Source organism: Sulfitobacter sp. AS59, from assembly GCF_038899995.1.
Lineage (GTDB): Bacteria > Pseudomonadota > Alphaproteobacteria > Rhodobacterales > Rhodobacteraceae > Sulfitobacter.
On record NZ_JBBMQK010000006.1, the window covers coordinates 172670 to 227851 of the forward strand.

The window sequence follows — 55182 nt, forward strand, 5'->3', positions numbered from 1 at the left end:
CCGGAGATCGCGGCATAGCCGGTGTGACCGCCAAGGGCGGCGCGGTGCATGTCTTGCAGGATCGGGGCCGCCGTGCGGATATCATGCTCGCCAATGGTCAGTTCGGTTACGGGGGTGCCGTCGGCAATCATTTGACGCGCCCGCAGGAAAACACCCCAACCGTCTGAACCGCCGCCCAAAATGCCGGTAAGCCGCTTAGATATCTGCATGGTTTGTCTCCCTTTGTGATGTGCTGGCGCAGGGGCGCAGAGGCGGGGCAAATTGTCAATCAGCCTTGACCTTGGGGGCGCCCCCGCGCTAGGCAAGTGACATGAATATGAACACATCAATTATTTGCTGTATTTCCTGCTGAGACTTTCCAGCGGGCCTGTTCATAGCGTTTTCTTTTCAAACCAAATGTGCCATGCCCGCGCCATACTTGCGTAAGGACGCGCCATATGACGACGATCAAGCTGCACAACACGAAAACCCGCAAACGCGAGGACTTCGTTCCCATCGATCCTGAAAACGTGCGGATGTATGTCTGCGGGCCGACGGTCTATGACCGCGCGCATCTGGGCAACGCGCGGCCCGTGATCGTGTTTGACGTGTTGTACCGGTTGCTGCGCCATGTGTACGGGCCGGACCACGTGACCTATGTGCGCAATTTTACGGATGTGGATGACAAGATCAACGCGCGCGCCGCTGAAAGTGGCCGCTCGATTGGAGAGATCACCGCCGAGACGACACAGTGGTTTCTGGACGATATGGCGGCTGTCGGCGCGCTTGAACCGAACGAGATGCCGCGCGCAACGGCCTATATCCCGCAGATGGTTAAGATGATCGAAGACCTGATCGCCAAGGGCCATGCTTATCCTGCCGAGGGGCATGTGCTGTTCCGTGTGCGCAGTTACGAGAAATACGGTGCGCTGTCGGGGCGTTCGGTCGATGATATGATCGCGGGCGCGCGGGTCGAAGTGGCCCCCTACAAAGAAGATCCGATGGATTTTGTGCTGTGGAAACCGTCGGATGACGCAACGCCGGGCTGGGACAGTCCGTGGGGCCGTGGCCGTCCGGGGTGGCATATCGAATGCTCGGCTATGGCGGATGAACTGCTTTGGAAAAAACCGTTGAGCGAGGATCGCCTGTCGGATGAGGCAAAAAAACACCCCCATGTGTTCGATATTCATGGCGGCGGCTTGGATTTGCAATTCCCGCACCACGAAGACGAGATCGCGCAAAGCTGCTGTGCAAACGGCACCGACGAGATGGCACGCTATTGGCTGCATAACGAGATGTTGCAGGTCGAGGGCAAGAAGATGTCCAAGTCCTTGGGCAACTTCTTTACTGTGCGCGACTTGCTGGATCAGGGCGTGCCGGGTGAGGTGATCCGGTTTGTGATGCTGAGCACGCATTACCGCAAGCCGATGGACTGGACGGAGAAGAAGCGCGAAGAGGCGGAGAAGACGCTGCGGACGTGGCGTGAATTAGTGGCAAACCGAAAAGGCGATCAACCGCATGCCGTGATCATCTCGGCATTGTCTGACGATCTTAACACCCCCCTTGCTATTTCTGGACTTCATGCATTGGCAAAAGAAGTTGAGAGAACTGGATCAGGGTGGAGCACTTTGAAAGCGAGCGCCAATCTATTGGGGCTACTAACGGATGAGTTGGGGGATTGGTTCGATGAAATCGATGATGCTCCAACTGCGGATGTGAGTTTGATCGTCGAGGGTCTCTTAGCGAAGAGGGATGCAGCGCGACGAGCAAAGAATTTTGCTTTATCGGATTCAATTCGGGATTCTCTAGATGAAGCTGGAGTATATCTTTTGGATACTAGAGAAGGATCCAGTTGGAGTTTAAGACCAGATTTCGACCCAGCCAAACTAGAGGCCCTCAAATGATGTGCCTCGCAACACAGGCCAGCCCCCGGCCGAGGGTTGGGGCGAAGCCCCCGCCCGTGGGGGCGGTCGGGGGCTGGTCGTGCAAGGTGCACGACTTAATAAGGAAGAATAAGGAAAGGGGGGCGATCTCATGACCCGCGAACGCCTCTACCTCTACGACACCACCCTCCGCGATGGGCAGCAAACCCAAGGGGTGCAATTCTCGACTGCCGAGAAGATCACCATCGCCAATGCCCTAGACGCGCTTGGTGTGGATTATATAGAAGGCGGATGGCCGGGGGCGAACCCCACCGATAGTGCGTTTTTCGACGATGCGCCGCGCACCCGCGCCAAGATGACGGCGTTCGGTATGACCAAACGGGCGGGCTTCTCGGCCGAGAATGACGACGTGCTGGCCGCCGTGATGAATGCGGGCACGGATACCGTTTGCCTTGTGGGCAAAACCCATGATTTTCATGTGACCGCCGCCCTTGGCATCGAGCTGTCTGAAAACACCGAAAACATATCCAAATCAATCGCCTATCTGGTTTCCCAAGGCCGCGAGGCGCTGTTTGATGCAGAGCATTTCTTTGACGGGTACCGCGCCAACCCCGACTATGCGCTGACGGCGATCAAGGCGGCCTATGACGCAGGTGCGCGCTGGATCGTGCTGTGCGACACCAATGGCGGCACCCTGCCAGCCGAGGTGGCACGCATCACCGCCGAGGTGATCGCGGCAGGCATTCCCGGCACCCATCTGGGCATCCACACCCATAACGACACCGAAAACGCCGTGGCTTGTTCGCTGGCCGCAGTTGATGCGGGCGCGCGGCAAATTCAGGGCACGTTGAACGGGCTTGGCGAACGCTGTGGCAATGCCAACCTCACCACGCTGATCCCGATTTTGCTGCTGAAAGAACCCTATGCCAGCGTCTATGACACCGGCATTAGCCTGCCCGCGCTTGAGGGACTGACTCAGATCAGCCGCAGTCTGGATGAAATCCTGAACCGTGTGCCGATGAAGCAAGCGGCGTTTGTCGGGTCGTCGGCCTTTGCGCACAAGGCGGGGCTGCACGCCTCTGCGATCCTGAAAGACCCCACCACTTACGAGCATATCCAGCCCGAGCTGGTCGGCAATGCGCGGATCATTCCGATGTCCAATCAGGCGGGCCAGTCCAACCTGCGCCGCCGTTTGGAGAGTGCTGGGCTGACGGTTGCCAAGGGCGATCCGGCGCTCGGGTTGATCTTGGATCAGGTCAAGGCGCGCGAGGCGGATGGCTATAGCTATGACACCGCGCAGGCGAGCTTTGAGCTGCTGGCGCGGCAGGCCTTGGGGCAGATGCCGGACCTGTTCGAGGTCAAGCGCTACCGCGTGACGGTGGAGCGGCGCAAGAACAAGTATAATCAGATGGTGAGCCTGTCCGAGGCCGTGGTGGTCGTGAAGGTCGATGGTGAAAAGCGTCTGTCAGTCAGCGAAAGCATGGATACCGAGGGCTGCGATCGCGGCCCGGTGAACGCGTTGTCCAAGGCGCTGGTCAAGGATTTGGGCCAATATTCCGCCCTGCTGGAAGACATGCATCTGGTCGATTTCAAGGTGCGTATCACTCAAGGCGGTACCGAAGCGGTCACCCGTGTCATCATCGACAGTGAAGACGGGCAGGGGCGGCGTTGGTCCACTGTCGGGGTTTCGGCAAACATAGTTGATGCGTCGTTCGAGGCGCTGTTGGACGCGATCCGTTGGAAGCTTATCCGGGATAGCAAGATATAAAGGGCAATGAAAATGCTGTTTAAGATTGCTCTAACGGTTGTGCTGAGCGTGGCGATCACGCTGGGTGTCGCCGTTGTTCTGGTTTTGACCGATCCGCCCAAACCTGTGGCCGAGCGTAAGGTATTGGATTTCGACGCATATCTGTCTCAAGACGCTGGCATGCCGGTGATCCCGCCGTTGCTAAGCACACCCATGCGCGATGGCTATGGGTTGAAATACCGCCGGTTTGACGGGCCTGCGGGCGCGCCGCTGCTGGTGTTGGTACACGGGTCTGGCTGGCACGGGCTGCAATTCGTGGAGTTGGCCGAAAAGCTAAGCGTAAAGGCAACGGTGCTTGCCCCCGATCTGCGTGGTCACGGAACAGCACCGGGGCGGCGTGGGGACATTGATTACATCGCGCAGCTTGAGGATGATTTGATTGATCTGATCACCGCTGTGCATGTGCCGGGCCAAAAGATCGTGCTGGGCGGGCATTCCTCTGGTGGTGGCTTGGTCGCACGGTTTGCGGGCAGCGAATATGGCCCGCTGCTGGATGGTGCGGTGCTGCTGGCCCCGTTCCTCAAGTACAACGCGCCGACAACGCAGCAAAACTCTGGCGGCTGGGAAACCGTGCAACTGCGCCGGATGATCGGGTTGTCGATCCTGAATGCGTTCCACATCACTGCGTTGAATGATAAAACGGTGATCCAATTCGCAATGCCCCAGCAGGTGTTGGACGGCCCCTTGGGCGATACCGCGACCACTGCCTATAGCTATCGATTGAACGCGGGCTTTGCGCCGCGCGGCGATTATCTGGGTGATGTGGCGGCGTTGCCAAGGTTTTTGCTGGTGGCCGGTGCCGATGATAGCGCGTTTTTCGCAGATAAGTACGAGGAAACGATGGCCCCTGTGAATGACAAAGGCACCTATGTGATTGTGCCGGACTATGGGCATTTAGCCATCGTTGACGCCCCTGAAACAGCTCAGGCGATACTGGACTTCTTGGATGGAATTTAACGACGATCTGACCGCCTGCGCCGCAATTGTTGAACGTGCAGACCCGTTGCGGTTTCGCGCAGCCATGGCGGCACCCCTTGCGGCGCGGCGGGTTTTGTTCCCACTTTATGCGTTCAATATCGAAGTGGCCCGCGCGCCATGGGTCACGCAAGAGGCGATGATCGCGGAAATGCGCCTGCAATGGTGGCGCGATGTGTGTGACGAAATCGGCCAATCCGGAGCGGTCCGCAGGCACGAGGTTGCGACCCCCTTGGCCGCAGTCATCGGGGCCGATCAGGCGCGGCATCTGGATACGCTGGTCGGCGCGCGCAGGTGGGATATTTACCGTGATGCGTTCGAGGACGAGGCGCATTTCGACGCCTATATTGATCAGACGGCGGGCAGCTTGATGTGGGTTGCGGCCTCCAGCTTGGGCACCGCGGACGAGGTTGTTGTGCGCGATGCGGGCTATGGCGCGGGCGTGGCGGCGTGGTTGCAGGCGATCCCGCAGCTGGTGGAACAGGGGCGCATCCCGTTACTTGATGGCACCGATGCAGGCGTATCAGTATTGGCCCGCAAAGCACTGACGCGGCTGGAAAAAGCCCGTAAATCGCGTGGCAAAGTATCGGCGGCAGCGCGGCCCGCATTGTTTAGCATCGGGGCGAGCGAAGCAGTGCTTAAGGCTGCGATTGATACGCCGTCGCGCGTCGGTTCGGGCACCTTGCCACCGCTGGATCGCTTTGCGCTGTCGTGGCGCGCCCTAAGCGGGCGTTGGTAGGTTACGCCTGTTCAGGTTTCTGGCGCAGCACCAGCCAAATCAACGCACCACCGGCGAGCACCAGAAACGGGATCATCGCGATGTTCACGGCGGCCCAGCCTTCTACCGGGCTGCCGCCTGAACAGTTCATCAGCCCGCCACTGGCCAGCGATGCAAAGGTCACGCCGCCGAACACCAGCAGATCGTTCAGCCCCTGCATGCGCCCGCGTTCATGCGGCTCATGTGCGCCAGCCAACATCGACGTGGCCCCGATAAAGCCAAAGTTCCAGCCGATCCCCAGCAAGATCAAAGCAATATAGAAATTGCCCAGCTCAACCCCTTGCAAGGCGACCATCCCTGCGACGGCGAGGATTGCGATGCCAAGGCCAAGGATTTTCTCGACCCCGAAACGTGCGATCAGATGGCCAGTAAAGAAAGACGGCGCATACATCGCCAGCACGTGGCCGGTCACGATATGTGACGCATCCACGATGTCATAGCCACAGCCCACAACCGCCAAGGGGGTGGATGTCATGACCAGGTTCATCAGCGCATAAGATACCATGCCACAGACCACGGCGACGGCGATGCGCGGCGTCTTGAGCAACTCCATCCGCGACCGACCCTTGGGCGCGTCGACAGCGGGTACAGGCGGCTTGAGGATTTGCAAAAAGGCAAACAGCGCCATGCCGGCAGCATTCAATGCAATCGCGGCAACGTACACCGGCAGAAACCGGATGACGGTCGCGTCAGGGTTGGAGGCCGTCAGCATACCCACCAATTGCGGACCGATCACCGCCGATAGCAGCCCGCCCGCCATCACATAGGAAATCGCCTTGGGCCGGTACTCATCAGATGCGGTGTCTGTTGCCGCAAAGCGGAAAAAACCCTGCGATGACATGTAGATACCCGTTAGGTAACTGCCCAGCAGAAAGACCAGAAAGCTTTCAATCGTCAGGGCATAGGCACAAAGTGCTGCACCTGCCATCCCGCCAAACGCCCCCACCACGAAACCCGCGCGCCGTCCGAACCGTTGCATGACGCCCGACAGCCAAGGCGCGGTTGTCATGGACCCAAACACGATCATCGAAATAGGCAAGGTGGCAAGGCACAGATTTGGCGAAAGCTGCTGCCCCGCCAATCCACCAACTACGAAATACATCGGCATCTGGCTGCCAAGGAAAGCCTGCGCGATGACCAGAACGGTCACATTGCGCTTGGCGCGGGTGTCATCAATCATTGTCATGCCAACGGGGTAAACTCAGGTTTTGGGATCGGCAAGCCCCTTGTGTCTGCGCGCTGGCTGGGCGACGGTTGGCGGATGGATCAGGCTTCTCATATATTGTTAATCGCGGGCAGCGCCGAGGCGCATGATATCGCATCCCAAATTGCGCAGAATGGGCAAGGAATGCAGGCGATCCTGCGCGCGCCCGAACGCAGTTTTGGCCCCTTGGCCGTGCCCTCGCAAATCTGGGCACCCGCGTCTGTGGGGGATATGAAGTTTTTTCTGGCACAGCAGCGCATCACCGCGATTTGCGACGCGGGCCATGGGTTTGATAGCGATGTGTCTGATATGGCAGCGGCCGCCGCCGCGGAAATGGGCCTTGCCTATGTGCGGGTGTTGCGGCCGGTTTGGCCGATCGATCCCCCCGTTTTGCGCGCCGCCTCTGCCCGGGCCGCAGCTGATATGATTTTGCCCGGCGCACGGGTCTTTGCCGCGACGGGCAGGGGATCTGTGCCGGAATTCACGCCGTTCAAGGGGGCCAAGCTGTTCCTGCGCCAAAACGGCCCCAAGATGCGCAGCGTCTTGCCTGATTTCGTGGAACCCGTGTTTGGAAGACCACCCTTTACCAGCGCACAGGAAATGGCACTGTTTCGGGAGTTGGACATCGACACGCTGATTTGCCGGAACGTGGGCGGTGTCCCCAGCCGGCCCAAACTGGATGCCGCGCGCGAAATGGGCCTGCGCAGCATTGTGATCGACAGACCAGCCCCGCCAGAGGGCGCGCATGTGCTGACATCGGCCAAGGATGCGCTGGAATGGCTGGATACCCTATGAGTACCGATATGAGCGTCGGTCGGATCATCACCTGCGATGCGGATGTGGCCGAGGGTGCTGCGTGGCTGGCCGACACACAGCCCCGTTTTGCCGATGCATTGCAGGCCACCGGCCCGTTGCCACTGCGATTGCGCGCCGACGGGTTCGACGCCTTGATCGGGGCGATTATCAGCCAGCAGGTATCCGTCGCTTCCGCCAACGCAATGCGCGCCAAGATGGATGCGCAGGGCCTGACCCACGAGGCGGCGATTATCTCGGCGGGTGAGGACGGGCTGCGTGCAGCAGGCCTTAGTCGTCAGAAAATCCGCTATGCTTTGGCGCTGGCACAGGCGGGGATCGACTATGACGCCCTGCGCGCTGCGCCCGATGACGCGGTGATCAAAACCCTTACCGCCATCCCTGGCGTTGGTACTTGGACGGCGCAAATCTATGCGATGTTTTCGCTGGGCCGTGCCGATGTGTTTGCCGAGGGCGATCTGGCCTTGCAAGAGGCCGCAAAAACGCTTTTTGATCTGCCAGAGCGACCAAAGCCGAAACAGCTTGCACAGATGGCCGAGGATTGGTCGCCGTGGCGGTCGGTTGCAGCCCGCGCGCTGTTTTCGTACTACCGCGTTGTAAAACAAAGGGAAGGGATCACATGACACGTGTCTTAAATGCAGAACGCCGCGAACCGGTATCGGGGGAAACGCGGTCTGCCGTCGTGTTCCTGCACGGCTACGGGGCCAATGGTGCCGACCTGTTGGGCTTGGCTGATCCCTTGGGCGAACATCTGCCCGACACGCTGTTTATTGCCCCCGACGCGCCAGAGGCCTGCGCCGGTGCGCCGATGGGATTTCAGTGGTTTCCAATCCCGTGGATCGACAATTCATCCGAGGAAGAATCCGAACGCGGCATGATGCAGGCGGTCCAAGATCTCAATTCATTCCTCGACGCGCTGATGGTGGACGAAGATTTGTTGCCCGAACAGGTGGTGCTCTTTGGCTTTAGCCAAGGCACGATGATGGCGCTGCACGTGGCGCCGCGCCGCGAAGACGCTGTGGCCGGCGTTGTCGCGTTTTCGGGCCGTTTGCTCAACCCGGATGCGCTCAAAGACGATGCGGTTGTGCGCCCGCCGGTTCTGTTGATCCATGGCGATGCAGATGATGTGGTGCCGCCGCAATCGCTGCCCGAAGCGGCCCAAGCCTTGCAAGACGCCGGTTGGACGGACGTGTTCGCCCATATCATGAAAGGCGCCGGCCACGGCATTGCACCCGACGGGTTAAGCGTGGCGCTGGCCTTCATGCGCGATAAACTGGGGCTCTAAACGCCCCCTTGGCGGCGTGTCCATTCATCGGCCACGTCGCCCATTGTTTTCGGCACGCCGCTTCTGATCCAGGCCATAAACGGACGGTCGAACTTGAACGCGTCGCCGCACTGACTGCGTAGAAACCGCCTCACATTCTGGGTTGATTTATAATTGCCATCCAGCGGCGTCGCGCGGCTGATCTCATCCGCATGCCAGTCAAATCTCATATCCTCACGCTCCTGTGTCGACGGTATTTCGATCATTATATCCGTTATGCGGCCATTCTTCATATGCCTGTTACTTAACCATCATACGGTTTCTGCGACATCTTGTGTTTATTTGCGACTTGTCAGGCGCAAAACACGAGATATAGTTTTAACCATCGGCGGGGCTGTTCCCGCCGGACCGGACGCGGAACGGCAAAGGGTTTAAGTTACATGGACGGCGATTTCAGAACAGAATTTACGCGCAGCCCGGCAGGGCTGAAACACAAACCGGCCTTGGTGCTGAATGCGGATTACAGGCCATTGTCCTACTATCCGCTGTCGCTGTGGCCCTGGCAGGATGCGATCAAGGCGAAATGGCTGGACAGGGTGGATATCGTCGCCGAGTACGATGAATACGTGCACAGCCCCTCGATGGAGATACGCATCCCCTCGGTGGTCGTCCTCAAAGATTATGTAAAACCTCAAAAGCGCGTGGCCTTCACGCGCTTTAATTTATTTCTGAGGGATGAATTCTGCTGCCAATACTGCGGCGCGCGGGGCGATCTGACCTTTGACCATGTGGTGCCGCGCGCATCTGGTGGCATCACCAGCTGGCAAAACGTGGTGGCAGCCTGCAGCCCATGCAATCTGCGCAAAGGCTCCAAAGCACTTCACCAAACCGGTTTTCAACTGCGCAAACCACCGCGGCAACCGGATGCAGAGGAATTGCGCAACATGGGCCGCAAGTTCCCGCCAAACCACCTGCATGAAAGCTGGATGGATTTCCTCTATTGGGATGCAGAACTGCAGGCCTGACCCCCCGCCGCTTGCCTCAAAAAAAGCGGCTAGATATCCAGATCAACCCAGACCGGCACGTGGTCCGACGGCTTTTCCCGCGCGCGTATATCCTTGTCGATCTGGCAGTCGCGCAGACAATCGGCGACGGCGGGGCTCAGGAGGAAATGGTCGATGCGGATGCCGTTATTCCGGTTCCATGCCCCTGCCTGATAATCCCAAAAGCTGTAATGCCCCGGCCCTTGGGTGCGGGCGCGAAATGCATCCGTCAGCCCAAGTGCGATCAGCCGCCGCCACGCGGTACGCGATTCCAGACGAAACAAGGCATCCTCGCGCCAGGCGTCCGGCTTGGCGGCGTCTTCGGCTTGGGGGATGATATTGTAATCGCCGGTCATCAAAAACGGGGTTTCTTCGGCCAGCAGGGCCTTGGCCCGGTCTTGCAACCGCTGCATCCACGCCAGTTTATACGCGTATTTTCCGCCAGCGACGGGGGCACCGGTGCTGTCCAACTCCACCGGGTTGCCGTTGGGCAGGTACAGCCCGCAAATACGGACCGCCTGTTTGTCGCCCATCACCGTTGCTTCGATATAGCGGGCTTGCTCGTCTGTGTCGTCGCCGGGCAGTCCACGTGTCACGTCTTCGAGGGGGAGTTTCGACAGGATTGCGACCCCGTTGAATGATTTTTGCCCATGGGTTTCGACATTATACCCACGGTCTTCAAAAAGATCGCGGGGGAAGTTTTCGTCGATCGATTTGATCTCTTGCAGAACCACCACGTCCGGCTGGGCCTCGTCCAGCCACTGCGGCAATGCGTCGATGCGGGCTTTGATACCGTTGATGTTGAACGTTGCGATTTTCATGATTGCCCCCAAGCCGGTGATTGGGTCCAGCTATCGCGTATCCGGCGCAGTGGGGCAAGTGCAACGCGCGTCAAAACCTAAGGCCGTTTAGGGCGATTCGGGCGTAAAAATCTGCATGACCTGTCGTCTCTCAACCTAAGATGGAAGTGGCGGCATGTGGATAATATATGTGGATAAGCTGTGGAGTTCAGCCTGTTGCAGCGAAAATTCAAATCCCTGAACACCCGAAAATATGTGGATAATTATGGTAAATTTCTCCCTTAGGAAGAATTAACGCGTGAGTAACTACTTTGCCGATTAGCTGGTAAACGATTGCTGCCTCCGGTTGCAGTCGAAGAAACCTTAACCTCAAAGAGGACTAAAAATGACCGCATTTGCCTATGTCGATGAAACACACTCCGCCGCAGCCCCAACCGCGATGGCATCCATGCATGCCGGACAGGGAACAGAGCTGTTTACCACCGGATCGAGCGCGGGGCCCGTTCAGATGATGACCGGCGGCGGCACGGAGTTGTTCACCACCGGATCAAGCGCGGGGCCCGTTCAAATGATGACAGGCGGCGGTACGGAATTGTTTACCACAAGCTGCGGCCCTGCTGGTACCGAAATGACCTCTGGCCACTTGGTCGAGCTGTTTACAACAAGCTGCTGAGCCCACGTGAAAACCTGTTCTGCGCCTTGAACGCGGCGCAGAACGTTACCGGAGACTGTCGATGTCAAATGTTCTTTCCTTCACGCCACGCACCAAAGCCAGCCCCGCCGGGTTTGACAGCCTAAGCGCAATGTTCGCAGATCAGCGCTGCGCACGGGGTGATGTTTTTTGGTTGAAAGAGAATGCTGAATGGCTGGGTATTTTGGCAAGCATGTCGGCAGATGTTTCCAGCGATGCCCTTGAACCCTATGCGGCGTTCTATGAAACGATCGGCCGTCAGCTTGAGTTTTTCCCGCAATATTACAGGTTTTACCTGTCGATGTGCCTTGATCTTGAGGATCTGGGCGCGGGCGGCACACAGGGCGAGGCGCTTTGCCACTGGGTGGCGGCGCAAGGGCTGGTCGAGGCCGAGTTGTCGGATTTGCAGCGCGGCGAGGCCGCGCGCCTATTGGCGCGGCGTGGCGTACAGACAAAATGCCACGCGGCCGCGCTTGGCGATCGGTTGCAACGGTTTATCGCACGGCCGCAAACCTTTGCCTTGCCTAATAAAAAGGCTGCCTATGAGCTGGCCCATATCATCTTTTATCTCAGCGATTATGGCCGTCGTGATCCGGCCTTGGCCCCCGAGACTTTGATCAGTCTCGAATACGCGGGGTTGCTGGCCTATCTGGACCAAGATATTGATTTATTGTCTGAAATTTGTGTCGCGCTGCGTTTTTCAGGTGCGGAACCCAGCCCGATTTGGGAACGTTTGGTGGCGCAAACCCATGCCACCTGCACCATCAATGGCGGGGCACCCGGGGTGTTGGATGCCTATCACGGGTATCTTGTCACCGGCTGGTTGGCGCATTTGACGGAACGACCCGCCTTTGATCATGCGGTGCCCGCGGGACAAGTCACCATTCAGGGCGCAATGACCGGCCAAGGGGCGTTACGCGGTTTGTCAGAAAGCCTGTTCGAGTTGGGGCCAAAGCGACTGCCCGATTGGCCACGTATGCGCCGCAGCCTTTTGCCTGATCTCAGTGGGGCCGAGCAATCGGTGATCGCACAGGCAGAGCAGTCCAGCGAGAAGTTTGACTCATTTTTTCAGGGTTTTGCGCGTGCTGGGTCAGGGGAAATGACCTCATTTGCATGAGGTCAGCCTCCGGCGGGAGTTTTTTTGGCAAAATGAAACCGAAGGCGGAGTGCTACATTGAAAATGACGTGCCGCAGCCGCAGGCGCTGGTTGCGTTGGGGTTTTCGATCACAAACCGTGCGCCGATCAGTTCTTCAGAGAAGTCGATTATCGCATTGGCCAAGAAGGGCAGGGAAATGCTGTCGACCACGACTTTTTGGCCAGACCCTTCAAGCACCATGTCGTCGTCTTTGGGGGCATCCAGGATGATCTCATACTGAAAGCCAGAGCAGCCGCCGCCCTCAACAGCGACGCGCAGGGCCTTGCCATCTGCCGCCGCGCCGATTTCGGCAAGGCGGTCAAAAGCACGAGAGGTAACTTTGGGTGGCAGGTTCATTTTCGGGCTCCGGAGTGATCGGTTTCCATCTGTCGTTGCTTACAATATAGAAAGCCACAGGACAGGCCACAAGGACCACTGATCATGCGCGCTTCTTTTGCCTCTGATCCGGCAGCGACCCGGGGACGGTTGATGCCGGAGGAGGAGAGTACCTTTCGGTCTTGCTTTCAGCGGGATCGTGACCGGATTATCCATGCCAGCGCGTTTCGCAGGCTCAAGCACAAAACGCAGGTGTTTATTGAGCATGAGGGTGATTATTATCGCACACGTTTGACCCATTCGATTGAGGTCGCCCAAGTGGCGCGCACGATTTCCGGGGCATTGGGCTTGAACGCCGAGCTGACCGAAGCTGTCGCCTTGGCCCATGATCTGGGCCATCCGCCGTTCGGCCACACTGGCGAAGACGCATTGCAGACGTTGATGCTGCCCTATGGCGGGTTTGATCATAACGCGCAGGCGATCCGGATCGTCACCCATCTTGAGCGGCATTATGCGGAATTTGATGGCCTGAACCTGACGTGGGAGACCTTGGAAGGCATTGCCAAGCATAACGGTCCGGTGACGGGCCCGCTGCCTTGGGCGCTTGAAGCATATGGCAGCCAGCATGATCTGGAACTGGACACCTATGCGAGCGCCGAGGCGCAGGTGGCCGCGATTGCTGATGATGTCGCCTATAACCACCACGATCTGCACGACGGCCTGCGCGCCGAGCTGTTTTCAACGGACGAGCTGGCCAAGCTGCCTATTCTTGACCGCAACTTTGCCGAAGTGGACCGTTTGTACCCCGGTTTGAACTATTACCGCCGCCGTCACGAGGCGCTGCGCCGGTTCTTTGGCGTGTTGGTCGAGGACGTGATTACCGTTGCACGGGCCCGTTTGGATGAAATGCAGCAGCAATCCGCGACCGATATTCGCATGGCAGGCCGCACCTTGATCCAGTTTTCGGACCCTGTGTTTCAAGACCTCAAGGTGATCCGCGCGTTTTTGTTTGACCGTATGTACCGCGCGCCGTCGGTTGTGATCATGCGCAAACAGGTGACCGAAGTGGTTAATGATCTGTTCCCGCATTTCTGTGCGCATCCCGAAGAATTGCCGAAACAATGGCGTAAGGATGTTGAGGACGCGCAAGATGAAACGGCGCTGGCGCGGATTGTCAGCGATTACATCTCGGGGATGACCGACCGCTTTGCGATTCAGGAGCATGAACGGCTGATCAAGGGTTAAGCGCTCTTGATGTTTGGCGGTTTTTCAGGCGATACACAGGGCCAAGCCGAAGGAATGCCTCAATGAACCTATTTGCCGATATCCGCACCCATGTGCTGTCCACGCTTGATGCGCTTGTTGCTGATGGGTTCCTGCCCGCTGGCCTAAGCTTTGACGCCATTGCGGTGGAACCACCACGTGATGCGGCCCATGGCGATATGGCGACGAACGCCGCGATGGTACTGGCCAAACCGGCCGGCATGAAACCCCGCGATATTGCCGAGAAACTGGCCGAAAAGCTGGCCGAAGACCCGCGTATTACATCCGTCGAAGTTGCCGGGCCGGGGTTTTTGAACCTGCGGCTTGCGCCGTCTGTTTGGCAGGGCGTTGTGGGCGCGGTTCTGGCCGAGGGCACGGATTTTGGTCGCGGTGACCTGGGGCAGGGCAAGCGGGTGAACGTCGAATATGTATCGGCTAACCCGACGGGGCCGCTGCATGTGGGCCACACCCGTGGTGCGGTTTTTGGCGATGCGTTGGCGTCCTTGCTGGATTTCGCGGGCTTTGATGTCACGCGCGAATACTACATTAACGATGGTGGCGCGCAGGTCGATGTGCTCGCGCGGTCGGTGTATCTGCGGTATCTTGAGGCCCATGGCCAAGAGGTTGCCTTTCCCGATGGCACCTATCCCGGCGACTATCTGATTGCGGTCGGCGAGGCGCTGAAAGCCAAGGTTGGCGACGCCTATATCGGCAAGGATGAAGACGTCTGGCTGGAAGACGTGCGCAGCTTTTCCACGGACGCGATGATGGACCTGATCCGCGCTGATCTGGCGTCGTTGGGCGTTAAGATGGACGTGTTCTTTTCCGAAAAATCACTGTACGGCACCGGTCTGATCGAGGCCGCGATCGAGGATCTGAAATCCAAGGGCCTGATTTACGAAGGTGTGCTTGAGCCACCAAAGGGCAAGCTGCCTGAAGATTGGGAACCGCGCGAACAAACCCTGTTCAAATCGACCGCACATGGCGATGATGTGGACCGGCCGGTGATGAAATCCGATGGCGGCTGGACGTATTTTGCCCCTGATATAGCGTATCACTATGACAAGGTGCAGCGCGGTTTTGACATGTTGATTGACGTGTTCGGGGCCGACCATGGCGGTTACGTCAAGCGGATGAAGGCGGCGGTTTCGGCGCTGTCCGGTGGCACGGTGCCGCTGGATATCAAGCTGACCCAACTGGTTAAGCTGTTCAAAGATGGCAAAGAATTCAAGATGTCCAAGCGGGCAGGGACCTTTGTTACCCTGCGCGATGTGGTCGATCAGGTCGGCCCTGATGTGACCCGCTTTGTGATGCTGACGCGCAAGAACGATGCGATGTTGGACTTCGACTTTGCCAAGGTTCTTGAGCAATCCCGCGAGAACCCCGTGTTCTATGTGCAATACGCCCATGCGCGGGTGAATTCGGTTCTGCGCAAAGCAGCCGAGGCAGGCGTGGCGACGGATATGGCCACCTTGCAAGCTGCTGATTTGTCGTTGTTGGACCACGAGGCTGAACTGAAGCTGGCAGGCAAACTGGCAGAATGGCCGCGTCTTGTTGAAACGGCGGCGCGCAGCAATGAACCGCACCGGATCGCGTTCTATCTGTACGAATTGGCAGGCGATTTCCACGGGTTGTGGAACCGCGGCAATGACGTGCCATCGCTGCGCTTTTTGCAGGATGATGCGGCTGTGTCTCAGGCAAAAATCGCGCTGGCAAAGTCCGCAGCGATTGTAATTGCGTCAGGTCTTGGTATTCTTGGGGTGACCCCGGCAGAAGAGATGCGTTAAACGCACGCCTGCCGGACAGGCAAATTCAAACTACAGACCCGCGCCGATTAACGAGTGGCGGGCAGTGAGGCAGAGATGGCAGATTACACGTCTTCCCACCAAGGTGGGGAATACTATGCAGATTCTGATATGTATGATGTGGGCCCTCAGCGGTCTAACCCATTGGCAAGTATAACCAATATCGCGGGTGCGGCTTTGTCCGCGGTGCTTGTTATTGGTATCGGTGTTTGGGGCTATAAACTGCTTGTGCGCGATGTAAGCGGTATTCCTATTGTGCGTGCGGCCCAAGGTGACATGCGTGTGCGCCCCGAAAATCCCGGTGGCCAATTGGCGCAAAATCAGGGGCTATCGGTCAATGCTGTTGCCTCTGAAGGGACGGCGGATCAGGTGGCAGAGCGTGTTATTCTGGCCCCCAGACCCCTTGATCTTGAGGCTGAAGACCAGCCGGTGTTGGCGTCGATGGTTGCACCTGTGCCACAGGCGAGCGTGCCGGTTGCTTCGGCGGCTGACGTGAATGCGGCCCTCAACAGCGGTAATGTCGATGATTTGGTCGCCCAACTGACCGACGGAATGGAGCCGATGGATACGGGCGAGGTCGCGCCGATCAAGGCCAGCGCTTCTATCGACCCCGCATCGCTGGATATGGCTGTTTCCAATGCAATTGCAGTCGCCATGGTGGCAGAGCCGGGGGTAAAGGCATCGCTGCGTCCCAAAACGCGTCCCGCTGTGCGTGCCGTGGTGACCCAAGCGGCGTTTGATACCAGTGCATCCGCGACAGAGGTTAAAGAGCTTTCAGCCGATAGCCTGCCCACGGGCACGCGTTTGGTACAGCTTGGTGCCTTTGACACGCCCGAGATTGCGCGCAGCCAATGGGACAAATTGAACGGGCGTTTCGGCGCGTATCTTGAGGGTAAATCCCGCATCGTTCAAGAAGCCAGCAGTGGCGGGCGCACGTTTTATCGCCTGCGCGCGCATGGGTTCATAGACATTGCCGACGCACGCCGCTTTTGTTCGGCCCTTGTGGCGGAAAACGCTGATTGTATCCCTGTCGTGACCCGCTAATGCGGTTTGGCGCGACGATACTGGATGCGACCGGTCTGCGCCTGACAGCGCAGGAAAAGGCGCTGTTTCGCGCCGTAAAACCCTTTGGGTTTATCCTGTTCGCCCGCAATATTGACACGCCTGATCAGGTCCGCGCCCTATGTGATGAAATGCGCGAGGCGGCGGGGCATAACGCGGTGATTACCGTCGATCAGGAAGGTGGGCGTGTGCAACGTCTGCGCGGCCCGATCTGGCATGATTGGACGCCGCCGCTTGATTTTGTGCAGGCCGCTGGTGCCAATGCGGCGCAAGCGATGTACATCCGGTATCGCCTGATCGCACAGGAATTGCATGACGTGGGCATCGACAGCAATTGCGCCCCGATGGTGGACGTCGCAGGCCCGCAAACCCACGCGTTTTTACGCAACCGGTGCTATGGCACTGACGCTGCGCAGGTCGCCGCGTTGGGCCGTGCTGCCGCTGACGGGATGCTGTCCGGTGGCGTGTTGCCCGTGGTCAAACACATGCCGGGACATGGGCGCGCGACCATGGACAGCCATTTCGATCTGCCCTTGGTGGGGGCCGCACATGCCGATCTGACCACCTGTGATTTCGCGCCGTTTAAGGCGTTGAATGACCTGCCGATGGGGATGACCGCGCATCTGGTCTACGACGCGATTGATCCGCGCCCTGCCACGCTGTCGCCGGTGATGATGCAACTGATCCGCGACGAGATCGGGTTTGATAATCTGATCATGACTGATGACATCTCGATGAAGGCGCTTGCGGGCGGCGTTGATCAGATCAGCCGCGATGCTTTGGCGGCGGGCTGTGACGTGATTTTGTACTGCAACGCATCGCTTGAGGACCGCAGTTTGGTGGCTGATGCGGCGGGGGAAATGACCGATGCCGCGCAAACCCGGGCTGAACGGGCGCTTTCTATGCGCGTGACCCCCGACGAGATTGACATTTCCGCCCTGACTGCGAAGCTTGACGCGCTTTTGGGCGAGGAATTGCATGGCTGAAAACCTTTTTGAGGAAGACCAGACAACGGTTGCCGAAAGGCTGGCCGCCGAAGCGTTGATTATTGATGTGGACGGGTTCGAGGGCCCATTGGACCTTTTGCTGACCCTCAGCCGCACCCAAAAAGTCGATCTGCGCAAAATATCGGTGCTGCAACTGGCGCGGCAATATCTGCTGTTTGTGGAAAAGGCCAAGGCGCTGCGGTTGGAATTGGCCGCTGATTATCTGGTGATGGCCGCCTGGCTGGCATTCCTGAAATCCCGTTTGTTGCTGCCACCCGACCCGACCGAGGAAGGCCCCACAGGCGAGGAACTGGCCGCCCATCTGGCGTTTCAGCTGGAACGTTTGCAGGCGATGCGCGATGCGGCTGCACGGCTGATGGCCCGCGATCAGCTGGGGCGCGATTTTTTTGCGCGCGGTCAAACCCACGAGGTCAAACGCACGCGCCGCGTCACCTATAGCGCGACGTTGCTGGACCTGATGCAAGGCTATGCGCGCATCCGCACCCGCGATGAATTCCGCCCCTTTGTGATGGACCGTGACAAGGTTTTCACGATGGAACAGGCGCTTGAACGGATGCGGGGGCTGATCGGCTTTGCGGGTGATTGGGGTGATCTGACCAGCTATTTACCCGAAGGGTGGGGCGATGATCCGGTCATGCGCCGTTCGGCCACGGCATCGACCTTTGCCGCGTCGCTTGAGCTGGTCAAAGAGGGCCATCTTGAGATACGCCAATCCGAAAGCTTTGCCCCGATTGAATTGCGAAAAAGAGAGGGACGTGGTGACTGAACCCGTTGAAGATCAAGAAGAAAGCCTGTTCGAGGCACCACCCGTCGCAGAGCAAGAGCGTATGCTGGAAGCCATTCTTTTTGCCACTGCGGAACCTGTAACGCTGCGCGAGATTGAATCGCGCATGCCCCACGGCTGTGACGCGGCCGAGGCGATGGTGCATCTACGGAAACGCTATGAGGGGCGTGGCGTGCAGGTGGCAAAGATCGGTGATGCCTATGCGATGCGCACCGCCGCCGACTTGGGCTATTTGATGCAAAAAGAAACGGTTGAGGTGCGTAAACTGTCACGTGCCGCGATCGAGACCTTGGCCATCATCGCCTATCACCAGCCCGCAACCCGTGCCGAGATTGAAGAAATTCGCGGGGTTTCCGTGTCTCGGGGCACCTTGGACCAACTGCTTGAGCTGGATTGGATCCGCTTTGGCAGGCGCAAGATGACACCGGGGCGGCCCGTTACCTTTGTCGTGACCCAAGGGTTCTTGGCGCATTTCGGTCTGGAAAGCCCCCGCGATTTGCCTGGTCTGAAAGAACTGCGCTCTGCCGGTCTGTTGGAAAGCCGCCCGGCCTTTGGCGGGCTGCCGCTGATGGCGGGAGAAGAGGATGACGTTGACGAAGACGTGGAAGGCCAAAGCGAGCTTTTTGAAGATTAAAGCTTTGGGGGACCTGAAAAATACCCCAAACTCTGCTATATTAAGAGCTAGAGTTAATTTTTGCGCGAAATAACGAGGTCGAACCATGAACCAGATTGTGAATATGATTATGCGCCGCGTTATGGGCCAGCTGATCAACCGGGGTGTGAACCTTGGGTTTAGCCAGGCGTCTAAAATCGGCAAGGGCAAAAAGGGCGCGGGCAGTCAGCCTGCCGTGTCGCCCGAGGAAGATGCCCGCCGGAACCGGACGGCGCGGGAGCAAGGTAAGCAGTCGCGCCAGATGCTGAAAACCATGCGGCGTTTGGGGCGTTTTTAAGTACCGTTTTTAAGTGTTGTAGGGGGCTCTGCCCCCCGCCCTGTGGGCGTCCCCCGGGATATTTTTAAGCCAGAGAAGCGGTTTAGCCGGGTGCCGCGAAATGTTTGCTGAGTTTGAGGCCTTGGCCTTGGTAGTTTGAGGCAATGCCCGCGCCATAAAGTTGCGTCGGGACTTGCGCCATCTTTTCATAGACCAAGCGGCCCACCACCTGGCCGTGTTCAAGCACAAAGGGTGCCTCGTGGCAGCGGACCTCGAGGACGCCGCGTGATCCGGCCCCGCCAGATTTGTCGTGACCGAAACCGGGATCAAAAAAGCCCGCATAATGCACACGGAATTCACCCACCATGGCAAGGTAGGGGGCCATTTCTGCGGCGTATTCGGGGGGAATTGTCACGGCTTCGCGGCTGACGAGGATATAGAATGCGCCGGGGTCTAGGATGATCTGGCCGTTGTCGCTGTGCACTTCTTCCCAATAGTCGGCGGGCGCGTAGTGGCCGATTTTATCCAGATCAATCACACCGGTATGCGGTTTGGCGCGGTAGCCGACCAAGGTGGTGCCGGGCAGGCGCAGATCGACGGAGAAGCCCAAGCCATCGTCAATGACCGGATCGCCATCAACCAGCGGGGTCGTCGCATGCAAGGCGCGCAGGGCGTCGTCGTTCAGCGTGGCATCGCCGGTAGAAAAGCGGATTTGGTTCAAGCGCATGCCGGGGCGCACCAGCACCGAAAACGAGCGCGGGCAGATTTCAGCATAAAGCGGGCCTGCGTAACCGGGGCTGACGCGGTCAAATTCGGTGCCGCCATCGGTGATGGTGCGGGTCAGCAGGTCTAGCCGTCCGGTCGAGCTTTTGGCGTTGGCGACGGCGGAGATATCATCCGGTAGGGAGAGTCCTTCCATCAGCGGGACAACGTAAACGCAGCCCTTTTCCAGAACGGCCCCGTTTGTAAGGTCAACGCGGTGCATCTCAAACTCGCTGAGCCGGTCGGCGACTTTTGCACCGTGGCCGGCAAGAAACGAGGCGCGCACGCGGTAGGCAACCGTGCCAAGGCGAAGATCAAGGCTGGCGGGTTGGATTTGGGCGGGGTCAACCGGCACATCGCCAGTGATCTGGCCCGCGTTGATCATGTCGCTGATTTGCTGGTTTGGGATAACACCGCCCATAGCAGGACCTTTCAAATGCAAACACCCGCACCGTTACAGGCGCGGGCGTTTGTTTTATGTCGGTTGGTCGGGCTAGCAGGACTCGAACCTGCGACCTTCCGTCCCCCAGACGGACGCGCTACCAGGCTGCGCCATAGCCCGACATGAGGCGGTAAATACCTGATAATCGCGGGTGCGCAAGGGGGAATTGCCGCAAAGCGCATGGCGTTTCAGTCTTTTGTTGCTGGACTGTGGTCCGAGACCCCAGACGCCATGGAATCGCGTAGTGCCGCAAGCTGCGACAACACCGGCGCAATGTCTGCGGCGGCAGCGGGCGTGATTTTGCGGAGGCGGAGCGCAGATGACAGCGTCGCGGCGGTGGCGGGAATGTCGGTTTCCGACGGGATGGTAACGTCGACAACGCGCGGTTTGGCCACGCTTGGCGCGGGTGATACATCCGCCGTTTGGCTGGGAGCGGGGTGAGACGAATCGGTTGCCGCAGGTGCGGTGCCGGAGGCCGCGTCTAAATCTGCCTTGGCGCTGCTTATCGTTTCTTTTTCAACGGGTTGTTGGTCATTGTTAACGTTTTCATCGGGTGCCTCAAACGTTTCAGCAGGTTCAGACACCGGGGCTGCGTCTTGCTTGGATGTTGGTGCCGGCTGTGCAGGCTCTGGCGCGGGATCCGCGGGGCGCGCGCTTTCGAAGGGGAGTACGACGCTTTCGGGTTTGACCGGCTCGGCTGGCAATGCGGCCATATCTACCGTGTCGGCTGCATCGTCGCTGACGTCAGTTTGGCCAAGCTCGTCGAGCGGGGCCGAAAGGGCCGCGACGTAGTTCATGCCTTCTTCGCGCAGCACTTTCTGGACCCCCTTAATCGTAAGGCCATCCTCGTGCAGCATGCGTTTGATACCGCCAAGCAGCAGCATGTCAGCGGGGCGATAGTAACGCCGGCCGCCAGCCCGTTTTATCGGTTTGATTTGTGTGAATTTGCTTTCCCAGAAACGCAGAACATGGGCTTGGATGCCCAGCCAATCAGCGACTTCTGAGATGGTACGGAATGCGTCCGGAGACTTGGGCATCAGATCAACGCTTGTTCCCGTCGGCGACCCGGTCCTTCATCAAATGGGAGGGGCGGAATGTCAGAACGCGGCGCGGGTTAATCGGAACTTCCTCGCCTGTTTTTGGATTACGGCCGACACGCGCAGATTTGTCGCGCACGGAAAATGTCCCGAAGGAGGAGATTTTAACCTGTTCGCCTTTGACCAAGGCGTCAGACATATGTTCAAGAACGGCCTCTACAAGTTGGGCGCTTTCATTGCGGGATAGCCCCACTTCGCGAAAGACAGCTTCGCTCAAATCCATGCGGGTCAACGTTTTGTCGGCCATTCCATATCCCTTGTATTTTTTTCAGCATAGGCAGGGAAGTTTTCACCTGTCAACAACTATGGGCCGTAAGGCCCTGTTTGCGCGGCGAAAAGCGAGTTTACCAGCGCAGAACGACCGCGCCCCATGCCAGCCCACCGCCAATTGCTTCGGTCACAATCAGGTCACCTTGTTTGATCTGGCCGCGCTGTTTGCCGACGGATAATGCCAGCGGAATGGACGCTGCAGAGGTGTTGCCATGGTCCTGAACGGTCACGACAACCTGATCCATCGACAGGTTCAATTTCTTCGCAGTGCCTTGAATAATACGGATATTTGCCTGATGGGGCACGACCCAGTCAATATCTTCGGAGGTCACATCGGCGCGTTCCATTGCGGTCGTTGCCGTGGCGGCAAGCTTTTCAACCGCATGGCGAAAAACTTGATTGCCTTGCATGCGCAAGTAGCCAGTTGTGCCGGTGCTGATGCCGCCGTCGACGTAAAGCAGGTCACGATAGCGACCGTCGGAGTTTAGATCCGTCGACAGGATACCGCGGTCAGCAGGGGTGCCGGTGCCTTCTTGGGCCTCAAGCAGCAGCGCACCTGCGCCGTCGCCGAACAAAACGCTGGTGCTGCGGTCGGTCCAGTCCATGATTTTCGAGAATGTCTCGGAGCCGATGACCAGCACGCGTTTGGCTTGGCCTGACAGAATCAGCGCATTGGCGTTCGCAAGGGCATAGATAAAGCCGGCACAAACAGCCTGCACATCAAAGGCAAAGCCGCTTTCCATGCCCAGTTCGGCCTGCACCATGGTCGCAGCAGAGGGGAATGTCAGATCGGCAGTCGATGTTGCAAGAATGATCGCGTCTACATCTGCGGGGGTTTTACCGGCCTCTTCCAGCGCAATGCGCGCAGCAGCCGTGGCCATGGTCGAGGTGGTTTCGCCTTCGCTTACGAAATGGCGGCGCTCGATGCCCGAGCGGGACCTGATCCATTCATCATCGGTGTCAATTTTGCCTTCGAATTCAACGTTTTCGACGACTCGTTTGGGCAAATAGTGCCCGGCACCAATAACAACAGCTCGGATGGTCATTCTTCGATCTCTTTCACCGGTGGTGCGGTGGCAACCCGTGCCGCAAGCCGGTTGGTAAATTCACTTTCCGCCAGACGTGCGGCCAGTTTGATAGCCGATGATACGCCCGTCGCATCGGCAGCGCCATGAGATTTTACGACTGTGCCATTCAGCCCCAGAAACACGCCCCCGTTTACACGGCGCGGGTCAAACCGCTTTCTGACGCGGGCCAGCGACCCATAGGCAAACAGGGCTGAAATACGCGACCAGATCGAATGCTGAAAGGCTTCGCGCAGACCGTTGCCGATCAATGTCGCCGTGCCTTCGCCGGTTTTGATCGCGACGTTGCCGGTGAAACCGTCGGTGACAATAACGTCAGCGACGTCACCTGACAGATCGCTACCTTCGACAAAACCGACGAAATCGAACTCGGCCTCATCGGCGGCATCACGAATCAGCTCATAGGCTTCTTTCAGCTCGGTACGGCCTTTGTGTTCTTCGGTGCCGACATTCAAAAGCCCGATGCGGGGGCGTTCCATGCCCATACCGTTGCGGGCATATGATTTGCCCATCAAGGCAAAGCGTAGCAGGTCATCGGCATCGGCACGTATGTCTGCACCAACATCCAGCATGACGTTGAACCCTTGGGGGCCGGTTGAGGGATAGAGCACAGCAATGGCAGGGCGATTGACGCCAGCCATCTTTTTCAGACGGATCATCGAAATGGCCATCAACGCGCCGGTGTTGCCGCAGCTTACGGCAACCGACGCTTCGCCCGTGCGCACAGATTCGATGGCAGACCACATCGACGTGTCCTTGCCATTGCGCAGCACATTGCTGGGCTTGTCGCCCATGGTCACAACGCCGGTGGCATTGCGCACAGTACAACGGCCCGCCAATTCGGGGCGCTTGGCCACCAAGGGTTCCAACGTCTCCGCAGGCCCGTGCAGGACAAAGCTGATGTCAGGATTCTTGGCCGCAGACTCAGAGCACCCGGCAACAACGATTGCCGGGCCCTGATCGCCCCCCATTGCATCAACTGAAATAAGGGTGCGCTGAGCGTTCGCTTTAGGCTGATCGGGCGAAACCGTCATCTGGTGCGAAGCCTTTTATTATCTGCGGTTAACGATGACAGCTTACGCCGCGTCTTCGTCTAGGTCGATCTCTTCGTTCTGTGCGATGACTTCGTTGTCATCGTAGTGACCGCAAGCCGCACAAATGTGGTGTGGGCGTTTCAGTTCACCGCAGTTTGCACATTCGTTTGGGTTCGCTGCAGTAAGCGAGTCGTGCGCGCGACGGTTGTTGCGACGCGATTTGGAAACTTTATTCTGTTGGACAGCCATGTCTGGTGCCTTTGCCTTCGGGGTCGTTCAGCGGCATATAGCCAAAGACGACCGTGTTTCAGATCAACTCCCGGTTTGGGCGTGACGTGCGTTTAGGCCTAAGCCTATCCGATGTCCAACCTTAATTGGGGTGAAGGGCGCAAAATACTGCGAAACCTTGCCGATGCAACCCCGTTTTGCACCGATTTCCTTGTATACCTACTCTTTCGGGTCTTCCAGCTTTTCGCGCAGCTGTGCCAGCCCGGCAAACGGGCGCGCGTCTTCGTCGGTCATTGGGGCCACGCCGGGTTCGGCATAGACGGCCTGACCCAGCTCTGCACCGTCTGCGCGCGGGTATTCAGGGACTTCAAGGGCCAAGGCCTCGATCATCACGGCGGCGGGGTCGATCCAAGCTGCAAGCCGTTCGGATCGATCATCGTCGGGCATTTCCGCTTCGGCTTCGTCAGGCTCTTGATAGTCGTTAACGAAAAACCGCGTGATATTTACGTCAATGCGAGTCGTCACCGGCTCAAGCGTCACCACACAAGGCTGCACCACGGTGGCCCCAAGACGGGCATTAAGCTGCCAGTCCGATTTACCGGAGGCGGATAATTTCCCTTCGAAAGATAATTTACGCAATGCGCTTAACCCCAGTTCGTCGGCAATCTGCCGCAGGGTGTCTGCGTCGGGGCGCAAGGAAAAAGGGGTGTCAGCGTTTTGGGGCAGATCTGCAACGCGCAATGCAGTCGATGTGGGGGGCGTGCGAGACATGATGTGTTGCTTTCGTTTCTTGAACCATAGGGCATGCTTGGTGTATGCGAGATAAAAGCCATGATCCCCAAGGGCAAGAGGGCACCAAGAATGCGTATCGATCGCCATGTCACCAAGACACTGATGTCTGCCGCTCTCGTCAGCGCGGGTCTTATGCTTGGGGCCTGTTCGCCGCAGTATAAGAACCATGGCTATGTGCCACTGCAAGAGGATCTGGACCAAATCACCATTGGCAGTGACACACGCGACACGGTGACAGCGATGGCGGGGACACCTGCAGCGTCCGGATTGCTTGATTCTTCCAGCTATTACTATGTGCGTTCGCGCCGCAGGGCGTTGGGGTTTTTCGCACCCAAAGAGATCGAGCGCGAAGTGGTCGCCATCAGCTTTAGCGCCAATGGCATCGTACAAAATGTCGAACGCTTTGGACTTGAGCGTGGCAATGTCATCGCGCTGGACCGGCGCGTGACCAGTTCCTCGGTCAGCGACAAAGCCTTTATTCGCCAGCTTTTGGGCAATATCGGCCGGTTCAACCCTGCGGCCCTTAGTGGCTAGGCATCAGACCTTGGTGGGGATGCATGTGAGGACATGATCGCCATGAGCAAGGGCCGATACGATGTAGTGACGGCGCAAAGCCCCCGAGATATCCAATCAGCGCAGGCGCTTAGGGCCTTGGCCTTTGGGCTGAACACGCCGCTTGACCGCGACCCTTTTGATGCCAGCCAACGTCATATTCTGGTGCGCGAACGCAGCGGCGGGCGTCTTGTTTGCTGTTTTCGGATCGGCGTGTTCGAGGGGGCTGATATTACCGGCAGTTACGCGGCGCAGTTTTACGGGCTGGGCAGGTTGGCCGGATTCGATGGCAAGATGATGGAGCTGGGGCGCTTTTGCGTGCATCCCGATGCCGCCGACCCTGATATCGTGCGCATCGCCTGGGCCGCACTGACCGAGTTTGTTGATAGCCAGAATATCAAGCTGCTGTTTGGCTGCACATCCTTCAAAGGGACCGACCCAGACGCATTTCAGGGGAGTTTTGCGCTGTTGGCGCGGTGCCACCTTGCCCCGCGCATATGGTATCCGGCCGAGGGTGCGGATGAAGTGCTGCGATTCGCAGATCAGACAGGCGAAAGCGTGGACCGCAAAGAGGCGATGCAACAGATGCCGCCACTGCTGCGCACCTATCTGCTAATGGGCGGCTGGGTCAGCGATCATGCCGTGGTGGACCGGCAAATGAACACCATGCATGTGTTCACAGGGCTTGAGATCGATGCAATTCCAGAAAACCGAAAACGCTTGCTGCGCGGGTTGGTTTGAAAAGATTCTATGCCTTCGGCGAGGATTTAGAACCATTTGGAAGCAGGGGTCATTGACCCTGACGCGGCGTGGCGCTAGCTGGCGTTCATGGCACGCGCACCCTTATTACAAGTGAACGAGATTACGCTGACTTTCGGCGGCGATCCCGTATTCGAAGATATGTCTTTGGTCGTTCAACCGGGCGACCGGTTGGCTTTGGTCGGGCGAAACGGCTCGGGCAAGTCGACGTTGATGAAAGTCATGGCTGGCATTGTTGAAGCAGACAGCGGCGATGTGATCGTCGGCCCCGGCGTATCTGTGGGTTATATGGAGCAGGACCCGGATCTGACTGGGTTCGAGACCTTGGGCGATTTTGCGTCACACGGGCTTGATCCATCCGAGATGTACAAGGTGGAACGCGCGGGCGAGGGGCTGAAGTTTGACCCGGCACGCCCTGTCAGCACGGCAAGCGGTGGTGAACGTCGCCGCGCCGCACTGGCGCGGTTGATGGCATCTGAGCCCGAGTTGATGTTGTTGGACGAGCCGACCAACCATCTCGACATCGAAGCAATCCGCTGGTTGGAAGACGAGTTGAAAACCACGCGCGCCGCTTTTGTTATTATTTCGCACGATAGGGCGTTCTTGCGCGAATTGACCCGCGCGACCCTGTGGATCGACCGCGGTGTGACGCGCCGGCAGGAATTCGGCTTTGGCGGGTTCGAGGCATGGCGCGACCAGATGTGGGAAGAAGAGGACATGCAGCGCCACAAGCTGAACCGCAAGATCAAGGCGGAGGCACGTTGGGCTGTCGAGGGTATTTCCGCGCGGCGCAAGCGCAACCAAGGCCGCGTGCGTGCCTTGCAAGACCTGCGTGCGGAACGGGCCAGCCAGATCACACGGCAGGGCACAGCAGCCATGGCGCTTGAGGCCGGACCCAAGTCGGGCCGCAAGGTGGTCGAGGCCGTGGGCATCACCAAAGCCTTTGGCGACAAGACGATTTTGCGCCCCTTTGACATCACCATTCAACGCGGCGACCGGATTGCGCTGGTCGGGCCGAACGGCGTGGGCAAAACCACGCTTTTGAACATGCTGATTGGCAAGGAAGAGCCTGATTCAGGGACGATCAAACTGGGTACGAACCTTGAGATTGCCTTGTTCGACCAAGCGCGCGCGCAGTTGGACGGCGATATGTCACTGTGGGACAGCCTGACCGGCGATCCCGAGATGCGCGTATCGGGCAAAGCGGACCAGATTTTGGTGCGTGGCCAGCCGAAACATGTTGTGGGATATCTGAAAGAGTTCCTGTTTGACGAAGGTCAGGCGCGTGCGCCTGTGCGGTCTTTGTCGGGTGGTGAAAAGGCGCGTTTGCTGCTGGCCAAGATTATGGCGCGGTCCAGCAATATGCTGGTGCTCGATGAACCGACCAACGATCTGGACGTCGAAACCCTTGATTTGATGCAGGAATTGCTGTCGACCTATGATGGCACTGTGCTGCTGGTCAGCCACGACCGTGACTTCCTTGACCGGGTGGCCGCGACCACCATTGCGATGGAAGGTGACGGCAAGGCCACGGTTTATGCCGGCGGTTGGACCGATTATCTGGCACAGCGCCAGCAGGACGATTTTGACCAAAGTGTGATTGCCAAGACCAAAACGGGGGCCAAAGGCGAAAAGCCGAAAGCCGTCGCGCAAAAGGGTCTGAGCTTTACCGAAAAGCACCGTCTTGAGGCATTGCCCGCCGAGATTTCGCGCCTGGAGGCCGAGATTGCCAAGCTGGAAGAGTTGATGAGTGACCCCGCACTTTACACCGACAATCCGGTGAAGTTCCAAAAAGCGACCGATGCCTTGGTCGAGCGGAACGAAAAGCTGCAAGACGCCGAGGCCGAATGGCTGGTGCTTGAGGAAAAGGCCGAGAGCTAAAGTAACGGGGGCAGGGTGACCCGCCCCCATTATGCTTAGCCTAGTTGCACCAAGGCGTGGCGTTTCTTGCCTGCGCTCAGCTTGATTGGCGATGCCAAGGCGGCGGCGTCGACCATCATGCCAGCATCGGTCAGCGGTTCGTCATTGATCCGCGCGCCGTTTTCCGAGATTAGGCGTTTCGCCTCTTTCCCGGAACCCGCCAAGCCCGATTTGACGATCAGCTGCACGATCGACATGCCGTCGCCGATGTCAGCAGCTGTCAGCGTCAGGGTCGGCAGATCGTCGCCAATACCGCCCTTTTCGAACACTTCACGGGCAGTCGCCTCTGCCGCTTTGGCAGCTTCCGCACCGTGCAGCAGGGTTGTGACCTCGTTCGCCAACCTGATCTTGGCGGCGTTGATTTCGGACCCTTCCAGCGCGCCCAAGCGGTCGCATTCTTCGACCGGCAGCTCTGTATAGAGCTTGAGGAAGCGACCCACGTCAGCGTCGGTCGTGTTGCGCCAGAACTGCCAGAATTCATAGGGCGACAGCATGTCAGGGTTCAGCCAGATCGCGCCGGATTGGGATTTGCCCATTTTCTTGCCGTCAGACGTGGTCAGCAGCGGCGTGGTCAGGCCGTAGACTTCGCCATCAATCACGCGGCGGGTCAGGTCGATCCCGTTCACGATATTACCCCATTGATCCGATCCGCCCATTTGCAGGATGCAGCCATGGCGGCGGTGAAGCTCCATGAAATCATAGGCTTGCAGGATCATGTAGTTGAATTCGAGGAAGGACAGAGACTGTTCACGATCAAGGCGGGACTTCACGCTTTCAAAGGACAGCATCCGGTTGATCGAAAAATGCCGCCCGATGTCGCGCAGGAAATCGAGGTAGTTCAACCCGTCCAGCCATTCGGCGTTGTTGATCATCTGTGCATCAGATGGGCCATCGCCATAGGTCAGGTAGGCGCTGAACACTTTTTTAATGCCGGCGATGTTATCGTCGATCTGTTCCGGGGTCAGTAGCGGGCGTTCGTCCGCGCGAAACGACGGGTCGCCCACCTTGGTGGTGCCGCCGCCCATCAGGGTGATCGGTTTGCCGCCGGTCTTTTGCAGCCAGCGCAACATCATGATCTGGATCAGCGATCCGACATGCAGGGACTTGGCAGTCGCGTCAAATCCGATATAGCCGGGTTGCGCGCCCTTGAGTAGCGCCTCGTCAAGGCCTTGATAATCCGTGCAGTCAGCGACAAAGCCGCGTTCCATCATGATGCGGATAAATTCGGATTTGGGGTGGTATGTCATGGCGCTTGCCCTCAGCTTGGGTGGTGGTGCACTCTATATGTGCTGAGCAGACAAAGGAAAAGGCCATGAATAGGCCCCATGGAAATCGGATCGCGAAAACAGGCGTTTTGCGGGCCGCTGGCGCGATGAGCGGCACGTCGTTGGACGGGGTCGATGTGGCCGTGATCGACACGGATGGCCGCGATATCATGGGCTTTGGAGCGTCAGGATATCGCGAATATTCGGGCGAGGAACGCAAAGTGATTGCCGCCGGTTTCGGCAAGTGGTCAGGCCCCGAAGTGCAGGCCGCCACGCAAGTGATCGAGGCCGCGCATCTTGAGGTTTTGCAGGACTTTACAGACGTTGATGTCATCGGCTTTCACGGCCAAACGCTGGCCCATGCGCCGCGCGCCCAAGGCACGTTGCAGGTGGGCGATGGGGCGGCATTGGCGGATGCGCTGGCCACGCCCGTGGTTTGGGATTTCCGCAGTGCTGACGTGGAACTGGGCGGCGAGGGGGCACCGCTCGCGCCGTTTTTCCACCACGCCTGTGCGCGCTATGCTGGGCTGACCGGGCCGGTGGCGTTTTTGAATTTGGGCGGTGTGGGTAATCTGACTTGGGTTGATCCCGCTATCGCGCTGCCAGAGGCTGACGGTGCGCTGCTGGCCTTTGATACGGGGCCTGCAAACGCGCCGATTAACGATCTGATGCAATCACGTCTGGGGCTGGCTTATGACAAGGGCGGCAAGGTTGCATCAAAAGGCACGGTTGAAACTGGCGCGCTTGAGCTGTTTTTGGCAGAACCTTATTTTGCACGCATACCACCCAAGTCACTGGACCGTAATGATTTTGCGGAAATGGTGGCGCTGGTGGGCGAATTGTCCGACGCCGATGCCGCAGCAACCCTGACCGCCATGTGCGCCGCTGGCGTGGCCGAGGCGATGGCCCATTGTCCGCGTGTGCCAGACCGTGTGCTGGTGACGGGTGGCGGGCGGCATAACCCGGTATTGATGAAAATGCTGGCGGTAAGTCTGGACTGCCCCGTAGCCCCAACCGAAGACATCGGGCTGGACGGCGATATGCTGGAGGCGCAGGCATTTGGGTATCTGGCAGTGCGCGTCGCGCGGGGGCTGCCCACGTCATGCCACAGCACAACGGGTGTTCGGGCGGCGGTCGGTGGTGGTACGGTAAGCATGCCCCAAAACGAAAAAAGCGCGCTGAATTAGCGCGCTTTCTAGATTTATCGGTCCTAAGCGACCGCGCTTACCCTTTGAGGATCGAGCGGCCCGCGTATTCTGCCGTCACGCCAAGCGCCTCTTCGATGCGGATCAACTGGTTGTATTTCGCCAGCCGGTCCGACCGCGCCAAGGAACCCGTTTTGATCTGGCCACAGTTTGTCGCAACTGCCAAATCGGCAATCGTCGCGTCTTCGGTTTCGCCCGAACGGTGGGACATCACGTTGGTAAAGCCCGCGCGATGCGCCATATCAACGGCTTGCAGGGTTTCGGTCAGCGTGCCGATCTGGTTGACCTTAACCAGCATCGAATTGGCCGATCCGCGCTTGATCCCTTCGGCCAGACGGGTAGGGTTGGTCACGAACAAATCATCGCCCACCAGCTGGATTTTATCGCCCAAACGGTCGGTCAGCAGTTTCCAACCGTCCCAGTCATCCTCTGACATGCCGTCTTCGATCGAGATGATCGGATAGTCGCCACAAAGGGCGGCCAGATAATCCACATTCTCGGCGCTCGACAGGGTTTTGCCTTCGCCGGACAGGACATAATTGCCGTCTTTGTAATACTCGGTCGCCGCACAATCGAGGGCGAGGTAAATTTCCTCGCCGGGTTTGTAGCCTGCTTTTTCGATGGATTTGAGAATGAAATCAAGCGCATCACGGGTGGAGCTAATGTTGGGGGCAAAGCCACCTTCGTCGCCGATCCCCGTGGAAAGACCCGCAGCAGACAGCTCTTTCTTCAAGGTGTGGAACACTTCGGAGCCCATGCGCACAGCGTCGCGGATGTTTTCCGCAGCGACAGGCATGATCATGAATTCTTGGATATCAATCGGGTTATCCGCGTGTTCACCACCGTTGATGATGTTCATCATCGGAACGGGCAGCATCCGCGCCGAGGTGCCACCGACATAGCGGAACAAAGGCTGCGAACAGAAATCTGCGGCGGCTTTGGCGGCGGCCAGTGACACACCCAAAATCGCATTTGCGCCCAAACGTTCCTTGTTGTCGGTGCCGTCCAGTTCGATCATTGTGCCGTCGATTTCGACTTGCTCGGTCGCATCGATACCCACCAACGCATCCGCAATCTCGCCGTTCACGGCTTCGCAGGCCTGCAAGACACCTTTGCCCATATAGCGCGATTTGTCACCATCGCGACGCTCGACCGCCTCATAGGCACCGGTGGAGGCACCTGATGGCACCGCGGCCCGGCCCATTGTGCCGTCTTCCAACGTTACATCAACCTCGACGGTGGGGTTGCCCCGACTGTCCAGAATTTCGCGGGCATAGATGTCGACGATGGTGCTCATGAGGGGAGATCCTTTTGGCATGGGTGTTTTCGCGTCGTTTTAACCTGCGGGGGGCAGGATGAAAAGTGTTCAGGCTATGTCTTTGACTTTGCGCTCGCGCCAGACGGTATACATGCCCGAGGCGACAATGATCGCGGCCCCAACATAGGTCAGCAGATCGGGACGTTCGCCAAAAACCATGATGCCGATCACGATGGCAAACAGCAGACGCGAATAGCGAAACGGGGTGACAAAGCTGATCTCGCCCACGCGCATGGCCGCGACGATCCCGTAATAGGCAATCATCCCGATGCTCAGCGCCGACACCATATAAGCGCATTGCAGAACCGTCATCGGGACGAAAAACGTATCCGTCGCAAACATATGAAGCACCCCGGTGGGGACCAATGCCAGAAACGCCAAGAACGACAGCTGAAAGCTTGATGTGTGCTTGGGAACGCGCCTAGTTGCCAGATCACGCATGGACAGGCCAATAACACCGACCACGGCCAGCAATGACAGCGCTTCAAAGCTTGCCATGCCGGGGCGAATGATCAAAAGCACACCAAACAACCCGACCAGGATCGCGCTCCACCGGCGCCAGCCGACAGGATCGCCCAGAAACAGCGCCGCGCCCAAGGTGACGGCCAAGGGCGTCGCCTGCAAAATCGCCGAGGCCGAGGAAATGGGGGTTAATACGATTGCGGAGACAAAGCCCAAGGTGCCGACGATTTCGCCCAATGCGCGCAGCATAATGGGCCGCGTTAGCATGGACCGCTCAAGCAACGGTTGCGCCTTGATCCGAACGACCAGACCGAAACAGATCGCACCGCCTAACCCCAGCAGGAACAAAATCTGGCCAATCGGAATATCATCGCCCATCAATTTGATGAACATGTCCTCAAAGGCGAAACCCAGCATCGAAAAGACCATGATGATCGCGCCGCGCAGATTGTCCATTTGTCCAAGCCTTTCAAATCATTCCGTCGATCCATGCCGATTTGACAGGCAATGTGCAAGCGTCGTAGCAGCCGGTGATGCCCTTGGCGGGGCAGGCAGTGGGACGTTGTGGCGTTCACCATAGTTTGCCGCAAGGCGTTGACTTTGCCCGCCGATGCGCCCATCTAGCGTCCAAGCGATGCCTTCTGCCGCGTGAGCAGTCAGCCCTTTGGTCACATCGACCATCATATAGCTGAGACATAAAGGCCGCCGATGTTCCCAAAATCACGCGTGGGGCCAAGCGCAACAGACAGGGTATTGGCATTAGGCCGTCCCCTGCGATCTGCTTTGCGTCCCTCGCGGTTTAGCCCCTTTTGGGGTGCCGCGTGATTTAGACGGGTCCAGCGCTTTTGCTGCGGCCCTTGGAAAGACGATATACATGAGCGATTTTGAAATGATGGGCCTGCCGCGCCGTTTGGTCAAAGCATTGACCAACATGGGCATGACGGACCCGACACCTATTCAAAAACAAGCGATCCCACATGCGATGAACGGCCGCGACGTGATGGGCCTTGCCCAGACCGGCACCGGTAAAACGGCCGCCTTTGGCGTGCCATTGGTTGCACAAATGTTGGAAATGGAAGCCCGCCCCGAACCGCGCACCGTGCGCGGCCTAGTGCTGGCCCCGACCCGTGAGCTGGCCAACCAGATCATGGAAAACCTGAAAGGCTTCTGCGAAGGCACGCAGCTGAAAACCATGATGGTTGTGGGCGGTCAGTCGATCAACCCACAGATCAAACGCATGGAACGTGGCGTTGATTTGCTGGTGGCCACACCAGGCCGCCTGCTTGACCTGATGGACCGCCGCGCGGTGCTGCTGCACAAAACTTCGTTTCTGGTGCTGGACGAAGCCGACCAGATGCTGGACATGGGCTTTATCCACGACCTGCGCAAAATCGCATCCGTGCTGCCCAAAGAACGCCAAACCATGCTGTTCTCGGCCACCATGCCCAAACTGATGAACGAGATCGCAAACAGCTATCTGATCAGTCCGATCCGCATCGAAGTGTCGCCTCCCGGCAAAGCCGCTGACAAAGTCACCCAAGAGGTGCACTTTATCGCCAAAGCCGAGAAAAAATCGCTGCTGATCGAATTGCTGGGCAAGCATACCGAAGAACGCGCATTGGTCTTTGGCCGCACAAAACACGGCTGCGAAAAGCTGATGAAGGATCTGGTCAAGGCCGGTTTCAAAGCCGCCTCGATCCATGGCAACAAAAGCCAGGGCCAACGGGACCGCGCCATTGAGGCGTTCAAAAAAGGCGATGTAACCGTCTTGGTTGCTACCGATGTGGCGGCACGCGGGTTGGACATTCCGGATGTGAAACACGTCTATAACTACGAATTGCCCAACGTCCCCGACAACTATGTGCACCGGATCGGTCGTACGGCACGCGCTGGCAAAGATGGCGCTGCGATTGCCTTTTGCGCCCCTGATGAAATGGGCGAATTGAAAGACATCCAAAAGACGATGAAAATCTCGATCCCTGTGGCCTCGGGCCGCCCATGGGAGGCAATTGACGAACCCGCCAAGCCAAAAGGTGGCCGCGGTCGTGGTCGCGGCGGACGCCCAGGTGGCGGTGGTGGCCGTCCCGGTGGTAACGGCGGTGGCGGTAATGGCGGCGGCGAGGGCAAGCCAGCAGGCGCATCCCGGCGTCGGCGCAAGCCCGGTGGCGGCGGCAAACCCGGCGGCCAGCGCGCAGCGTGATCTCACCTTTACGTAAACTGACGATCGGCATTCTTTATGTCGCGGTGGCGCTGCTAGTTGCAGTGCCACCCGTCTACATTATGGGGCGTCCCGCATCCTGTGCTGTCCCGCCCTGCGGATTCTCGTCCAGCATGCTGTTCAAGGGGGATATCATCCTGCTTTGGCTGCTGCCCTTCAGCATTGCAGCCGTGCTACTGGCGCTGGCGTTCCGGCTGAAAACCACCCGCTGATCGCTTTCCAAATGGACTAAAATCCTCGCCCGAAGGGCGAAACCAGCGCGCTTTGCTGCACAAGCCTACGCTGATGGTTCGCGCACCGCCGCGTCTCTTTTGGCAAGCTGCCCCATCCGAAGCATCAGTAGAAAACCGGCTGCTGCCAGCGCCAGCACCGACGTGATCAACAGATCAATATCGCCGTCGAACATCAACCCGATGGGGGATGCGATCAGCGCTGCCAGCACGGTCGATACCGCACCAATCACCGACGCGGCCATGCCTGCGATATGGCCCATCGGCTCCATCGCCAAGGCGCTTAGATTGCCCAAGACCAGCCCGGCTTGGAAAAACAACGACACCTGCCAGATCATGTAAAAGCCAAAGCCAAGCGGATCGGGCAGATTGTCCAGCCCCGCAAACAGCATGATTGCAGATAGAACGATCTGCGCGCCAAGGGTCAGCGTCACAATCCGCTGCATGCCCAAACGCACCACCAACATTGCGTTAATCAGGCTGGAACAACCCGATATCAATGCAATAACCCCAAACCACAACGGAAAGCTGTCGGCGCGGTCATAGACCTGATCGAATATGGGCTGTACCAACATTAATGTGGCAAAGAGGATGGACATGGCCAGCGTTTGCACCGCGATTGACAGCCGCACCATGGGGTTGCTGAAAATCTCGACAATCGCTTTCCACAAAAGGCCGATGCGCATGGGGCGGCGGTCTTTGACTGCCAAGGTTTCAGGCAGCCGTATCCGCATCCACAGCGTAGAAATGACCGAGAACACGACAAAGCTGACAAAGATACCGCGCCAGCTGGAATAGTGAATGATGACCGCGCCCAATGCGGGGGCAAAGGCAGGCACCATAACAAAGATCATCATCGCAAAGGACATGATCCGCGCCATCTGACGCCCGGAATACAGGTCGCGGATAATCGCAAGCGACACGATACGCGGACCGGCGGCCCCCAGCCCCTGTACCACACGTGCGGCCAGCATCACCTCCAGCGACTGGCTGGCCCAGGCAAGGACCGTTCCCGCGATATAAAGAGCAGCCCCACAGTACACGATGTTCTTGCGGCCATAAGCATCCGACAGCGGCCCGGTAAAGAAGGTCCCAAGGCCAAGGCCAAAGATAAACGCTGTCAGGATCAGGGGGACACGCTCGGGCGTGGCGGGGGCCAACTCGGCGGCGATTTGGGGCACGGCGGGCAGCATTGCGTCGGTGGAAAACGCAATCGTGGCAAAGAGCATTGCAATCAGAGCCACAAATTCAGCGCTGGACATGGGGAAGTCAGGTCTGTCTGATTGCATTCGTGCTGCTCCTAGGAGGTAGAGCGGCAAAATGCGCCCGTTGATTCACGTTTAACGAGCATCAAGGGGCAGTGCAATGCGGTGATTTATCAGGCAGATTTAAGGGTGGTTTCGGGCCAGCTTTGAACCGGCGCATCGGGCACATGCAGCACCTGCACAATATCGTGCAAATCGTCCGCATGCGCAGGGTCCCCGCTGCGCAGGGCCAGCACGGAAATGTTGTAGTTCACGATGTCGGTCCGGCGTTGATCCCAGCTCTCCAACGCGATCACCCGCGTCACATAACGGCAGCTTTCCAGAACCGCGCGCCTTGTTTCAAAGGGGATCACCGGCTTTTGCCCCATTTGCGCGCAAAACGCATCGGTGGCACAGCCCACGATTAATTCGCTACCCAAGCTGGACAGCTGTACCAGCAGTTTTGCATGGGTTGTGCGAAATCCGTCAAAGCAGCCATAGGTCAACACGCTGCGCGACCGCTGTCCTGTTTTCTCGATGAAAGAGGGCGCAACCTGCACCCGGCTATGCACCCGAAAGGGTGGTGTTGATTGTTCTAACATGACTGCCCGCTCGTTTTTTGAACTGGGGTCTTTGCCCCGTTTGTAGCGGTGATTCTAGGCGGGCTGGCCAGTAAAGGCAAAGTGTTTCTGCGGGGTTAGCTGCGGTTCAGGAATTATCGGTTTGCTGGCGCAAATCGGCCAGCACCTGTTTCCACAGCTCGGGCGGCTGTGCACCGGGCACGGCATGTTTGCCCCCAACAATAAATGTCGGAACAGAACTGATGCCCATCTTACGGCTATGGTCGTCGCGGTCGCGAATGTCTTGGGCATCTGAATCCGACGCCAGCAAACGTCTGACCACAGACGCATCCATCTCGATCCCATCGGCAATATCGGCCAAAATTTCGGCATCACCAATGTCGCGGGCATCGACAAAGTACGCCTTGAACAACGCCGATACGGCAGCGGTCTGACGCCCTTCGATACCTGCCCAATGGATCAGGCGGTGTGCATCCAGCGTATTGGGCGTGCGCTTCATGTCCTCAAAGTTGATGGTCAAACCGGCTTTCTTCGCATGCTCCACCACGGGGGCATAGGCTTTGACCGCACCTTCTTTGCCGCCGAATTTGCCTTCCAGATAGGCGCGGCGGTCCATGCCTTCGGCGGGCATGTCGGGGTTCAGTTGAAACGGGTGCCATTCAATCACGAACGGGTGGTCCGGCTCTGACGCCAAGGCGCGGTCCAGATGGGCCTTGCCGATATAGCACCACGGGCAAATCGGGTCGGACATGATATCAAGCTTGATCGTCTCAGTCATTTTGCGCCTCATAGCCCGCGCGCAGGGCGCGGCGCAGCAATTTGCCGTTTGCCCCCATTGGCAGTTCGGGCAGATGAACATAAAGACGCGGCTGTTTATAGCGCGCCAGATTTTCTTGTGCATAAAGCGCCAGTGCCGCTTCGTCCAGCGGGGTGTCTGCGGTGTAAAACGCCGCAATCACGGTCACGTCGGCACGTACCGTCACCTCGGTCGCGCCAATGGCTGTAATATCGGGATACTGGGCCAGCTTTTGTTCAACCTCGATGGGCGACACCCGAAAGCCGCCCGCATTCATCATATCATCATTGCGGCCCAGATAGGTGATCTGCCCATCCGGCCCCATAATCCCCTGATCGCCGGTCATAAACCAGCCATCCTGAAACTTCTCTGCGGTTTGATCCGGCGCGCCGAAATACCCCAACATCAGGCCGGGGTCAGTCTTATAAACGGCAATCGTGCCTTCGGTACCATAGGGGACGGGGCCATCAGGCCCAATGATTGCCACGCGCCGCCCCGCTTGGGGGTATCCCAAGGATCCATCGGGGGCCGGATGCGCAGGCGATCCTGACAGGAACGTCGAACATTCCGACATGCCATAGGCCTCGAATATCTGCGTGCGGCTGGCCGCTTGCCACGCATGGCGCAGGGCCTCGGGCAGTTTCTCTCCTGCGCTCAGACCATGGCGCAGGCTGGGGATGTCGATGCTGTCATTATGTTTCAGGATCTGCCGGTAAACGCCCGGTGCCGCTGCAAACAGGCTCGCATTCTCTTGCCGCATCATCTTTGGCAGATCGCCGGCACCAGTGCCCGCCGCAGGGATCAGCGCAGTGGCCCCCATGGTCCAGGGGTCCATCAACCCGGCGCCCAATGTATAGGTCCAATTGAACGCACCGGCATGCATCACGCGGTCGGAATCGTGCAGGTCGTACCATCCGTCAAACATCATCTGCCGTGCCCAGATCGCGCGGTGCGCGTGCATGACAGCGCTCGGCTTGCCCGATGTGCCAGAGGTATAGATGATATATCCCAACCGCTCCGGATCGCCCATGTGCCACGCGGCGGGCGGCAGGTCGCGCATGGCCCGCAAGGCGCTCACATCAACCACGCCAGCACCCTTTGGGCAGGGCACGAGCGGATCGTTCAAGATCGCCTTGGGCCGCAATGTGTCAATGATCGCAGCCACTTCCGACTCGGTCAGCGCGGCGGCGGTGGGGACGGGTACCAACCCAGCCGCCAAAGCGCCCAGATAGGCCAGCGGAAAATCAACCGTATTGCCAAGCCGCATCAAAACGATATCGCCGGGCACCAGCCCAAGCGCCAAAAGCCCCGTTGCCGTGCCCCGTACTGCGCTTTCAAGGGCGCGGTAACTCCAACGCTCGGACCCGTCCGGCCCGATAATAAGCAACGCCGATTTATCGCCCAGCCGGTCTGCTTTGGCCAGCACATGTGCCGCCATATTAAACGGCGCGGGGCAGGGCGCATATCCATCTGAGGGGGACAGTGACAACATGGCCCATCGCTAGCGCGGGTTCCGGCCCGTTGCAAGCCGCAGGACCGGGCGATATACGCAATATATGACAGAGCAAGCGCCCAAATCGATGATCCAGATCGCCCGCGAAAGTGGCGAAACCGAAACCGCGCCCCCCGTTGATCTGGGCGCGCGCGTGCGCGAACTGCGCAAGGCGCGCAATTGGACGCTGGAACAGGCCGCCAATCAGGCAGGGCTGGCACGCTCGACCCTCAGCAAGATCGAAAACGGCCAGATGTCGCCCACTTATGATGCGCTGAAAAAGCTTGCTGTCGGGCTCGAGATTTCTGTACCGCAACTGTTCACCCCGCCCTCAGCCGGCCAGATCAACGGCCGCATGTCGGTGACCAAATCCGGCGACGGCACCAGCAAGGCCACAACAACCTATGAGCATGAATTGCTGGCAGATACTTTGCGCAAAAAGCAGATGCTGCCCTACCGCGCCCGTATCCGCGCCCGCAAGATGGAGGAATTCGACGGTTGGGTCCGCCATGATGGCGAAGAGTTTCTATATGTACTGACAGGCGTCGTGCGGCTTTACACCGAGTTTTACGAACCCGTCGAAATGCGCCGCGGCGACAGCGCCTATTACGATGCCACCATGGGCCACAACGTCGTCTCAACCAGCGACGAAGACGCAACAATCCTGTGGGTCACATCCCTGACCTAAACCGCGCCCAAGCTTCATTTTGCCAAATAAACTCTCCCCGAAGGGCCGTTCTGCGACTGGGTGCTAAAAAGGCTATTTCCCACTCACCGCTCAGCGTCTATCCACCAAACCTCGGGCATATAATTCGGTCCATCCCCATAAAGCGGCACATGATCGGGGTATTTCATCTCGGCGATATGGGCGATGCGGTCTTGGGTGAATTGCCAGAACGGCACCACATAGCGACCGGCAGTCAAAACCCGATCCAACGCGCGGGTCGCGGCGATGAAATCTTGCGTCGTGGTCGCATTCACCATTGTATCAATCATCGCATCAATCGCGGGGGATTTTACCCCCATCAAGTTTCGGCTTCCGGGCTGGTCCGCGGCGTCGGACCCCCAATAATACCGCTGCTCGTTGCCGGGGCTCAGCGACAGCGCCCGGCGAAAGATCGCCATGTCAAAATCGAACTCTGCATTGCGGGCCACGAATTGCGCGTCATCCACCGCCTCGACGGTGGCCTCAATACCAAGCCGCTTGAGCGCTTGAATATAAAGCTCGGCGATCGCCATATTCTCGGTGCTGCCCTTGGACATCAGAATGCGAAAGCTCAGCGGCTTGCCATTTGCATCGCGCATAATGCCCCCCTGCGCGGAATAGCCCGCCTCTTGCAGGGCCTTCATCGCAGCGCGAATGCCGTTGCGATTGCGCGCCGATCCGTCCGATACGGGCAAGGCATAGTCCTCCATCGCGCCTTGGGGCAGGCTGTCTTGGAACGGGGCCAGCAGCTCGGCCACGCGCCCCTCGGCCGGACCATGGGTCATGGCCAAGGGCGAGTTTGAGAAATACGAGGCAATCCGGGGCTGCGCGCCGCCGGTCAGCGTTTCATTGATATATTCAAAGTTGAACGCGGCAATCATGGCGTCGCGCACGCGGATATCGTCAAAGGGCGCGCGGCGGGTGTTCATGACAAAGCCGGTCATGCCCGATGGTTTCTTGTGGGCGAAGGTCGACTTTACGATATCGCCCCGCGTGACAGCGGGGAAATCATATTGGGTCGCCCAGGTTTCCGCGTTGAACTCCCGCAGGGCCGAGATTTCGCCGGCTTTAAATGCCTCGAACAGCACATTGGCATCCCCGTAAAAATCGAGCTTGATCTGATCGATATTATGGGTGCCGCGCCGAAACGGGACATCCTTGCCCCAATAATCAGGATTGCGGGTCAGGGTGACCTGCCGCCCGGCCTGATAATTCGTGACACTGTAAGGGCCGGATCCAAGCGGAATATCGGCCAAAGCGGCATTGGCAAAATCGCGCCCTTCCCACTGGGCCTTGCTCAGGATCGGGCGCATACCCGCCAGCAGCGCCAGTTCACGGTTTTCAGTGTTGAACGTCATACGGACGGTTCGGGGCCCGGTTTGGACGATGCTGTCAATCTGTGCGCGCAGCCCGTGATAGCGCGGGTGCCCCTCTGACCCCAGCATGTCGTAGCTAAAGATCACGTCCTCGACGGTGACGGGGCTGCCGTCAGAAAAACGCGCCTCGGGCCTGAGGGTGAATTCCACCCAAGAACGGTCCTGAGGCACCTCAACCGATTCGGCCAAAAGCCCGTATAGCGAGAACGGTTCGTCCCATGATCGCCCCATCAGCGTCTCGTGGGTGAAAAAAGCAAGCTGCCAGGGCGCGGTGCCTTTACGCACGAACGGATTAAGACTGTCAAAGCCGCCGGTGTTGCCCAAAACAATCGCGCCGCCTTTGGGCGCTTGCGGGTTCGCATAAGGGAGCGACACAAAATCCGGTGGTAGAGCAGGCGTGCCATACATAGATATCCCGTGCGCGGGCTCGGCTTGGGCTGCGGCCCCGAACAGAATCAGTGAAGAAACCGCCGCAACCGCCCGACAGGTTTGGAAAAAATTTGACACCATTTTCGAAACAATCCCGGTCTGCCCTTGTTTTATTACGCCAACTCTTAGCGGCGCTGCGGGGGCTAATCAAACTTTAAGCTTGGATTGCAGCAAAGGTTTGCGTATAAAGACCTTACTGCTCGATAGGTTTCTTGCCTGTATGAAACCTGCCTCAATAACTTAACGTCCGCTTCGTGCGGACGTTTTTTTTTGCCCGTTTTTGTTCCATCTAATCGAATCCCATTTTGGCCAAATCATGCCGCTTGGGTTTAATTAATCATTCCCATTGCCCGGGCTGCGTACCATGATGCAGTTGCAGAAACCGCAGGAGAACACCATGGCCTATAGCATCGACCTTTCACAAAAGACCGCCCTGATCACGGGGTCAAACTCGGGCATTGGCCTTGGCATCGCGTGGGCACTGGCACGGGCGGGCGCGGATGTTGTGTTGAACTCCTTCACCGACCGGGATGAAGACCACGCAATCGCTGAGGAGATCGCCAAAGAGACAGGCGTAACCGCGCGCTATATCAAGGCCGATATGTCCAAGGGCGACGAATGCCGCCAGTTCGTGACCGACGCAGGGCGCTGCGATATTCTGGTGAACAACGCGGGCATTCAACATGTGGCCCCGATCCCCGATTTTCCGGTGGAAAAATGGGACGCGATCATCGCCATCAACCTAAGCTCGGCGTTTCATACAACGGCAATGGCGCTGCCGATGATGCGCAAGGCAGGCTGGGGCCGGGTGGTGAATATCTCCTCCGCGCACGGGTTAACCGCGTCGCCCTATAAATCAGCCTATATCGCGGCAAAACATGGCATCATCGGGCTGACCAAAACCACAGCACTTGAGACCGCCAAGGAACCGATCACCAGCAATGCCATCTGCCCGGGCTATGTTTTGACCGACATCGTGGAAAAGCAGATCCCAGATACGATGAAGGAATACGGGATGAGCCGCGACGAAGTGATCAAAAACGTGATGCTTGAACGCCAACCCAGCAAAGAGTTCGCGACCGTGGAGCAACTGGGCGGCACGGCCACATTCCTGTGCTCGGACGCAGCGGCGCAAATCACCGGCACGACCGTCAGCGTCGATGGTGGCTGGACCGCGCTATAAGAACTTTTATGCCTTCTTCGAGGATATTTGAAAGCCAGAGAATATAGGACCGGCCCACGGCTTCTCTGGCTCTTAAATATCCCCGCCGGAGGCGGTCTTTCTTGAAACGGGGCGGGGCGATCCAATGGTGAAGAAACAGATAAATCTGGCCTTGCAAGGCGGCGGCGCGCATGGGGCCTATACGTGGGGTGTCCTTGATCGGCTGCTGGAAGAGGACGATCTGGAAATTTCAGCGATCTCTGGCACTTCTGCGGGTGCTTTGAACGGGGCCGCGCTGAAGGCTGGGATGATTTCCGGGGGACGTCAGGGCGCACGCGATAACCTCGACTGGCTTTGGCAGAAAGTATCCGGCGTCGGCGAAAGCCAGCTGTCGGGTTGGCTGGCCCCTTTCGGTGTTGCGGCAATCAGCCGGGCGATGGAATACAGCTGGCATAGTGCTGTCAGCACTGCGATGACCCAGATCGTATCGCCCTATGCCTATGGTCCCGCCTATAAGAACCCGCTGCGCGAAATTGTGGAAAAGTTCAATTATGATCTGGTGTGCGGGCAGGATGCGCCCCGGCTGTTTGTTGGTGCGACCAAGGTGCGCGACGGCAAGATTAAGGTTTTCGAGGGGGACGAGATTGGCCCCGATGCATTACTGGCCTCTGCCTGTCTGCCCACCTTGTTTCAGGCCGTGGATATTCCAGACCCCGTAACCGGCAAGTCAGAGGCCTATTGGGACGGTGGCTATACCGGTAATCCGGCGTTGTTTCCCTTGTACACCCGTAATTTGCCGCCTGATATTGTCATTATCAACATCAATCCGCTCGAGCGGGCGGATCTGCCGAAAACCCCGATGGAGATTCAGAACCGGATCAACGAGATCAGCTTTAACTCCAGCTTGTTGCGCGAATTGCGGGCCATCGAATTTGTGCAGCGGTTGTTGGACACAGGCCGGATCGAAGAAGGGCAGATGAACCGCGTCTATATTCACATGATTGCCGATGACGATCTGATGTCCAAGCTGTCGACCGCGACCAAAACCGTGCCAAACCCGGCGGTGATTTCTGCGCTTAGGGCGGCGGGCCGTGCATCAGCCGCGCGGTTTTTAACCCGTGATATCGATCATGTGGGCAAGCGCAGTTCGGTCGATTTGAAAGCGATGTTCAGCTAGGCTTGATCGGGGCCGGTCGCTTGGTCTGGCCATCGACGGGCAGCGGGCGGTCGGGCGGATAGACAAGCCCCGCCGAGATGACCAGCTTGGCTGCGTCTTCGACAGACATATCCAGCTCGATCACGTCTTTGCGGGGAAAGAACAGCAAAAAACCCGACGTGGGGTTCGGGGTGGTGGGAATGAAAACGCCGACCAGTTCTTTTTCAATCCCGGCATGGCGGGCGACTTCGCCCTTGGCCGAGATTGAGATAAAGCCAAGCGCCCAAGCGCCTGCGCGCGGGTATTCCACCATACAGGCTGTTTCAAAGCTGCGTTCGCTTTGGGCGAAAATCGTCTCGGAAATCTGTTTGATGCCTGAATAGATCGTGCGCACGACCGGTGTGCGCTGCACCAGCCCTTCGGCAAAGCGGATAAAGGACCGTCCGATGATGCCCTTGGCCAGCCATCCCACGATGATGGTGAACAGCAAAAAGATGATCACGCCAATGCCGCGTACGTTGATCTGCGCCGACGGGTCCAGCCCGAAATAGGTCTGGATCAGGCGGTCGGGGTGATAGGCCAGCGGCACCATGGGCAGCACAATGCCATCAATCCAGCCGATCACTGTCCAGATCAGCCATATGGTCAGGCCAACCGGGGCAATCACCACCAAACCCGTCAGGAACGACCCGCGCAGCCGCGCAAAAAGCGTCCGCTTTGGCGCATGCGGCGGGGGTGGAGGCGAAAATGGCGTGTTCATTAGCGTGTTTTTCTTCCCAATCATTCCATTTCAGAGCTAAGTGCTTTGCTCGGCTGCTACAATGGAGTGCGCATAAAATTTGGGCTTCAATTGCTGTTTGAGGCCAGTTCAGCCGCAATTTTGGACGCCAAACGGGCATTATTGCGCACCAGCGCGATATTCGCGGTCAGCGAACGCCCCTTGGTCAGCTCAAATATCCGCTGAAGCAGATAGGGCGTGACGGATTTACCGCTGATCCCGTGGGCGATTGCGTCGCTTTGGGCCGTGGCGATGATCGGGGCCAGCTCGGCAGCTGCGATTTCATCGGCTGCTGGGATCGGATTGGCAACCAGCTGACCGCCGGGCAGGCCCAGTTGCGCACGCATGCCATGGGCCGCTGCGATCTGTGCAGGGTCATCCATGCGCAAGGGTGATTTCAGCGGCGAGGTGCTGCTCCAGAACGCGGGAAAGCTGTCTTGGCCGACGGTGATGACCGGCACGCCTTGGGTTTCCAGCACTTCAAGGGTTTTTGCCACGTCCAAGATCGCCTTGGCCCCGGCGGCAACCACGGTGACGGGGGTTTGGGCGAGCTCAAGCAAATCGGCAGAGATGTCGAATGTGTCTTCAGCCCCTTTATGCACGCCGCCGATGCCGCCTGTGGCGAAGACGGCGATGCCCGCCAGATGCGCCGCGATCATCGTGGCGGCGACGGTTGTGGCACCCGTGCCGCCCGTGGCAATGCAGGCGGCCATGTCTGCACGCGACAGTTTGGCGACGCCTTTGGCTTGGGCCAGTTGGCTCAGTTGCGCATCCTCGAGCCCGATATGAAGCTGGCCGTCGATCACGGCGATTGTGGCCGGTGTTGCACCGGCGGCGCGCACGTCGGCCTCGACCTGACGGGCGACCTCGAGGTTTTGCGGATAGGGCATGCCGTGGGTGATGATTGTGCTTTCAAGCGCCACAATCGGGGTGCCTTTGCTATGGGCGGTGGCAACTTCTTGAGAGCGATGTAGCGTGATCATATTTTGGTTTCTCCGGAAACATATTGTGCAGCAGCAGCAAGGGCTTGGCTCAGGGCGGTATCCGCCGCAGCGCCATGGATTTCAGCCGCGATATGGGCCGCCATAAAGGTATCGCCAGCGCCCGTCACACGGGTGACAGAGACGGCGGGCGGGGTTTGGGTGATCAGGCCGCTTGATTGGCCCACGGTCGCAGGATTGCCGCCATCCGTGACGACAGCCCGCACGGCACCGCGTTCAAGCAAGGCCGCAGCCGCATCGCGAGAGGTATCAAAGGCGGTTTGGCACAGCAGCCCGGCCTCTTCGAGGTTCACATAAAGCGTACCACGTTTGGCTTGGATAAACGGGCTTAGGCGCATCGCCTTGCCGGGGCTGGCGGGGGCCACACGCAAATCTGCCTCGGTCAGCAGCGGGCTGCGGGCCATTTCGGCCAGCAGATCAAGGGTCAGGTTGCCATCAAGGGCGACCGTCCCGCGATAGGGCGAGGGCAGGGACCCATCGGCAAAGGGGCGCAGGATCTTGCTGCCCGCAGCCTCAAGCGAGTGGGCATCCGCGATGGCGGCGATCAGGCCATTGGTGCCTTCAATCGCCATATAACGGTCAGTGGGCAGGTCGTCTGATCGATAAACGAAATTAGTGTTCAAGCCACGCAATTGGCAGGCTGCAATCAATTCGTCACCTTCGGGGTCACGGCCCACGGCGCTGATCAGCGCAGGCGACAGGCCAAATCGGGCCAGCGCCATCGCGATGTTCAGGGCAACGCCGCCGGGCAGCCGTGTGATCCGGCCGGGCATGTCCGACCCCAGCCGCATTTGTGTTTCAGCGCGCCCGATGATGTCCCACAGGACCGATCCGATGCAAAGTATATCTGGTGTATTTGTCATAGCGCCCGTTCTGCCCAGACCTGCGCCGGGGCGCAAGCCCGGTTAGGCGATTGATGCGCCAAGATTGCGCGGATTAGTTCGGTACCGCAAAGGTAAGCGAGGCCCAAAGGCTTTCCCAATGCGGGCTTTTGTCTGTTTGGCCCGCATCTGCGGCCGGGCGCAGAACCACGGAATCCACCAGATAGGTCATGCCGGGTGACACCGGAAAGGTCAGATGCCCCTGATCGTCACTGCGGTACACGGTGACGATGGGCTTAATCTCGGCCGATTTCTCATAGACTTCGATCTGCACGTCGGGGCGCGGGGCCCCTTGATAGGTCAATGCGACCGTCATCATCCCGTCGAAATCCGCGTCATACGGGTTGGTCAGCGCGGTAAATTCGGTAGCAAGGCCCAGTTCGCGATCACTGCCACGGCCATCGCCAATCGCAATCAACGCTTTGGAGTGGCGGGTATAGCGTTCGCGCACCTTGTCTTGGGGATAGCCTGCAGCCAGATGTTCAGCCAAGGCATTTTTGAAATCCTTATGCTCGGTAAAGCCGACGAAGGTCTCCCAGTCTTTATAGGTGAGCGAGGACGGCGATGCCTCGTGCGCCACGATCAGCAGGCCGTCCCGTGGGGGCGCTGTGATCTGCAAAGCGGGGGAATCGCCCATGCGGCCCTGCACCGGCAGGGTCTCCCCCTCAAAGCTCAGGTCAAAGCGGTCGGTGCGGTTTGCGAAATACGCAAGGTTCGTGCCCTCGAAAAGCTGGCCGTTCTTAATGTTGGTTGTCAAATCCGCGCCGGGCTGTACTTGATATACCGGCGCTTCAAGCCAGTATTCATGGGCAGTGGCAGGCAGCGCGGCCAAACCAAGCGAGATTACAAGTGCGAGACGGGACAAAAACATGAAAAACACCTTATATGCTGTCATTCTAAAGCTGGTCTATGCGGTGCTTTTGTCAAGTGCGGTAACCGGTATGGCCCGCGCCCATGAGGTTGTTCCGACCATCGCAGATTTGACCGTGGCAGAGGGCGTCGCCGATCTGGTGCTGCGCGTGAACCTTGAGGCGTTGATGTCGGGCATTGATCTGGATGCGGTCGCCGACACCAATGATGCTGAAAACGCAGGCGATTATGACAGCCTGCGCGCCTTGCCCGCCGACCAGATCGCCGAGCGGGTGCCTGAACTGTTGGCCAGATGGAACGCCGCGCCCTTGCTGCGCGCAGATGGGGAGGCGGTAAAACTTACAACTGTGTCCGTCACCGTTCCCCAAGATGTGAATTCTGAGCTGCCGCGTATTTCGCAATGGGTGCTGCAAGGGCAGGTGCCATTGGATGCACGCGGTGTGGTGGTGGCGTGGCCTGCCGGGTCAGGGGCGATGGTTCTGCGCCAGCAGGGTGTCGATGAACCTTACACCGGATATCTGGAGGGCGGTTCGCAAAGCCCCGAGATCGAGCTGGCGGGCGGCGGTCAGGAAAGCGCGTGGCAGGCGTTTCTGACATATATCCCCGTCGGATTTGACCACATCTTGCCCAAGGGGCTGGATCATATCCTGTTCGTGCTGGGTCTGTTCTTTTTGTCGACACATCTGAAGCCGCTGATTTGGCAGGTATCGGCCTTTACCGCGGCGCATACCGTCACGCTGGCCCTTGGGGCGCTTGGGTTGGTGACGGTGCCGGGGTCGATTGTTGAGCCGCTGATCGCCGCCTCGATCGTCTATGTCGCGGTCGAGAATATCTTTACCTCGGGGTTAAATCCTTGGCGGCCTTTTGTAATTTTCGGCTTTGGTCTGCTGCACGGGTTAGGCTTTGCATCGGTTCTGGGCGAGTTTGGCCTGCCGAGCGATCAGTTTGTGCCTGCGCTGATCGGCTTTAACATCGGGGTCGAGATTGGCCAGTTGACGGTCATTGCGATTATGGCGCTTTGCGTCTGGCAAGCCTTGCGCGTGGCGCGGGGCGAAGGCGGCGCAGAGGGGGCCAAGCGGCTTTATGTCGGGCTGGCCGTCGCCGCCTTGGTGCTGTGCTTTGTGCCGATGCCCGATGTTGCCGCCGCACTCGAAGCACCTGTGCCACTGTTCTTGGTACCGCTGGCGTTGGTCTTTACCGCCTGTTTCCTATCGGTCCAGTTTAGGCAAACTGCAGACGCCTATCGGCGCTTTGTGGCGATCCCGGCGTCTGTCGGAATCGCGGCCGTGGGGGCCTATTGGTTCATCGAGCGGGTGTTTTTGTAACACCCGCCTGATCTTAGGCCATCGCAGCGACGAGGGTCGCCAAGGCTTGGGCCGGATCGTCTGATGCCCAGATTTCATCGCCGATGCCAAAGAAATCGGTAAAGGGGCTGAGGGTGCGGATCAGGTCCTCGTCCAGACCACCTTCGGCCACGCAAGGCACTTCGATCACTTCGGACCACCATTGAAACAGGTCCAGCTCGGCATGTGATCCGTCGTCCAACGCACTGGGACGGACGGGGCCAAAGCTGACATAATCTGCGCCGGCTTCACCAGCGGCCATGCCGTCATGGCGCGAGCCTGCGCAATAACTGCCAACGATGGCGTCATCGCCCAGCGTCTTGCGGGCATGGCGGACGGACCGCGCGGCGTCGGTCAGGTGCACGCCGTCCAAGCCGATGCGCTCGGCCAGCAAGGTATGGTCTGCGATCACCAGCGCGACGTCGCGCGCATCGGTAATCTCGCGCAGGGCATCAGCAGCGCGCAGCACCACATCTTCGTCGCGGGCACTAAGGGCAAGTCGGACGCAGGCAATGGACTGGCTATCTAGAACGCGGGCCAATGTCTGGGGGAAGGTTTCCAGCTCAAACGCGGGGGGTGTGATCAGATAAAGCTGCGGCTGTTCGGGCGTATTCATGACAAGCGGTCCTTTGCTGTGTTGGTGCCAATTAACGGATCGCGCAGAGAAAGAAAAACTTTTATGCCTTCGGCGAGGATTTTTTACCATTTGGAAATACGGCGTGTTCTTGTGAGAGGGCTGCCGCGCGGGTAAGAGGCAGGCATGAATGATACTGTAGAGAACCCCAAAATACCTGCATTTGTGTTGGTGCGTCCGCAAATGGGCGAGAATATCGGTGCTGCCGCGCGCGCCATGTGGAATTTCGGTTTGGACCGGATGCGCATTGTCGCACCGCGCGATGGCTGGCCAAACCCGTCGGCTGTGGCCATGGCATCGGGGGCAGGGCGTTTGCTGGACGAGGCGGTTGTTTATGACGATTTGGCCGGTTCGTTGGGGGGTGCGGCATTTGTGTTTGCCACGACCGCGCGGGACCGGGATCTGACCAAGCCAGTTTACAGCCCCGAGGCGGCGATGGCCAAAGCGGCCGAGCTGATTGCCCAAGGCCAGCGGGTCGCCGTGATGTTCGGGCCAGAGCGTGCGGGGCTAGAGAATGACGACATTGCGCGGGCCAATGCGATTGTATCTGTTCCTGTGAACCCGCAGTTTGCATCGCTTAATCTGGCGCAATGTGTGTTGCTGATGGGCTATGAATGGATGCGCGCCCAAGCGGAGATCATTCCCGAGCAGGTCGAGATGGCTGGCACGGATTGGGCGGATAATAGCGAGATCGAACATCTGGCGCGGCATTTTGAGGAACGGTTGGATGTGGCGGGGTTTTTCTATCCCGAGCACAAGGCCGCCAGCATGAAGGTTAATCTGCGCAACATGTGGTCGCGCCTGCCGTTGACCCGCGCCGATGTGCAAACCTTGCATGGTACCCTGCGACAGATGGTACGCTGGAAAGAGCGCGGCTAGACCTTTGGGCCTGTGTGACCTATTTCTGCATCAAACCTAGCAGACAAGAGGCACCATGGCCGAGAAACGTAAGCTTTTTGAGGAAGTGGGCGATGCGCAAGCCGCCCGCCCCGTTGCACAAACCGGTGTGATTGATCGGGGCCGGGGCGGCGCACGTGGTGCGATCCGCGTCTGGTTGTTCATATTGTTCGCGTTGGTCTTTGTGATGATCGCCGTTGGCGGTTTGACCCGGCTGACGGACAGCGGGCTTAGCATCACCGAATGGAAGCCCTTTACCGGGGCGATGCCGCCGCTGAACGAAGCGGACTGGCAATCGGAATTCGCGAAATATCAAGAGATTGACGAATTTCAGGTTCAGAATTCCTGGATGGAGCTGGGCGATTTTAAACTGATTTACTGGTGGGAATGGGGCCATCGCCAGCTGGGCCGTGTGATTGGGTTGGTTTGGGCGATCGGGTTCTTGTGGTTCTTGTTGCGCCGTCAAATACCCACCGGATGGACGGGCCGATTGTTGTTGCTGGGCGGGCTAGGGGGCCTGCAAGGTGCGATTGGCTGGTGGATGGTGTCGTCGGGCGTTAGCACGGGCGGCGCTGTTTTGGATGTGGCCAGCTACCGGCTGGCCACGCATCTGGGGCTGGCCTTTGTGATCCTTGGGTTTATCACGTGGTATGCGCTGATGTTGGGCCGTCCGGAAAAGGACTTGATGCAGGCGCGCCGTGCCAAGGAAGCCAAGCTTTTCGGCATGTCGACCGGGGTGCTTCACTTTGCGTTTCTACAGATTTTGCTGGGCGCGTTGGTCGCGGGGATCGATGCGGGGCGGTATTTTGTGGATTGGCCGTTGATGCAGGGGCAGTTCTTTCCGCCTGATGCGTTTAACATTGCGCCTGTCTGGCGGAACTTCTTTGAAAACCCGGGCCTTGTGCAATTCATGCACCGGATGGCGGGCTATCTGGTGTTTGCTTTTGCCGTTGTCGTTTGGCTGCGCGGCCGCAAATCTGCGCATCCCAAAACGCGCACTGCCTTTCATCTGATGATGCTTGCGATGGCAGGACAGGTCGTGCTGGGCATTGTGACCGTTCTGAACGCGGCACCCGTACACATCGCGATTTGGCATCAGGTGCTGGCTGTCATTCTGTGGGTGTTCATCCTGCGGGCGCGGTTCCTAAGCGGTTATCCCATCCCAACTTCCCTGAGAGGAAAAACCCAATGAGTGCTTTTGACGATCTGATGGCGTTTCAACGCGAGACTGAGGCGTTGGCCCAGATTGCTGGCCGTTTGGGGTGGGATCAGGAAACCATGATGCCGCGCGGCGCGGCCGCACAGCGTGGTGAAGAAATGGCCGCCGTCGAAGGGGTGCTGCACGCGCGCCGTGTTGATCCACGCATTGCTGGCTGGCTTGAAATGATCGACGAGGGCCATCTGGACGCCGCTGGCAGTGCGCAGTTGCGCCATATCCGGCGATCCCATGCGCGGGCCAGCAAAGTACCCGCAGCGCTGGCCGCACGTCTGGCGCGGATCACATCCGAGGCGCAGGGCATTTGGGCCGAAGCGCGCGAAGCGGATGATTTCAAGGCGTTCGCACCGACCTTGTCCGAGGTGATCACGTTGAAACGTGAGGAGGGCATGGCGCTGGCGGCTGGCGGCGACATCTATGACGCAATGCTGGACGACTATGAACCCGGTGCCACGGGGGCCGAGCTTGAGGCGATGTTTAGCGCGCTACGCCCCGAACTGACTCGCCTGCGCGAAGCGGTCCGCAGTGCAGAGGCCCCGCCCATGTTGCAAGGAAAGTTCGACGAATCCGCGCAGATGAAGCTGACCCGGCAGCTGGCCAAGACCTTTGGCTATGACATGAGCATGGGCCGCGTCGATAAGGCCGTGCATCCGTTTTCAAGCGGGTCGGGGCTTGATGTGCGGATCACCACACGTACGAACGAGACCGATCCGTTCAACTGTTTTTATTCAACCATCCACGAGGTCGGCCATGCGTGCTATGAGCAGGGGATCGACCGCGCCTATCTGCTGACGCCTTTGGGGGCGGGGGTGTCGATGGGGGTTCATGAGAGTCAAAGTCGGATTTATGAAAATCAACTCGGCCGCAGCCGTGCCTTTACCGGATGGTTGTTCGGCCAGATGAAAGATGCCTTTGGCGACTTTGGCGTTGCGGATGAAGACACGTTCTATCGCATCGTGAACCGGGTGTCTGACGGGTACATCCGTACCGAAGCGGACGAGTTGCAGTATAACCTTCACGTTTTGATGCGCTTTGATCTTGAGCGGGCGTTGATGGGCGGCGATTTGCAGGTCGATGATCTGGAAGCCGCTTGGAATGAACGCTTCAAGGCTGATTTTGGCTTTGAGGTGGATAAGCCCTCAAACGGCGTGTTGCAGGATGTGCATTGGTCCGTCGGGCTGTTCGGGTATTTCCCGACCTATTCCTTGGGCAATGTCTATGCAGGCTGCTTGAACGAGGCATTGCGCAAGGATATCCCGGATTTGGACAGCCACCTGACAGGGGGCGACACGAGTGCTGCCACAGGCTGGCTGCGCCAAAATGTGCAAAGTCACGGGGGGCTGTATCAACCCAAAGATCTGATCACCCGCGCTACAGGTTCAGCGCCAAGCGAGGCCCCATTGTTGACATATTTGACCTTAAAGTTCGGGGAGTTGTACCGCCTCTGATTGCGCAACTGTATTTATGCCTTGAGGCGTTGATTCGTGATTTTGGCTAGGACGGGGATGGGACCGGCTAATTAGATTAAATTTTGTGCGTGGTTTATTGCGTATTATTTGCGTACAGCTGAAATGGAATTACCGAGCCTATATTGGCACTGCTGCCTATATTTGGACCTAAATGCTTTCTGGATGGCAATATTTTAGGCAAAATTGTCACAGCGATCACACTGATGTTTAAGTTAAAATCATCCTAGGAGGAATTTCGCTTTCTACGGGGAGTTTAAGGTAAAAATACATTTGCAACGGTACGTAAATTGTGTAACTAAGTTAATAATTACTCATTTTATTATCTGGAGATATACCAATGAAACGTTTGACAGCAGTCGCAACAGCCCTTCTTTTGACAACAAGCGCGGCTTCCGCACAAACGAGCCCAGCTCTTGGCGCTGGCTTTGGCGGCGTTGGCGCTGCCGGTATCGCAGCAGTCGTTGTTTCGGTTGCCGTTTTTGCTGGCGTTGCAGCCAGCAACGACGACAGCTCGACAACTACAACAAACTAAGCTTCGGCATTAGTTTTGTAGCAGTTACGAAAGCGTCCCTTCGGGGGCGCTTTTTCGTTTGGGTGCCCCCTTGCTGGATGCTTCCAACACTTTGGCACATAATTAAAAGGCCCGCCCTAGCATGATACTAGGCGGGCCTTTTTACGTTCAGGTGTTGGGGAATTACCGAGATCAGGTTTCCTCGGAAACCTCGCCATCGATTGCATCGTCATCACCTTGGTCTGCAATCCAAGCGACACTGACGACGACCTCGCCCTTGCCGGTATCAAATACCTTCACCCCACCGGCGCTGCGCGAACGGAAGGAAATACCTTCGACCGGAACACGGATGGATTGCCCCTTGGACGTGGCCAGCATGATCTGGTCGTCCAGTTCCACCGGGAAGGACGCCACGATTTCGCCGCCGCGCATCGCCTTATCCATCGCTGTTACGCCCAAACCGCCGCGGCCACGTACCGGATAGTCATGGCTGGACGACAGTTTGCCCGCGCCTTTTTCGGTGATGGTCAGCAGCAGGTTTTCGGCGGCTGACATCTCGGCATAGCGGTCCGGGCTAATTGTCGCGTTTGCGCTGACGTCTTCATCATCGGCGGGCGCATCTACATCATCGGCCAGACCGGCCATTGCGCGGCGCATCTTGAGATAAGCGGAACGTTCATCCGACGTCGCATCAAAGTGGCGGATGATCGACATGGAAACCACCTTGTCGTCGCTGTTCAGCTTGATGCCGCGCACACCAACCGACGCGCGGCTGTTGAAAACGCGTACATCGGTGGCAGGGAAACGGATCGCGCGACCAGAGTTGGTGACCAGCATCACATCGTCATCATTCGACGCAATGCGCGCATTAATGAGCGTGGTGTCGGCATGATCGTCCTCGAACTTCATCGCGATCTTGCCGTTGCGCATGACGTTGGTGAAATCCGACAGCTTGTTGCGCCGCACGGTCCCTGCCGACGTGGCAAAGACCACCTGCAAGTCGTCCCATTCTGCCTCGTCCCGATCGACGGGCATAATGGCCGCGATGGAGACACCAACCGGGATCGGTAGGATATTGACGATCGCTTTGCCCTTGGAGGTACGGCTACCCTGCGGCAAGCGCCATGTCTTGAGCTTGTAGACCATGCCGTCGGTCGTAAAGAACAACAGCTGTGTGTGGGTATTGGCGACGAAAAGCGTGGTAACCACGTCTTCCTCTTTGGTTTGCATCCCCGACACGCCCTTGCCGCCGCGGCGTTGGCTGCGGAAATCCACCAAAGGTGTGCGTTTGATATAGCCGCCAGATGTGACGGTCACGACCATATCTTCGCGTGCAATCAGGTCTTCGTCGTCCATGTCACCGGACCAATCGACGATCTCGGTGCGGCGTGGCACGGCAAACTGGTCCTTCACCTCGGCCAATTCGTCCGAGATGATGCCCA

The 55182-nt window shown here is 58.4% G+C and carries 57 protein-coding genes and 1 tRNA gene (2 of these 58 only partly in view); 31 read left to right on the plus strand and 27 right to left on the minus strand.

Annotation, left to right across the window (positions count from 1 at the left end; all coding sequences use genetic code 11):
• Window positions 1–209, minus strand: partial view of a pyridoxal phosphate-dependent aminotransferase gene (locus WNY39_RS14315; RefSeq protein ID WP_342846517.1) — the beginning only. Its footprint begins 964 nt before the window's first position; only the first 209 of its 1173 coding nucleotides appear in the window; it begins with the start codon at window positions 207–209; the stop codon falls past the left edge of the window.
• A 228-nt stretch (window positions 210–437) separates the two neighbouring features.
• On the opposite strand from WNY39_RS14315, the gene cysS reads away from it, so the two are divergent.
• The 4 genes from cysS to WNY39_RS14335 all read left to right on the plus strand — a co-directional run bounded on the left by cysS (window position 438) and on the right by WNY39_RS14335 (window position 5383).
• Window positions 438–1883, plus strand: coding sequence for a cysteine--tRNA ligase (gene cysS, locus WNY39_RS14320; RefSeq protein ID WP_342846519.1), 1446 nt, complete (start codon window positions 438–440; stop codon window positions 1881–1883).
• 130 nt (window positions 1884–2013) lie between these two features.
• Window positions 2014–3630, plus strand: coding sequence for a citramalate synthase (cimA, locus tag WNY39_RS14325; RefSeq protein WP_342846521.1), 1617 nt, complete (start codon window positions 2014–2016; stop codon window positions 3628–3630).
• Between the two features lie 12 nt (window positions 3631–3642).
• On the plus strand, window positions 3643–4626 hold the full coding sequence (locus WNY39_RS14330) for an alpha/beta fold hydrolase (protein ID WP_342846523.1): 984 nt from the start codon (window positions 3643–3645) through the stop codon (window positions 4624–4626).
• Window positions 4616–5383, plus strand: a complete 768-nt coding sequence (locus tag WNY39_RS14335) for a squalene/phytoene synthase family protein (protein ID WP_342846525.1) — start codon at window positions 4616–4618, stop codon at window positions 5381–5383. Before WNY39_RS14330 ends, WNY39_RS14335 begins: the two co-directional genes overlap by 11 nt.
• 1 nt (window position 5384) lies before the next feature.
• Here the strand turns inward: WNY39_RS14335 and WNY39_RS14340 are convergent, their stop codons facing one another.
• Window positions 5385–6608 (minus strand): MFS transporter, encoded by a 1224-nt coding sequence (locus WNY39_RS14340; protein WP_342846527.1) that lies wholly within the window; start codon window positions 6606–6608, stop codon window positions 5385–5387.
• Window positions 6609–6683: 75 nt separating this feature from the next.
• Here WNY39_RS14340 and WNY39_RS14345 point away from each other — a divergent pair, with 75 nt between their 5' ends.
• From WNY39_RS14345 to WNY39_RS14355, 3 genes are read left to right on the plus strand one after another with little or no spacing between them, the layout of a single operon-like run.
• A complete protein-coding gene (locus tag WNY39_RS14345) occupies window positions 6684–7421 on the plus strand; it encodes a precorrin-6A/cobalt-precorrin-6A reductase (RefSeq protein WP_342846654.1) in 738 nt (245 codons plus the stop codon).
• Between the two features lie 8 nt (window positions 7422–7429).
• Window positions 7430–8062, plus strand: coding sequence for a DNA-3-methyladenine glycosylase 2 family protein (locus WNY39_RS14350; RefSeq protein ID WP_342846656.1), 633 nt, complete (start codon window positions 7430–7432; stop codon window positions 8060–8062).
• Window positions 8059–8724, plus strand: a complete 666-nt coding sequence (locus WNY39_RS14355; RefSeq protein ID WP_342846529.1) for an alpha/beta fold hydrolase — start codon at window positions 8059–8061, stop codon at window positions 8722–8724. The genes WNY39_RS14350 and WNY39_RS14355 overlap by 4 nt, the downstream gene beginning before the upstream one ends.
• Here the strand turns inward: WNY39_RS14355 and WNY39_RS14360 are convergent.
• Window positions 8721–8933, minus strand: a complete 213-nt coding sequence (locus WNY39_RS14360) for a DUF6434 domain-containing protein (RefSeq protein WP_342846531.1) — start codon at window positions 8931–8933, stop codon at window positions 8721–8723. The genes WNY39_RS14355 and WNY39_RS14360 overlap by 4 nt on opposite strands.
• 210 nt (window positions 8934–9143) lie before the next feature.
• Here WNY39_RS14360 and WNY39_RS14365 point away from each other — a divergent pair, with 210 nt between their 5' ends.
• Entirely contained in the window at window positions 9144–9728 is a 585-nt protein-coding gene (locus tag WNY39_RS14365; RefSeq protein ID WP_093915216.1) for an HNH endonuclease, read from the plus strand.
• A gap of 29 nt (window positions 9729–9757) precedes the next feature.
• Here WNY39_RS14365 and xth read toward each other — a convergent pair whose 3' ends face one another.
• On the minus strand, window positions 9758–10567 hold the full coding sequence (gene xth, locus WNY39_RS14370; protein ID WP_342846534.1) for an exodeoxyribonuclease III: 810 nt from the start codon (window positions 10565–10567) through the stop codon (window positions 9758–9760).
• Between the two features lie 364 nt (window positions 10568–10931).
• Here xth and WNY39_RS14375 point away from each other — a divergent pair, with 364 nt between their 5' ends.
• Both WNY39_RS14375 and WNY39_RS14380 read left to right on the plus strand, forming a co-directional pair.
• Window positions 10932–11219 carry a hypothetical protein gene (locus WNY39_RS14375; RefSeq protein ID WP_342846536.1) on the plus strand — a complete coding sequence of 96 codons (288 nt, stop codon included), beginning with the start codon at window positions 10932–10934 and terminating at the stop codon, window positions 11217–11219.
• A gap of 61 nt (window positions 11220–11280) precedes the next feature.
• Window positions 11281–12354: a hypothetical protein gene (locus WNY39_RS14380; RefSeq protein WP_342846538.1), complete on the plus strand. Its 1074-nt coding sequence runs from the start codon at window positions 11281–11283 to the stop codon at window positions 12352–12354.
• Window positions 12355–12406: 52 nt separating this feature from the next.
• Here WNY39_RS14380 and WNY39_RS14385 read toward each other — a convergent pair whose 3' ends face one another.
• Window positions 12407–12730 carry an iron-sulfur cluster assembly accessory protein gene (locus WNY39_RS14385; RefSeq protein ID WP_341235353.1) on the minus strand — a complete coding sequence of 108 codons (324 nt, stop codon included), beginning with the start codon at window positions 12728–12730 and terminating at the stop codon, window positions 12407–12409.
• A gap of 84 nt (window positions 12731–12814) precedes the next feature.
• On the opposite strand from WNY39_RS14385, the gene WNY39_RS14390 reads away from it, so the two are divergent.
• From WNY39_RS14390 to WNY39_RS14420, 7 genes are all read left to right on the plus strand, one after another.
• On the plus strand, window positions 12815–13954 hold the full coding sequence (locus tag WNY39_RS14390) for a deoxyguanosinetriphosphate triphosphohydrolase (protein WP_342846543.1): 1140 nt from the start codon (window positions 12815–12817) through the stop codon (window positions 13952–13954).
• 62 nt (window positions 13955–14016) lie between these two features.
• Entirely contained in the window at window positions 14017–15759 is a 1743-nt protein-coding gene (gene argS, locus WNY39_RS14395; RefSeq protein ID WP_342846545.1) for an arginine--tRNA ligase, read from the plus strand.
• Window positions 15760–15963: 204 nt separating this feature from the next.
• The gene (locus WNY39_RS14400; RefSeq protein ID WP_342846658.1) at window positions 15964–16821 is read left to right on the plus strand and encodes an SPOR domain-containing protein; all 858 of its coding nucleotides are present in this window, start codon (window positions 15964–15966) and stop codon (window positions 16819–16821) included.
• Window positions 16821–17825 (plus strand): beta-N-acetylhexosaminidase, encoded by a 1005-nt coding sequence (nagZ, locus tag WNY39_RS14405; RefSeq protein WP_342846547.1) that lies wholly within the window; start codon window positions 16821–16823, stop codon window positions 17823–17825. The genes WNY39_RS14400 and nagZ overlap by 1 nt, the downstream gene beginning before the upstream one ends.
• On the plus strand, window positions 17818–18612 hold the full coding sequence (locus WNY39_RS14410; RefSeq protein WP_341235348.1) for a ScpA family protein: 795 nt from the start codon (window positions 17818–17820) through the stop codon (window positions 18610–18612). The genes nagZ and WNY39_RS14410 overlap by 8 nt, the downstream gene beginning before the upstream one ends.
• On the plus strand, window positions 18605–19264 hold the full coding sequence (gene scpB / locus WNY39_RS14415) for an SMC-Scp complex subunit ScpB (protein WP_342846660.1): 660 nt from the start codon (window positions 18605–18607) through the stop codon (window positions 19262–19264). The genes WNY39_RS14410 and scpB overlap by 8 nt, the downstream gene beginning before the upstream one ends.
• 85 nt (window positions 19265–19349) lie before the next feature.
• The gene (locus WNY39_RS14420) at window positions 19350–19580 is read left to right on the plus strand and encodes a hypothetical protein (RefSeq protein ID WP_342846550.1); all 231 of its coding nucleotides are present in this window, start codon (window positions 19350–19352) and stop codon (window positions 19578–19580) included.
• Window positions 19581–19662: 82 nt separating this feature from the next.
• Here the strand turns inward: WNY39_RS14420 and WNY39_RS14425 are convergent, their stop codons facing one another.
• The 8 genes from WNY39_RS14425 to WNY39_RS14460 all read right to left on the minus strand — a co-directional run bounded on the left by WNY39_RS14425 (window position 19663) and on the right by WNY39_RS14460 (window position 25248).
• Entirely contained in the window at window positions 19663–20742 is a 1080-nt protein-coding gene (locus WNY39_RS14425; RefSeq protein ID WP_342846552.1) for a 2'-deoxycytidine 5'-triphosphate deaminase, read from the minus strand.
• A gap of 64 nt (window positions 20743–20806) precedes the next feature.
• Window positions 20807–20883 (minus strand) — tRNA-Pro (locus WNY39_RS14430).
• Window positions 20884–20951: 68 nt separating this feature from the next.
• The gene (locus tag WNY39_RS14435) at window positions 20952–21800 is read right to left on the minus strand and encodes a MerR family transcriptional regulator (RefSeq protein WP_342846554.1); all 849 of its coding nucleotides are present in this window, start codon (window positions 21798–21800) and stop codon (window positions 20952–20954) included.
• Between the two features lie 4 nt (window positions 21801–21804).
• The gene (gene ihfA / locus WNY39_RS14440) at window positions 21805–22107 is read right to left on the minus strand and encodes an integration host factor subunit alpha (protein WP_005853794.1); all 303 of its coding nucleotides are present in this window, start codon (window positions 22105–22107) and stop codon (window positions 21805–21807) included.
• 97 nt (window positions 22108–22204) lie between these two features.
• Window positions 22205–23176: a beta-ketoacyl-ACP synthase III gene (locus WNY39_RS14445; protein ID WP_341235344.1), complete on the minus strand. Its 972-nt coding sequence runs from the start codon at window positions 23174–23176 to the stop codon at window positions 22205–22207.
• Entirely contained in the window at window positions 23173–24249 is a 1077-nt protein-coding gene (gene plsX / locus WNY39_RS14450) for a phosphate acyltransferase PlsX (protein ID WP_342846569.1), read from the minus strand. Before plsX ends, WNY39_RS14445 begins: the two co-directional genes overlap by 4 nt.
• A gap of 42 nt (window positions 24250–24291) precedes the next feature.
• Window positions 24292–24498: a 50S ribosomal protein L32 gene (gene rpmF, locus WNY39_RS14455; RefSeq protein ID WP_341235342.1), complete on the minus strand. Its 207-nt coding sequence runs from the start codon at window positions 24496–24498 to the stop codon at window positions 24292–24294.
• Between the two features lie 198 nt (window positions 24499–24696).
• Window positions 24697–25248 (minus strand): DUF177 domain-containing protein, encoded by a 552-nt coding sequence (locus WNY39_RS14460; RefSeq protein WP_342846572.1) that lies wholly within the window; start codon window positions 25246–25248, stop codon window positions 24697–24699.
• A gap of 90 nt (window positions 25249–25338) precedes the next feature.
• Here WNY39_RS14460 and WNY39_RS14465 point away from each other — a divergent pair, with 90 nt between their 5' ends.
• The 3 genes from WNY39_RS14465 (at window position 25339) to WNY39_RS14475 (ending at window position 28461) form a co-directional block, all read left to right on the plus strand.
• A complete protein-coding gene (locus WNY39_RS14465) occupies window positions 25339–25803 on the plus strand; it encodes an outer membrane protein assembly factor BamE (protein WP_342846574.1) in 465 nt (154 codons plus the stop codon).
• 42 nt (window positions 25804–25845) lie between these two features.
• The gene (locus WNY39_RS14470) at window positions 25846–26562 is read left to right on the plus strand and encodes a GNAT family N-acyltransferase (RefSeq protein WP_342846576.1); all 717 of its coding nucleotides are present in this window, start codon (window positions 25846–25848) and stop codon (window positions 26560–26562) included.
• Window positions 26563–26649: 87 nt separating this feature from the next.
• The gene (locus WNY39_RS14475; protein ID WP_342846578.1) at window positions 26650–28461 is read left to right on the plus strand and encodes an ATP-binding cassette domain-containing protein; all 1812 of its coding nucleotides are present in this window, start codon (window positions 26650–26652) and stop codon (window positions 28459–28461) included.
• Window positions 28462–28496: 35 nt separating this feature from the next.
• On the opposite strand, the gene tyrS is transcribed toward WNY39_RS14475, so the two are convergent.
• Window positions 28497–29747: a tyrosine--tRNA ligase gene (gene tyrS / locus WNY39_RS14480; RefSeq protein WP_342846580.1), complete on the minus strand. Its 1251-nt coding sequence runs from the start codon at window positions 29745–29747 to the stop codon at window positions 28497–28499.
• A gap of 65 nt (window positions 29748–29812) precedes the next feature.
• Here tyrS and WNY39_RS14485 point away from each other — a divergent pair, with 65 nt between their 5' ends.
• Entirely contained in the window at window positions 29813–30952 is a 1140-nt protein-coding gene (locus WNY39_RS14485; protein WP_342846582.1) for an anhydro-N-acetylmuramic acid kinase, read from the plus strand.
• Between the two features lie 37 nt (window positions 30953–30989).
• Here WNY39_RS14485 and eno read toward each other — a convergent pair whose 3' ends face one another.
• Window positions 30990–32267 (minus strand): phosphopyruvate hydratase, encoded by a 1278-nt coding sequence (gene eno, locus WNY39_RS14490; protein ID WP_342846584.1) that lies wholly within the window; start codon window positions 32265–32267, stop codon window positions 30990–30992.
• Between the two features lie 69 nt (window positions 32268–32336).
• Window positions 32337–33206, minus strand: coding sequence for a DMT family transporter (locus WNY39_RS14495; RefSeq protein WP_342846586.1), 870 nt, complete (start codon window positions 33204–33206; stop codon window positions 32337–32339).
• Between the two features lie 418 nt (window positions 33207–33624).
• Between WNY39_RS14495 and WNY39_RS14500 the strand changes: the two genes are divergently transcribed.
• Together WNY39_RS14500 and WNY39_RS14505 are read left to right on the plus strand one after the other, a co-directional pair.
• Window positions 33625–34950: a DEAD/DEAH box helicase gene (locus WNY39_RS14500; RefSeq protein ID WP_341235333.1), complete on the plus strand. Its 1326-nt coding sequence runs from the start codon at window positions 33625–33627 to the stop codon at window positions 34948–34950.
• Window positions 34947–35180 (plus strand): hypothetical protein, encoded by a 234-nt coding sequence (locus WNY39_RS14505; protein WP_342846588.1) that lies wholly within the window; start codon window positions 34947–34949, stop codon window positions 35178–35180. The genes WNY39_RS14500 and WNY39_RS14505 overlap by 4 nt, the downstream gene beginning before the upstream one ends.
• Before the next feature lie 65 nt (window positions 35181–35245).
• Here the strand turns inward: WNY39_RS14505 and WNY39_RS14510 are convergent, their stop codons facing one another.
• The 4 genes from WNY39_RS14510 to WNY39_RS14525 all read right to left on the minus strand — a co-directional run bounded on the left by WNY39_RS14510 (window position 35246) and on the right by WNY39_RS14525 (window position 39311).
• Window positions 35246–36487, minus strand: a complete 1242-nt coding sequence (locus WNY39_RS14510) for a multidrug effflux MFS transporter (RefSeq protein ID WP_342846590.1) — start codon at window positions 36485–36487, stop codon at window positions 35246–35248.
• Window positions 36488–36576: 89 nt separating this feature from the next.
• Window positions 36577–37044, minus strand: a complete 468-nt coding sequence (locus tag WNY39_RS14515; RefSeq protein WP_342846592.1) for an adenylyltransferase/cytidyltransferase family protein — start codon at window positions 37042–37044, stop codon at window positions 36577–36579.
• 106 nt (window positions 37045–37150) lie between these two features.
• Complete coding sequence (locus WNY39_RS14520) at window positions 37151–37801, minus strand: DsbA family oxidoreductase (RefSeq protein WP_342846594.1); 651 nt, start codon at window positions 37799–37801, stop codon at window positions 37151–37153.
• Window positions 37794–39311: a class I adenylate-forming enzyme family protein gene (locus WNY39_RS14525; protein WP_342846596.1), complete on the minus strand. Its 1518-nt coding sequence runs from the start codon at window positions 39309–39311 to the stop codon at window positions 37794–37796. The genes WNY39_RS14520 and WNY39_RS14525 overlap by 8 nt, the downstream gene beginning before the upstream one ends.
• Before the next feature lie 64 nt (window positions 39312–39375).
• Between WNY39_RS14525 and WNY39_RS14530 the strand changes: the two genes are divergently transcribed.
• Entirely contained in the window at window positions 39376–39999 is a 624-nt protein-coding gene (locus WNY39_RS14530) for an XRE family transcriptional regulator (RefSeq protein ID WP_342846598.1), read from the plus strand.
• An 83-nt stretch (window positions 40000–40082) separates the two neighbouring features.
• On the opposite strand, the gene WNY39_RS14535 is transcribed toward WNY39_RS14530, so the two are convergent.
• Entirely contained in the window at window positions 40083–41801 is a 1719-nt protein-coding gene (locus WNY39_RS14535) for an extracellular solute-binding protein (protein WP_342846600.1), read from the minus strand.
• Window positions 41802–42219: 418 nt separating this feature from the next.
• Here WNY39_RS14535 and WNY39_RS14540 point away from each other — a divergent pair, with 418 nt between their 5' ends.
• Entirely contained in the window at window positions 42220–43005 is a 786-nt protein-coding gene (locus WNY39_RS14540) for a 3-hydroxybutyrate dehydrogenase (RefSeq protein ID WP_342846602.1), read from the plus strand.
• A gap of 124 nt (window positions 43006–43129) precedes the next feature.
• Window positions 43130–44161 (plus strand): patatin-like phospholipase family protein, encoded by a 1032-nt coding sequence (locus WNY39_RS14545; protein WP_342846604.1) that lies wholly within the window; start codon window positions 43130–43132, stop codon window positions 44159–44161.
• Here the strand turns inward: WNY39_RS14545 and WNY39_RS14550 are convergent.
• The 4 genes from WNY39_RS14550 to WNY39_RS14565 all read right to left on the minus strand — a co-directional run bounded on the left by WNY39_RS14550 (window position 44154) and on the right by WNY39_RS14565 (window position 47671).
• Complete coding sequence (locus tag WNY39_RS14550; protein WP_342846606.1) at window positions 44154–44900, minus strand: DUF502 domain-containing protein; 747 nt, start codon at window positions 44898–44900, stop codon at window positions 44154–44156. The genes WNY39_RS14545 and WNY39_RS14550 overlap by 8 nt on opposite strands.
• An 86-nt stretch (window positions 44901–44986) precedes the next feature.
• The gene (locus WNY39_RS14555; RefSeq protein WP_341235322.1) at window positions 44987–45901 is read right to left on the minus strand and encodes a pseudouridine-5'-phosphate glycosidase; all 915 of its coding nucleotides are present in this window, start codon (window positions 45899–45901) and stop codon (window positions 44987–44989) included.
• Complete coding sequence (locus tag WNY39_RS14560) at window positions 45898–46782, minus strand: PfkB family carbohydrate kinase (RefSeq protein WP_342846609.1); 885 nt, start codon at window positions 46780–46782, stop codon at window positions 45898–45900. Before WNY39_RS14560 ends, WNY39_RS14555 begins: the two co-directional genes overlap by 4 nt.
• A 73-nt stretch (window positions 46783–46855) precedes the next feature.
• Window positions 46856–47671, minus strand: a complete 816-nt coding sequence (locus WNY39_RS14565; protein WP_342846611.1) for a DUF4198 domain-containing protein — start codon at window positions 47669–47671, stop codon at window positions 46856–46858.
• Between WNY39_RS14565 and WNY39_RS14570 the strand changes: the two genes are divergently transcribed.
• Entirely contained in the window at window positions 47670–48995 is a 1326-nt protein-coding gene (locus tag WNY39_RS14570) for a HupE/UreJ family protein (RefSeq protein WP_342846613.1), read from the plus strand. The genes WNY39_RS14565 and WNY39_RS14570 overlap by 2 nt on opposite strands.
• 13 nt (window positions 48996–49008) lie before the next feature.
• Here the strand turns inward: WNY39_RS14570 and WNY39_RS14575 are convergent, their stop codons facing one another.
• A complete protein-coding gene (locus WNY39_RS14575; protein ID WP_342846615.1) occupies window positions 49009–49629 on the minus strand; it encodes a thiamine phosphate synthase in 621 nt (206 codons plus the stop codon).
• Window positions 49630–49773: 144 nt separating this feature from the next.
• On the opposite strand from WNY39_RS14575, the gene WNY39_RS14580 reads away from it, so the two are divergent.
• The 4 genes from WNY39_RS14580 (at window position 49774) to WNY39_RS14595 (ending at window position 53761) form a co-directional block, all read left to right on the plus strand.
• Window positions 49774–50526 (plus strand): RNA methyltransferase, encoded by a 753-nt coding sequence (locus tag WNY39_RS14580; protein ID WP_342846617.1) that lies wholly within the window; start codon window positions 49774–49776, stop codon window positions 50524–50526.
• A 55-nt stretch (window positions 50527–50581) separates the two neighbouring features.
• Window positions 50582–51736 carry a heme A synthase gene (gene ctaA, locus WNY39_RS14585; RefSeq protein WP_342846619.1) on the plus strand — a complete coding sequence of 385 codons (1155 nt, stop codon included), beginning with the start codon at window positions 50582–50584 and terminating at the stop codon, window positions 51734–51736.
• Window positions 51733–53208, plus strand: a complete 1476-nt coding sequence (locus tag WNY39_RS14590; RefSeq protein ID WP_342846621.1) for a carboxypeptidase M32 — start codon at window positions 51733–51735, stop codon at window positions 53206–53208. Before ctaA ends, WNY39_RS14590 begins: the two co-directional genes overlap by 4 nt.
• Before the next feature lie 358 nt (window positions 53209–53566).
• On the plus strand, window positions 53567–53761 hold the full coding sequence (locus tag WNY39_RS14595) for a hypothetical protein (RefSeq protein ID WP_342846623.1): 195 nt from the start codon (window positions 53567–53569) through the stop codon (window positions 53759–53761).
• Between the two features lie 171 nt (window positions 53762–53932).
• Here the strand turns inward: WNY39_RS14595 and gyrA are convergent, their stop codons facing one another.
• Window positions 53933–55182: the 3' end of a DNA gyrase subunit A gene (gyrA, locus tag WNY39_RS14600; RefSeq protein WP_342846625.1), read on the minus strand. The gene runs 1513 nt beyond the window's last position; 1250 of the gene's 2763 nt are visible here — the last part of the coding sequence; the start codon falls outside the window, past its right edge; its stop codon occupies window positions 53933–53935.

What these genes read in the sequence shown, in the direction of transcription:
- WNY39_RS14520 (WP_342846594.1), bottom strand. Translation starts at nt 37,801, where the DNA reads ATGACTGAGACGATCAAGCTTGATATCATGTCCGACCCGATTTGCCCG.
- tyrS (WP_342846580.1), bottom strand. Translation starts at nt 29,747, where the DNA reads ATGACATACCACCCCAAATCCGAATTTATCCGCATCATGATGGAACGC.
- rpmF (WP_341235342.1), bottom strand. Translation starts at nt 24,498, where the DNA reads ATGGCTGTCCAACAGAATAAAGTTTCCAAATCGCGTCGCAACAACCGT.
- WNY39_RS14410 (WP_341235348.1), top strand. Translation starts at nt 17,818, where the DNA reads ATGGCTGAAAACCTTTTTGAGGAAGACCAGACAACGGTTGCCGAAAGG.
- WNY39_RS14580 (WP_342846617.1), top strand. Translation starts at nt 49,774, where the DNA reads ATGAATGATACTGTAGAGAACCCCAAAATACCTGCATTTGTGTTGGTG.
- WNY39_RS14390 (WP_342846543.1), top strand. Translation starts at nt 12,815, where the DNA reads ATGCGCGCTTCTTTTGCCTCTGATCCGGCAGCGACCCGGGGACGGTTG.
- WNY39_RS14495 (WP_342846586.1), bottom strand. Translation starts at nt 33,206, where the DNA reads ATGGACAATCTGCGCGGCGCGATCATCATGGTCTTTTCGATGCTGGGT.
- WNY39_RS14540 (WP_342846602.1), top strand. Translation starts at nt 42,220, where the DNA reads ATGGCCTATAGCATCGACCTTTCACAAAAGACCGCCCTGATCACGGGG.
- nagZ (WP_342846547.1), top strand. Translation starts at nt 16,821, where the DNA reads ATGCGGTTTGGCGCGACGATACTGGATGCGACCGGTCTGCGCCTGACA.
- WNY39_RS14515 (WP_342846592.1), bottom strand. Translation starts at nt 37,044, where the DNA reads ATGTTAGAACAATCAACACCACCCTTTCGGGTGCATAGCCGGGTGCAG.
- WNY39_RS14445 (WP_341235344.1), bottom strand. Translation starts at nt 23,176, where the DNA reads ATGACCATCCGAGCTGTTGTTATTGGTGCCGGGCACTATTTGCCCAAA.
- WNY39_RS14485 (WP_342846582.1), top strand. Translation starts at nt 29,813, where the DNA reads ATGAATAGGCCCCATGGAAATCGGATCGCGAAAACAGGCGTTTTGCGG.
- WNY39_RS14595 (WP_342846623.1), top strand. Translation starts at nt 53,567, where the DNA reads ATGAAACGTTTGACAGCAGTCGCAACAGCCCTTCTTTTGACAACAAGC.
- cysS (WP_342846519.1), top strand. Translation starts at nt 438, where the DNA reads ATGACGACGATCAAGCTGCACAACACGAAAACCCGCAAACGCGAGGAC.
- WNY39_RS14335 (WP_342846525.1), top strand. Translation starts at nt 4,616, where the DNA reads ATGGAATTTAACGACGATCTGACCGCCTGCGCCGCAATTGTTGAACGT.
- argS (WP_342846545.1), top strand. Translation starts at nt 14,017, where the DNA reads ATGAACCTATTTGCCGATATCCGCACCCATGTGCTGTCCACGCTTGAT.
- WNY39_RS14330 (WP_342846523.1), top strand. Translation starts at nt 3,643, where the DNA reads ATGCTGTTTAAGATTGCTCTAACGGTTGTGCTGAGCGTGGCGATCACG.
- WNY39_RS14475 (WP_342846578.1), top strand. Translation starts at nt 26,650, where the DNA reads ATGGCACGCGCACCCTTATTACAAGTGAACGAGATTACGCTGACTTTC.
- WNY39_RS14350 (WP_342846656.1), top strand. Translation starts at nt 7,430, where the DNA reads ATGAGCGTCGGTCGGATCATCACCTGCGATGCGGATGTGGCCGAGGGT.
- WNY39_RS14345 (WP_342846654.1), top strand. Translation starts at nt 6,684, where the DNA reads ATGGATCAGGCTTCTCATATATTGTTAATCGCGGGCAGCGCCGAGGCG.
- WNY39_RS14565 (WP_342846611.1), bottom strand. Translation starts at nt 47,671, where the DNA reads ATGTTTTTGTCCCGTCTCGCACTTGTAATCTCGCTTGGTTTGGCCGCG.
- plsX (WP_342846569.1), bottom strand. Translation starts at nt 24,249, where the DNA reads ATGACGGTTTCGCCCGATCAGCCTAAAGCGAACGCTCAGCGCACCCTT.
- WNY39_RS14435 (WP_342846554.1), bottom strand. Translation starts at nt 21,800, where the DNA reads ATGCCCAAGTCTCCGGACGCATTCCGTACCATCTCAGAAGTCGCTGAT.
- ctaA (WP_342846619.1), top strand. Translation starts at nt 50,582, where the DNA reads ATGGCCGAGAAACGTAAGCTTTTTGAGGAAGTGGGCGATGCGCAAGCC.
- WNY39_RS14535 (WP_342846600.1), bottom strand. Translation starts at nt 41,801, where the DNA reads ATGTATGGCACGCCTGCTCTACCACCGGATTTTGTGTCGCTCCCTTAT.
- WNY39_RS14470 (WP_342846576.1), top strand. Translation starts at nt 25,846, where the DNA reads ATGAGCAAGGGCCGATACGATGTAGTGACGGCGCAAAGCCCCCGAGAT.
- WNY39_RS14530 (WP_342846598.1), top strand. Translation starts at nt 39,376, where the DNA reads ATGACAGAGCAAGCGCCCAAATCGATGATCCAGATCGCCCGCGAAAGT.
- WNY39_RS14380 (WP_342846538.1), top strand. Translation starts at nt 11,281, where the DNA reads ATGTCAAATGTTCTTTCCTTCACGCCACGCACCAAAGCCAGCCCCGCC.
- WNY39_RS14420 (WP_342846550.1), top strand. Translation starts at nt 19,350, where the DNA reads ATGAACCAGATTGTGAATATGATTATGCGCCGCGTTATGGGCCAGCTG.
- WNY39_RS14365 (WP_093915216.1), top strand. Translation starts at nt 9,144, where the DNA reads ATGGACGGCGATTTCAGAACAGAATTTACGCGCAGCCCGGCAGGGCTG.
- eno (WP_342846584.1), bottom strand. Translation starts at nt 32,267, where the DNA reads ATGAGCACCATCGTCGACATCTATGCCCGCGAAATTCTGGACAGTCGG.
- WNY39_RS14500 (WP_341235333.1), top strand. Translation starts at nt 33,625, where the DNA reads ATGAGCGATTTTGAAATGATGGGCCTGCCGCGCCGTTTGGTCAAAGCA.
- WNY39_RS14575 (WP_342846615.1), bottom strand. Translation starts at nt 49,629, where the DNA reads ATGAATACGCCCGAACAGCCGCAGCTTTATCTGATCACACCCCCCGCG.
- WNY39_RS14550 (WP_342846606.1), bottom strand. Translation starts at nt 44,900, where the DNA reads ATGAACACGCCATTTTCGCCTCCACCCCCGCCGCATGCGCCAAAGCGG.
- WNY39_RS14425 (WP_342846552.1), bottom strand. Translation starts at nt 20,742, where the DNA reads ATGGGCGGTGTTATCCCAAACCAGCAAATCAGCGACATGATCAACGCG.
- WNY39_RS14460 (WP_342846572.1), bottom strand. Translation starts at nt 25,248, where the DNA reads ATGTCTCGCACGCCCCCCACATCGACTGCATTGCGCGTTGCAGATCTG.
- WNY39_RS14555 (WP_341235322.1), bottom strand. Translation starts at nt 45,901, where the DNA reads ATGATCACGCTACATCGCTCTCAAGAAGTTGCCACCGCCCATAGCAAA.
- WNY39_RS14510 (WP_342846590.1), bottom strand. Translation starts at nt 36,487, where the DNA reads ATGCAATCAGACAGACCTGACTTCCCCATGTCCAGCGCTGAATTTGTG.
- ihfA (WP_005853794.1), bottom strand. Translation starts at nt 22,107, where the DNA reads ATGGCCGACAAAACGTTGACCCGCATGGATTTGAGCGAAGCTGTCTTT.
- WNY39_RS14355 (WP_342846529.1), top strand. Translation starts at nt 8,059, where the DNA reads ATGACACGTGTCTTAAATGCAGAACGCCGCGAACCGGTATCGGGGGAA.
- WNY39_RS14560 (WP_342846609.1), bottom strand. Translation starts at nt 46,782, where the DNA reads ATGACAAATACACCAGATATACTTTGCATCGGATCGGTCCTGTGGGAC.
- WNY39_RS14545 (WP_342846604.1), top strand. Translation starts at nt 43,130, where the DNA reads ATGGTGAAGAAACAGATAAATCTGGCCTTGCAAGGCGGCGGCGCGCAT.
- WNY39_RS14375 (WP_342846536.1), top strand. Translation starts at nt 10,932, where the DNA reads ATGACCGCATTTGCCTATGTCGATGAAACACACTCCGCCGCAGCCCCA.
- WNY39_RS14340 (WP_342846527.1), bottom strand. Translation starts at nt 6,608, where the DNA reads ATGACAATGATTGATGACACCCGCGCCAAGCGCAATGTGACCGTTCTG.
- WNY39_RS14360 (WP_342846531.1), bottom strand. Translation starts at nt 8,933, where the DNA reads ATGAGATTTGACTGGCATGCGGATGAGATCAGCCGCGCGACGCCGCTG.
- WNY39_RS14385 (WP_341235353.1), bottom strand. Translation starts at nt 12,730, where the DNA reads ATGAACCTGCCACCCAAAGTTACCTCTCGTGCTTTTGACCGCCTTGCC.
- WNY39_RS14465 (WP_342846574.1), top strand. Translation starts at nt 25,339, where the DNA reads ATGCGTATCGATCGCCATGTCACCAAGACACTGATGTCTGCCGCTCTC.
- cimA (WP_342846521.1), top strand. Translation starts at nt 2,014, where the DNA reads ATGACCCGCGAACGCCTCTACCTCTACGACACCACCCTCCGCGATGGG.
- xth (WP_342846534.1), bottom strand. Translation starts at nt 10,567, where the DNA reads ATGAAAATCGCAACGTTCAACATCAACGGTATCAAAGCCCGCATCGAC.
- WNY39_RS14590 (WP_342846621.1), top strand. Translation starts at nt 51,733, where the DNA reads ATGAGTGCTTTTGACGATCTGATGGCGTTTCAACGCGAGACTGAGGCG.
- WNY39_RS14525 (WP_342846596.1), bottom strand. Translation starts at nt 39,311, where the DNA reads ATGTTGTCACTGTCCCCCTCAGATGGATATGCGCCCTGCCCCGCGCCG.
- WNY39_RS14570 (WP_342846613.1), top strand. Translation starts at nt 47,670, where the DNA reads ATGAAAAACACCTTATATGCTGTCATTCTAAAGCTGGTCTATGCGGTG.